Origin of the sequence: Cryobacterium sp. MDB1-18-1 (genome assembly GCF_004402735.1) — a bacterium.
Taxonomy (GTDB): Bacteria; Actinomycetota; Actinomycetes; order Actinomycetales; family Microbacteriaceae; genus Cryobacterium; species Cryobacterium glucosi.
In genome coordinates this window covers 1-56064 of record NZ_SOFR01000013.1, presented here as the reverse complement: position 1 = coordinate 56064, position 56064 = coordinate 1, and the positions used below count along the sequence as shown (strand labels likewise).

At 67.6% G+C, this 56064-nt stretch carries 53 protein-coding genes, 1 tRNA gene and 1 pseudogene (1 of these 55 only partly in view); 19 read left to right on the top strand and 36 right to left on the bottom strand.

Features of this window, described 5'->3' with window-relative positions:
• Positions 1 to 1648, top strand: partial view of a DNA polymerase III subunit alpha gene (gene dnaE / locus E3O50_RS02790; protein WP_134560020.1) — the end only. 1841 nt of this gene lie to the left of the window's left edge; 1648 of the gene's 3489 nt are visible here — the last part of the coding sequence; its start codon lies beyond the left edge, outside the window; its stop codon occupies positions 1646 to 1648.
• Between the two features lie 161 nt (positions 1649 to 1809).
• On the opposite strand, the gene E3O50_RS19025 is transcribed toward dnaE, so the two are convergent.
• Positions 1810 to 2535 carry a hypothetical protein gene (locus E3O50_RS19025; RefSeq protein ID WP_166787356.1) on the bottom strand — a complete coding sequence of 242 codons (726 nt, stop codon included), beginning with the start codon at positions 2533 to 2535 and terminating at the stop codon, positions 1810 to 1812.
• Between E3O50_RS19025 and E3O50_RS19325 the strand changes: the two genes are divergently transcribed.
• Positions 2501 to 3202: a hypothetical protein gene (locus E3O50_RS19325; protein WP_174774639.1), complete on the top strand. Its 702-nt coding sequence runs from the start codon at positions 2501 to 2503 to the stop codon at positions 3200 to 3202. The genes E3O50_RS19025 and E3O50_RS19325 overlap by 35 nt on opposite strands.
• A 164-nt stretch (positions 3203 to 3366) precedes the next feature.
• On the opposite strand, the gene E3O50_RS02780 is transcribed toward E3O50_RS19325, so the two are convergent.
• The 6 genes from E3O50_RS02780 to E3O50_RS02755 all read right to left on the bottom strand — a co-directional run bounded on the left by E3O50_RS02780 (position 3367) and on the right by E3O50_RS02755 (position 13142).
• A complete protein-coding gene (locus E3O50_RS02780) occupies positions 3367 to 5562 on the bottom strand; it encodes a transglycosylase domain-containing protein (RefSeq protein WP_134560018.1) in 2196 nt (731 codons plus the stop codon).
• 121 nt (positions 5563 to 5683) lie between these two features.
• Complete coding sequence (locus E3O50_RS02775) at positions 5684 to 7300, bottom strand: cellulase family glycosylhydrolase (protein ID WP_241975447.1); 1617 nt, start codon at positions 7298 to 7300, stop codon at positions 5684 to 5686.
• Between the two features lie 273 nt (positions 7301 to 7573).
• Positions 7574 to 8065, bottom strand: a complete 492-nt coding sequence (locus E3O50_RS02770) for an aromatic ring-opening dioxygenase LigA (RefSeq protein WP_174774638.1) — start codon at positions 8063 to 8065, stop codon at positions 7574 to 7576.
• Positions 8066 to 8257: 192 nt separating this feature from the next.
• On the bottom strand, positions 8258 to 9124 hold the full coding sequence (gene pflA, locus E3O50_RS02765; protein WP_134448868.1) for a pyruvate formate-lyase-activating protein: 867 nt from the start codon (positions 9122 to 9124) through the stop codon (positions 8258 to 8260).
• A gap of 96 nt (positions 9125 to 9220) precedes the next feature.
• On the bottom strand, positions 9221 to 11485 hold the full coding sequence (gene pflB, locus E3O50_RS02760; RefSeq protein WP_134448867.1) for a formate C-acetyltransferase: 2265 nt from the start codon (positions 11483 to 11485) through the stop codon (positions 9221 to 9223).
• 268 nt (positions 11486 to 11753) lie between these two features.
• Positions 11754 to 13142 (bottom strand): FAD-linked oxidase C-terminal domain-containing protein, encoded by a 1389-nt coding sequence (locus tag E3O50_RS02755; RefSeq protein WP_134560014.1) that lies wholly within the window; start codon positions 13140 to 13142, stop codon positions 11754 to 11756.
• 157 nt (positions 13143 to 13299) lie between these two features.
• On the opposite strand from E3O50_RS02755, the gene E3O50_RS02750 reads away from it, so the two are divergent.
• Both E3O50_RS02750 and E3O50_RS02745 read left to right on the top strand, forming a co-directional pair.
• Positions 13300 to 13968, top strand: coding sequence for a GntR family transcriptional regulator (locus tag E3O50_RS02750; RefSeq protein ID WP_134448865.1), 669 nt, complete (start codon positions 13300 to 13302; stop codon positions 13966 to 13968).
• 61 nt (positions 13969 to 14029) lie between these two features.
• Complete coding sequence (locus tag E3O50_RS02745; RefSeq protein ID WP_134448864.1) at positions 14030 to 15220, top strand: MFS transporter; 1191 nt, start codon at positions 14030 to 14032, stop codon at positions 15218 to 15220.
• Here E3O50_RS02745 and E3O50_RS02740 read toward each other — a convergent pair.
• From E3O50_RS02740 to E3O50_RS02725, 4 genes are all read right to left on the bottom strand, one after another.
• Entirely contained in the window at positions 15217 to 15876 is a 660-nt protein-coding gene (locus E3O50_RS02740) for a TetR/AcrR family transcriptional regulator (protein WP_134560012.1), read from the bottom strand. The genes E3O50_RS02745 and E3O50_RS02740 overlap by 4 nt on opposite strands.
• Positions 15873 to 17135, bottom strand: coding sequence for a hypothetical protein (locus tag E3O50_RS02735; RefSeq protein WP_134560010.1), 1263 nt, complete (start codon positions 17133 to 17135; stop codon positions 15873 to 15875). Before E3O50_RS02735 ends, E3O50_RS02740 begins: the two co-directional genes overlap by 4 nt.
• Positions 17136 to 17199: 64 nt before the next feature.
• Positions 17200 to 17886, bottom strand: a complete 687-nt coding sequence (locus E3O50_RS02730; RefSeq protein ID WP_134448862.1) for an ABC transporter ATP-binding protein — start codon at positions 17884 to 17886, stop codon at positions 17200 to 17202.
• Between the two features lie 67 nt (positions 17887 to 17953).
• A complete protein-coding gene (locus E3O50_RS02725; RefSeq protein ID WP_134448861.1) occupies positions 17954 to 19489 on the bottom strand; it encodes an FtsX-like permease family protein in 1536 nt (511 codons plus the stop codon).
• 199 nt (positions 19490 to 19688) lie between these two features.
• Here E3O50_RS02725 and E3O50_RS02720 point away from each other — a divergent pair, with 199 nt between their 5' ends.
• The gene (locus tag E3O50_RS02720) at positions 19689 to 21182 is read left to right on the top strand and encodes a phosphotransferase (RefSeq protein ID WP_166790686.1); all 1494 of its coding nucleotides are present in this window, start codon (positions 19689 to 19691) and stop codon (positions 21180 to 21182) included.
• Between the two features lie 56 nt (positions 21183 to 21238).
• Here E3O50_RS02720 and E3O50_RS02715 read toward each other — a convergent pair whose 3' ends face one another.
• Entirely contained in the window at positions 21239 to 22954 is a 1716-nt protein-coding gene (locus E3O50_RS02715) for an AMP-binding protein (protein ID WP_241975446.1), read from the bottom strand.
• A gap of 272 nt (positions 22955 to 23226) precedes the next feature.
• Between E3O50_RS02715 and E3O50_RS19895 the strand changes: the two genes are divergently transcribed.
• Positions 23227 to 24699 (top strand): glycosyltransferase family 2 protein, encoded by a 1473-nt coding sequence (locus E3O50_RS19895; RefSeq protein WP_347233266.1) that lies wholly within the window; start codon positions 23227 to 23229, stop codon positions 24697 to 24699.
• On the opposite strand, the pseudogene E3O50_RS02705 reads toward E3O50_RS19895, so the two are convergent.
• The 4 genes and pseudogenes from E3O50_RS02705 to E3O50_RS02690 all read right to left on the bottom strand — a co-directional run.
• Positions 24613 to 25044, bottom strand: a pseudogene (locus tag E3O50_RS02705) (dihydrofolate reductase); the annotation flags it as partial. The gene E3O50_RS19895 and the pseudogene E3O50_RS02705 sit on opposite strands and share 87 nt — an antisense overlap.
• 19 nt (positions 25045 to 25063) lie before the next feature.
• Entirely contained in the window at positions 25064 to 25873 is an 810-nt protein-coding gene (locus E3O50_RS02700) for a thymidylate synthase (protein ID WP_134448858.1), read from the bottom strand.
• 27 nt (positions 25874 to 25900) lie between these two features.
• On the bottom strand, positions 25901 to 26635 hold the full coding sequence (locus tag E3O50_RS02695) for a glutamine amidotransferase (protein WP_134448857.1): 735 nt from the start codon (positions 26633 to 26635) through the stop codon (positions 25901 to 25903).
• Positions 26636 to 26683: 48 nt separating this feature from the next.
• Positions 26684 to 27541, bottom strand: coding sequence for a hypothetical protein (locus tag E3O50_RS02690; protein WP_134560004.1), 858 nt, complete (start codon positions 27539 to 27541; stop codon positions 26684 to 26686).
• A gap of 217 nt (positions 27542 to 27758) precedes the next feature.
• Between E3O50_RS02690 and E3O50_RS02685 the strand changes: the two genes are divergently transcribed.
• On the top strand, positions 27759 to 28100 hold the full coding sequence (locus tag E3O50_RS02685; RefSeq protein WP_198413440.1) for an S-adenosylmethionine decarboxylase: 342 nt from the start codon (positions 27759 to 27761) through the stop codon (positions 28098 to 28100).
• Complete coding sequence (locus tag E3O50_RS02680) at positions 28100 to 28927, top strand: hypothetical protein (RefSeq protein WP_134560002.1); 828 nt, start codon at positions 28100 to 28102, stop codon at positions 28925 to 28927. Before E3O50_RS02685 ends, E3O50_RS02680 begins: the two co-directional genes overlap by 1 nt.
• Before the next feature lie 3 nt (positions 28928 to 28930).
• On the opposite strand, the gene E3O50_RS02675 is transcribed toward E3O50_RS02680, so the two are convergent.
• Positions 28931 to 29356, bottom strand: a complete 426-nt coding sequence (locus tag E3O50_RS02675) for a VOC family protein (RefSeq protein ID WP_134448853.1) — start codon at positions 29354 to 29356, stop codon at positions 28931 to 28933.
• Positions 29357 to 29497: 141 nt separating this feature from the next.
• Between E3O50_RS02675 and E3O50_RS02670 the strand changes: the two genes are divergently transcribed.
• Complete coding sequence (locus E3O50_RS02670; protein WP_134560000.1) at positions 29498 to 30433, top strand: LysR family transcriptional regulator; 936 nt, start codon at positions 29498 to 29500, stop codon at positions 30431 to 30433.
• Here E3O50_RS02670 and E3O50_RS02665 read toward each other — a convergent pair.
• Both E3O50_RS02665 and E3O50_RS02655 read right to left on the bottom strand, forming a co-directional pair.
• On the bottom strand, positions 30382 to 31236 hold the full coding sequence (locus tag E3O50_RS02665; protein ID WP_134448987.1) for an aldo/keto reductase: 855 nt from the start codon (positions 31234 to 31236) through the stop codon (positions 30382 to 30384). The genes E3O50_RS02670 and E3O50_RS02665 overlap by 52 nt on opposite strands.
• Positions 31237 to 31360: 124 nt before the next feature.
• Positions 31361 to 32332, bottom strand: coding sequence for an aldo/keto reductase (locus E3O50_RS02655; RefSeq protein ID WP_134448851.1), 972 nt, complete (start codon positions 32330 to 32332; stop codon positions 31361 to 31363).
• A 109-nt stretch (positions 32333 to 32441) separates the two neighbouring features.
• On the opposite strand from E3O50_RS02655, the gene E3O50_RS02650 reads away from it, so the two are divergent.
• A complete protein-coding gene (locus E3O50_RS02650) occupies positions 32442 to 32768 on the top strand; it encodes a hypothetical protein (RefSeq protein ID WP_134559998.1) in 327 nt (108 codons plus the stop codon).
• Positions 32769 to 32799: 31 nt separating this feature from the next.
• Here E3O50_RS02650 and E3O50_RS02645 read toward each other — a convergent pair whose 3' ends face one another.
• From E3O50_RS02645 to E3O50_RS02625, 5 genes are all read right to left on the bottom strand, one after another.
• Positions 32800 to 35382, bottom strand: coding sequence for an ATP-dependent Clp protease ATP-binding subunit (locus tag E3O50_RS02645; RefSeq protein WP_134448849.1), 2583 nt, complete (start codon positions 35380 to 35382; stop codon positions 32800 to 32802).
• Between the two features lie 132 nt (positions 35383 to 35514).
• On the bottom strand, positions 35515 to 35817 hold the full coding sequence (locus E3O50_RS02640; protein ID WP_134559996.1) for a hypothetical protein: 303 nt from the start codon (positions 35815 to 35817) through the stop codon (positions 35515 to 35517).
• Between the two features lie 85 nt (positions 35818 to 35902).
• A complete protein-coding gene (locus E3O50_RS02635; protein ID WP_134559994.1) occupies positions 35903 to 36646 on the bottom strand; it encodes a maleylpyruvate isomerase family mycothiol-dependent enzyme in 744 nt (247 codons plus the stop codon).
• Positions 36647 to 36670: 24 nt separating this feature from the next.
• The gene (locus tag E3O50_RS02630) at positions 36671 to 37306 is read right to left on the bottom strand and encodes an FMN reductase (protein ID WP_134448846.1); all 636 of its coding nucleotides are present in this window, start codon (positions 37304 to 37306) and stop codon (positions 36671 to 36673) included.
• Positions 37307 to 37308: 2 nt separating this feature from the next.
• Positions 37309 to 38427: an LLM class flavin-dependent oxidoreductase gene (locus E3O50_RS02625; protein WP_134448845.1), complete on the bottom strand. Its 1119-nt coding sequence runs from the start codon at positions 38425 to 38427 to the stop codon at positions 37309 to 37311.
• Between the two features lie 498 nt (positions 38428 to 38925).
• On the opposite strand from E3O50_RS02625, the gene E3O50_RS02620 reads away from it, so the two are divergent.
• A complete protein-coding gene (locus tag E3O50_RS02620) occupies positions 38926 to 39183 on the top strand; it encodes a hypothetical protein (RefSeq protein ID WP_134448844.1) in 258 nt (85 codons plus the stop codon).
• A gap of 34 nt (positions 39184 to 39217) precedes the next feature.
• On the opposite strand, the gene aroD is transcribed toward E3O50_RS02620, so the two are convergent.
• Positions 39218 to 39997, bottom strand: a complete 780-nt coding sequence (gene aroD, locus E3O50_RS02615; RefSeq protein WP_134448843.1) for a type I 3-dehydroquinate dehydratase — start codon at positions 39995 to 39997, stop codon at positions 39218 to 39220.
• On the bottom strand, positions 39994 to 40890 hold the full coding sequence (locus tag E3O50_RS02610) for a shikimate dehydrogenase (protein WP_134559992.1): 897 nt from the start codon (positions 40888 to 40890) through the stop codon (positions 39994 to 39996). The genes aroD and E3O50_RS02610 overlap by 4 nt, the downstream gene beginning before the upstream one ends.
• 147 nt (positions 40891 to 41037) lie before the next feature.
• On the opposite strand from E3O50_RS02610, the gene E3O50_RS02605 reads away from it, so the two are divergent.
• Positions 41038 to 42018 carry a Gfo/Idh/MocA family oxidoreductase gene (locus tag E3O50_RS02605; protein ID WP_134559990.1) on the top strand — a complete coding sequence of 327 codons (981 nt, stop codon included), beginning with the start codon at positions 41038 to 41040 and terminating at the stop codon, positions 42016 to 42018.
• Between the two features lie 44 nt (positions 42019 to 42062).
• Here E3O50_RS02605 and E3O50_RS19890 read toward each other — a convergent pair whose 3' ends face one another.
• Positions 42063 to 42449, bottom strand: coding sequence for an oleate hydratase (locus tag E3O50_RS19890; RefSeq protein ID WP_347233268.1), 387 nt, complete (start codon positions 42447 to 42449; stop codon positions 42063 to 42065).
• A complete protein-coding gene (locus tag E3O50_RS19885; RefSeq protein WP_347233267.1) occupies positions 42404 to 42718 on the bottom strand; it encodes an oleate hydratase in 315 nt (104 codons plus the stop codon). Before E3O50_RS19885 ends, E3O50_RS19890 begins: the two co-directional genes overlap by 46 nt.
• Here E3O50_RS19885 and E3O50_RS19555 point away from each other — a divergent pair.
• Positions 42645 to 42821, top strand: a complete 177-nt coding sequence (locus E3O50_RS19555; protein WP_241975445.1) for a hypothetical protein — start codon at positions 42645 to 42647, stop codon at positions 42819 to 42821. The genes E3O50_RS19885 and E3O50_RS19555 overlap by 74 nt on opposite strands.
• A 54-nt stretch (positions 42822 to 42875) precedes the next feature.
• Here the strand turns inward: E3O50_RS19555 and E3O50_RS19430 are convergent, their stop codons facing one another.
• From E3O50_RS19430 to E3O50_RS02570, 6 genes are all read right to left on the bottom strand, one after another.
• Positions 42876 to 43397 carry a phosphohydrolase gene (locus tag E3O50_RS19430; RefSeq protein ID WP_134561309.1) on the bottom strand — a complete coding sequence of 174 codons (522 nt, stop codon included), beginning with the start codon at positions 43395 to 43397 and terminating at the stop codon, positions 42876 to 42878.
• A 148-nt stretch (positions 43398 to 43545) separates the two neighbouring features.
• A complete protein-coding gene (locus E3O50_RS02590; protein WP_134559986.1) occupies positions 43546 to 44610 on the bottom strand; it encodes an LLM class flavin-dependent oxidoreductase in 1065 nt (354 codons plus the stop codon).
• Between the two features lie 66 nt (positions 44611 to 44676).
• Positions 44677 to 45303, bottom strand: a complete 627-nt coding sequence (msuE, locus tag E3O50_RS02585) for an FMN reductase (protein ID WP_241975444.1) — start codon at positions 45301 to 45303, stop codon at positions 44677 to 44679.
• Positions 45304 to 45312: 9 nt separating this feature from the next.
• Positions 45313 to 46770, bottom strand: coding sequence for an NtaA/DmoA family FMN-dependent monooxygenase (locus E3O50_RS02580; protein ID WP_134559984.1), 1458 nt, complete (start codon positions 46768 to 46770; stop codon positions 45313 to 45315).
• 133 nt (positions 46771 to 46903) lie between these two features.
• Positions 46904 to 46977: transfer RNA gene (locus E3O50_RS02575), tRNA-Met, on the bottom strand.
• A gap of 147 nt (positions 46978 to 47124) precedes the next feature.
• Positions 47125 to 49245 carry an FAD/NAD(P)-binding protein gene (locus tag E3O50_RS02570; RefSeq protein ID WP_134559982.1) on the bottom strand — a complete coding sequence of 707 codons (2121 nt, stop codon included), beginning with the start codon at positions 49243 to 49245 and terminating at the stop codon, positions 47125 to 47127.
• A 189-nt stretch (positions 49246 to 49434) separates the two neighbouring features.
• Between E3O50_RS02570 and E3O50_RS02565 the strand changes: the two genes are divergently transcribed.
• From E3O50_RS02565 to E3O50_RS02545, 5 genes are all read left to right on the top strand, one after another.
• Positions 49435 to 50049 carry a GNAT family N-acetyltransferase gene (locus E3O50_RS02565; RefSeq protein WP_134559980.1) on the top strand — a complete coding sequence of 205 codons (615 nt, stop codon included), beginning with the start codon at positions 49435 to 49437 and terminating at the stop codon, positions 50047 to 50049.
• A 4-nt stretch (positions 50050 to 50053) separates the two neighbouring features.
• On the top strand, positions 50054 to 51106 hold the full coding sequence (locus E3O50_RS02560) for an amino acid ABC transporter permease (protein WP_134559978.1): 1053 nt from the start codon (positions 50054 to 50056) through the stop codon (positions 51104 to 51106).
• A complete protein-coding gene (locus E3O50_RS02555) occupies positions 51103 to 51912 on the top strand; it encodes an amino acid ABC transporter ATP-binding protein (RefSeq protein ID WP_166790684.1) in 810 nt (269 codons plus the stop codon). The genes E3O50_RS02560 and E3O50_RS02555 overlap by 4 nt, the downstream gene beginning before the upstream one ends.
• An 81-nt stretch (positions 51913 to 51993) precedes the next feature.
• A complete protein-coding gene (locus tag E3O50_RS02550; protein WP_134559974.1) occupies positions 51994 to 53001 on the top strand; it encodes an ABC transporter substrate-binding protein in 1008 nt (335 codons plus the stop codon).
• 116 nt (positions 53002 to 53117) lie between these two features.
• Complete coding sequence (locus tag E3O50_RS02545; protein WP_134559972.1) at positions 53118 to 53960, top strand: alpha/beta hydrolase; 843 nt, start codon at positions 53118 to 53120, stop codon at positions 53958 to 53960.
• Here E3O50_RS02545 and E3O50_RS19020 read toward each other — a convergent pair.
• Complete coding sequence (locus E3O50_RS19020) at positions 53932 to 54732, bottom strand: alpha/beta hydrolase (RefSeq protein ID WP_166790683.1); 801 nt, start codon at positions 54730 to 54732, stop codon at positions 53932 to 53934. The genes E3O50_RS02545 and E3O50_RS19020 overlap by 29 nt on opposite strands.
• A 135-nt stretch (positions 54733 to 54867) precedes the next feature.
• Between E3O50_RS19020 and E3O50_RS19015 the strand changes: the two genes are divergently transcribed.
• Positions 54868 to 55428 (top strand): cysteine hydrolase family protein, encoded by a 561-nt coding sequence (locus E3O50_RS19015; RefSeq protein WP_198413439.1) that lies wholly within the window; start codon positions 54868 to 54870, stop codon positions 55426 to 55428.
• 41 nt (positions 55429 to 55469) lie between these two features.
• Here the strand turns inward: E3O50_RS19015 and E3O50_RS02535 are convergent.
• Positions 55470 to 56064: HNH endonuclease signature motif containing protein (locus E3O50_RS02535; RefSeq protein WP_134559968.1), on the bottom strand; the 595-nt coding region annotated here is incomplete at its 5' end.

Genomic DNA, 56064 nt, shown 5'->3' with positions numbered 1-56064 from the left:
CCTCGACCGGATCCCGCTCGACGACGAGCCGACCTTCGAGCTCATCCGCTCGACGCGCACCCTCGGCATCTTCCAGCTCGAGTCGCCAGGCCAGATGGAGCTCGTCGGCAAGCTGCAGCCCGAGGTCTTCAACGACCTCACCGTGGAGATCTCCCTGTTCCGACCCGGCCCGATGCAGAACAACATGCCCCTGCTCTACCTGCAGGCGCGGCACGGCGAGGTCGTGCCGGACTACATCCACCCGCGTTTCGAACCGATCCTGCGGGAGACCCGCGGCGTCGTCATCTTCCACGAACAGGTGATGCGGCTCTTCGACGAACTCACCGGCTGCGGCCTGGGCAAGGCGGATGTCTTCCGCAGGCACCTGGGGAAACCCGAGCAGCTGCCCCTCATCGAGGCGTACGTCCGTGAGCAGGCCCTGGGCCGCGGATTCCCCCCGGCGGTGATCGACCGGATCTGGACCGTGCTCGCCGGATTCGGCAGCTTCGGCTTCGCCAAGGCGCACGGCGCCGCGTTCGCCCTGCCCACCTACCAGTCCGCGTGGCTGAAGACCCATCACCCTGCGGTCTTCCTTGCCGGTCTCCTCACCCACGACCCGGGAATGTGGCCGAAGGACCTGCTCGTGGCCGAAGCCCGGGCGCTCGGGGTGCCCGTGCTTCCGCTCGACGTGCAGCACAGCGTGCTCGACTACCGGGTCGAGGATCTTCCTCCTGGCCACGCCGGGCCTGTCCAGGTCGAACCGGTGACTGCCGGGTCTCCCGGGCCTGCCGGGCCGCGCAGAGGCATCCGCCTGGCGCTGCCAGAGCTTTCGGGCAGCACCGCCGCCGAGAGGGCCCGGATCGTGCGGCACCAGCCGTTCTCCTCGCTCCAGGACTTCCGGGACCGGGTGCGGCCACGGCGGTCGAGCTTCGAGGCGCTCGCACGGGTCGGCGCCCTCGACAGCTTCATCGGCTATGACCGTGAGCGCCGGCATGAGCTGCTCGCGCACATCCAGTCGCTCCGCGGCACGGCCGTCGCCGTGCACGACGACCAACTCGCCTTCGACGTCGACCTGCCGGTCCCCCGGTACACCGGCGACCGGTTCACCGCCGTCACCTCCCTCGAGCTGCGCGGCCGGACCCAGACCGAACTCGAGCTGCGCGACCTGAGCCTCGCCGTGTCCGGGCACCAGCTCGCCCGTTTCTATCCGCTCTTCGCCGAACTCGGCGTCACCCCGGCGTCGGCCCTCGCCGACCTGCCCGGCGGCACCGAGGTGCTCCTCGCGGGCGTGCGGCGGGCGACGAACACCCCGCCGATGCGCGGCGGGCGACGCGTCGTGTTCGTGAGCCTCGACGACGGCACCGGGCCGGTCGCGAACGTGGTGTTCTTCCACGACGCCCAGGAACGCATCGGCGCCCCGGTCTTCCAGACCAGGCACCTGCTCGTCCGCGGCCGCACCAGGCGCTCGGGTGCGAAAGGGGTGTCGGTGACGGGCGACTCGCTCTGGGACCTCGCGGATGCCGCCCGGCTGGTCAAACAACGGCACAGCGCCGAGCGCGCGGCCGAGAACTCTGCGGGCGACGAGGCCCGGGCCGAGGCCCTGGCGGCCGAGCTCGCCGCGGTCGCGCCCACAAACGTGCGCCACCTCTGGTCCGCGCGCTCCGCCTGATCCGACACGCGAACCCGGCCCACGAACCCGGCCCACGGAACGGCCGCGACCCGTCCGGGCAGGCGAATGCCCGGTGCCGCAGGCGCGGCACCGGGCATCCGATGGATCCTTGTACCGGCCGTCCGGCGGTAGATCCGGACGGCCGTTCGACTATCCGGCGGCTACTGGGCCACCTGGCTGGTCGTTTCCACGTTCAGCCACGGGCCGGCGGGAACGGCGGACCGGTCCACGAAACGCCAGTTGACGTGGTCGTTGTCGCCGTCGAGGTCGGTGAAGCCGAGGCATCCGTTGAGGGCGGGCGACACGTCGGTGCCTGCGCCCTGGCTCGGGTCGCCGCTGAACTGCTTGTTCACCGGACGGGCGTCGTTGCTTCCGAACACGTAGGCAGCGTCGTGGTACAGCGAGCCGCTCGAGGGGCCCGCGTCCTCAACCTGTCCGTAGCACGTCTGACCATTGGGACCGGTGAGCTGGACCCAGTGGTTCTTCATGTACGAGTAGTTCGAGTCACCATGGTGAGCGCTGTACGGGGCCACGTTCGCCCACGGTACGACGGTGTCGCGGTTGGCGAACGCCGTCGCGTCGTTGACGTCGTCGTAAGGAAGATCCAGGTAGAACGGGTTCTCGAGCGGCTTGGGCTGGCTGGTCGGGAAGTAGCCGTTGGCAGCGGTGCGCTTCTCTGTCGTGCACGTGAAGGTCGCAGCGGTCGCGCCGCTGGACGGGCCATCGCACCCGCCGACGGGCGAGCCGCCGCAGCCGGTGTCCGTTGAGGACCCGAGCTGAACGCCGGTGTGGTGAAGCGCCCACTTGCTGTCATAGGTGCTGCAGACCTGGCTGCCGTCGCTGAGGTTCGCGTTGAAGATCTCGCCGACCCAGAAGGTCGTCGACACGATATTGGTGTGCAGCGGGGACGTTCCGATGGCGATGGGGGGCGTCGTCGGAGTAGGCGTCGGCGTCGGCGTAGGAGTAGGCGTCGGCGTCGGCGTCGGCGTCGGCGTAGGCGTAGGCGTAGGCGTAGGCGTGGGCGTAGGAGTCGGAGTCGGAGTCGGGGTGGGCTTCGGCGTCGGCGCAGGCGTCGGAGTCGGAGTCGGAGTCGGAGTCGGAGTCGGGGTGGGCTTCGGCGTCGGCGCGGGCGTGGGCTTCGGCGCAGGCGTCGGAGCCGGCGTGGGCTTCGGCGTCGGCGCAGGCGTCGGAGTCGGAGTCGGAGTCGGAGTTCCGTTGTGGTGGTTCTTACGGTGTGACCACACCCCGGTCACGGCGAGCCAGCCTGACGGTGCGCTCACGGACGATGAACCGGACGACGAGCGGGACGACGAGGACGAGGAGTCGCCGGAGGCGAACGCACAGGAGGCCGTTGTGCCGACGACGATGCACAGGGCCGCCGTTGCGGCCAGGACACCGCCTGCGAGTTTGCGACGCGCGGTTGTACTACGCGGCGAGGACTTCTCGGCGCGACGAAAGAGCTGTTGCATGGAGTTTTTTGCCTTTCAAATGACCGGAACGCGCCGATCACAAATCCATCCACAGAACCTACGACACGCATTTTCGATGGGTTGACTGTAACCCATTCGAAGTACACGGCTCCGGAAAATACCCCCAGTTTTACGGCTGCGCTAGGGGCTTGACAAACAAAAAAACTGAGAGATCGCCGTAATCACGGGGAACTCACGACACATTCATAGCTGAGAAACTCTCAGGAAGGAAAACCCTCAGCGCTGTGTTTAACGGGGCGTCGGAGTCTGAGTCTGCGCCGGTGTCGGTCTCGGTGTCTGAGTCGGCGTCGGATTGGCTTCGATGAAGTCATCTCCACCGTACTTCGCATTCGCGACCGACATCACCGCCGGCCACATCCGGTGCCGGGCGGTCGCGGCCTGGCCGCTGTCGAAGTATGTGGTCCGCTGGTTCGCATCGCCGGTGAGGCTGACCACCGCGACGACGGTTGCAACCTTCGTACTCGACCCGGTCATCCAGGTGTCCTTATTGCCGTCCGTCGTACCGGTCTTTCCGATCACGGGCACTTGCGGCGCCATGCCCCGGTTCGACTGCTGCCCTGTCCCGGTCGTCATGACCTTGTGCATGGCGTAGGCCATGCCCGCCGCGACCGTGGGGTTGACGGAAGCCGCGCACTCGCTGGTCGGCACGGGAACCTCAGCGCCGGTCGGGCCAACGATGCGGTCGATCACGACCGGACTGCACGTCACCCCCCTGTTCGCGATTCCCGCGAACGCGACGGCCATGCTCAACGGCGCGATCTCATTCGTGCCGATCACCGACGCAGCGCTCTGCAGGAGAGGGGTCGCATCAGCGCGGTGCATCCGGAATGCCTCAGCCGTCTTACGGATTCCGCACAGGTCGAGCTTCTTGGCCATCCCGATGTACCCGGTGTTGATCGAACCCACGGTGGCTTCGAGGGCGCTGTAGTGCGCCCCACTCTCGTTGGCGTCGTTCTTCGGGTTCCACTTCTCCTTGTCGTAGTTCTGCGGGCCGAGGCAGCTGTCCTGGAAGGTGCCCCAATTGGCCTTGCGGCGGGAATCGACGCGTTCGTAGAGAGCGTGACCTTCCGTGAGCCACTCGGCGAGGGTGAACACCTTGTACCCGGAACCCGGCTGGAAGCCACTCGAACCGCCATCGGCATAGTCGGTGTTGTAGTTGATGCTCGTGTAGTTCGCTCCCGTGGCCTCGACGACAGGATCCTGGCTGTAGTCCTTGTTCTGCACCATCGCAAGCACACGACCGGTGCCGACCTGCACGCTCGAGATGACAGCGCCGACATCCCAGCCGGGGAAGGTCGACGGCACATTCTGCTTCATCGTGGCCTCCGCGGCATTCTGAAGGTCCAGATCAATGGTTGTGTAGACGTTGTAGCCACCCCGGCGGAAGTTGAGAAGCCGGGTGTCGGCATCCGCCCCGAACGCCGGGTCGTTCCGAAGCACATGGGTCACGTAGTCGCAGAAATAGGCGCTTCCGCCCGCGGTCTGGCAGCCGGTACTGGGCTCGTGGATGCTGGGTTCGACCGGTGCCGCGACCGCCGCCGCGTAATCGTCCGGTCCGATCGTGCCGTACTTCAGCATCGTCCCGAGGATATAGTCCCGACGGTCCCGGTTCGCCGCGTAGCCGTTCGCCGTACCGTTGGAGGCGCTGTTCGGGTCGTCGAGCTGGAACTTGACCGGGTTGTTGATGATGGCGACGAGGCTCGCGGCCTGCGGCAGGCTCACGGCCGCCGCCGTCGTGTTGAAGTAGTACTCGGCGGCCGCCTCGATTCCGTAGACCGTTCCTCCGAAGCCGGTGATATTGAGATACTGGCGAAGGATGTCCTTCTTGGAGTATTTCTTCTCGACGCCGATCGCGAGCCGCATCTCCTTGAGCTTGCGCTCGGCGCTCGTTCGGGTGGCCGTCGTGTAACAGGAGTCGCGCGCCACGGGGTCGGAGAGTACCTCGCACTTCTGAACGAGGACATTCTTGACATACTGCTGAGTGATGGACGACCCGCCCTGAGTTTCCCCGCCAAGGCTCACCCTGAGTCCGGCCCTGATCGTGCCCTGCATGTCGATGCCGCCGTGTTCATAGAAGCGCGGGTCCTCACTCGAGACCGCGGCATCCGTCACAAAGGGGCTGATCGAGTCCGAGCCGACCTCGATCCGGTTCTGGTCATAGAAGGAGGCGAGCAGGTAGGGAGAGCCATCACCCCGCATCGCGTAGATGTTGCTCTTCTGGGAGAGCCTGTCGATCGACAGGAATTCCGGAAGGTTTTGGAAGGTGTTGATCGTGTCCGTCACGGCGAGTCCCGACAGCGCGACGACCGGCGTCACCGACGCGGCGATCAGGAGTCCGGCAACCCCGCTCATGGCCACAAGCCCGACCAGCCCGCCGATCACACCCCGAGGCGTGCGCCGCTCCTGGAATTCCGTCGTCCGCATCTGAACCCCCCATCACGGTTCATGGAACCCCGGCGCCGACAGAATTGCTAGGGGCGTCTCACGATCGTTATCGGAGCGATCAGGTCTGGGCAACGGATGTCGAGCAGGCCCGCCGGGGAGCTTACCTGGCGGTGAGGATCAGCGCCGGTGCTACCGGGGCCTTGGTCGCCTCGACCTGAAGGCCCACCCAGACGCTCTGCCCCGCGGGAATGGTGCTCGCCCAACCCGCTCCGGTGCACGTGATCGAGGTCCTGACCTTGACCGTGCACGTCATCCCCCACGCGTTGGTCACCGCAGTCACGGTCGGATCGGACCACGTCACGCTCCAGGCTTTGGCACCGGTCGCACTCTTCACCTGGAAGTCGGCGACGTAGCCGGCGCCCCACGCGCTCTGCAGGTTCCACGTCGTGGTGATCGAGGCCGTGCCGGGGACGGGAGTCGGAGTGGCGGTCGGAGTCGGGGTCGGAGTAGCGGTCGGCTTCGCAGTCGCCGTCGGCGTCGGCGTCGCAGTCGGAGTAGCGGTCGGCTTCGGAGTCGGTGTCGGAGTCGGAGTAGCCGTCGGAGTCGGAGTAGCGGTCGGCGTCGGCGTCGCAGTCGGCGGAACGACGATCGGAGTCCCTGCACCGAGCAGCGGCGTGAGGGCCGTGAGCTTTGCCGCCTCCGGGGTGACCCAGTCGTCCTTGACGATGCCGCCGGTGTCGCCGCTGTTCGGGTTGAACGACCAGTACGCGAAGCTCATGCCATTGCTCGAGAGGTACGGTACGAGCTTGGCAAGCCATTTCTGGTCGGATTCGGTCGCAAGCTTCGTACCGAACTCGCCGAGCAGCACCGGTGCGATCCCGGTCTTGCTGATGTAGCCCCAGTTCTGGTCCCAGACGGTGGCGAGGTTGTCCGGGTAGTTGGCCGCGCTGAACCACTTCTGCGCGTAGACCGTCGCCGGGTAGTCGTGCGGCGAGTACACCACCTGGTTCGCGACGGAGAGGATGACAGGCTTGCCCTTGACACCGCTCAGGCCGCCACCCCACCAGGTGGATCCGCCGGTGGCCTGGTTCTCGATGCCCTCGACGAGGATCAGCAGCCGGGGGTTCACGGCGAGCACGGCGTTCCCACCGCGGGTCGCGGCCGCCTGCCAGTCGATCGCGGGGTTACCGCAGCCCCAGCATGCCTGCCCGTGCGGTTCGTTGTGCAGGTCGAAGCCGATCACGGTCGGATCATTCTTATACCGGGTGGCGAGTGCCTGCCAGTCGCTGATCCACTTGGCTTCACTGTATTGCGCCGTGTACCAGAGCTCCGATTGGGCTCCGGAATCCGGACGGTGCCGGTCGAGGATGACATTGAGTCCGGCGACCTTCGCCCGGGCGATGACCGTGTCCATCAGCCGCTGCGGGGTCAGTCCCGCGAGGGTCGGATTCACCGCGTAGTTGATCGAATTGCTGGGGGCCCCGCCGAGGCACTCGTTCGAGAACGGCAGCCGCAGGGTGTTGAATCCGAGCGACTTGATCTGCGCGAGGCCGGCGTCGAGGCCGATCGTCCAGAGTCCGTGCGGGGCGCAGTTGCTCGTCTCCATTCCGAACCAGGAGATGGCCTTGACGACATACGTCTGGTTGGCGGAGTTCTGGATCGTGCCACCCGCGGTGTGCAGCCAGCCGGACGGCGCACTGACGGAGGATGCCGCGAATGCCGCCGGCTGCGGAGCCGCCGTCACGAGGCCGCCCGTCAGGAGCAGGGCGGCAGCCACGAATGCTACCAGGCGTCCGGTGGCGCCTCCGCGCCGCGGTCGTACCGACGCCGTTGGGGAAATCTGCCTCGTGGCATAGCTGTCGCGAGCACTCATGCTGGTCCCCCAGTATTCCGCGGACGTGGTTCCCGATGGCCACCCCTCGGGGCGGCAAGATCGTCCGTTAGCCCCATCGTAGGGGTTCCCGTGTTTCGGCACGGTAACAAGCTGCGCCGGGCACAGAAAACGGGCCCCGCGACTACCGCGAGGCCCGTTCGATACTGCCGGATCGGATCAGGCGACGGCCGGAACCGCGGTCTTCTTCGAAGCGTGCGGCGTGAGGACGAAGATCGCCCAGCCGAACAGGCCGACGAGGATGCCGAGGCCCATGGCGAAGAAGGAGACGCCGAAGGCGACGATCGAGGTGAAGAGCGAGGCGCGCAGCAGCGACGCGGTCATGACCGTCGGGCGGACCTTGTCGTCCTGGGCGAGCTCGGCGTACGTCTTGCCGCCCGAGGCCTCCATGGCGTGGTGGTTAATGATGTTCGCCTGCGCGAGGGCGGAGAGGGGGTTGTCGACGGTCGTTCCGGCGAGGAACGATGCGTCGGCCGCGACAGTAATCTTCTCGCCGCCCAGCTGGCTGCTGACGGTGCCCCAGACGACGCCGCCGACGAGGAGCATAACGAGGCCGCCGATAATGCCGAGGAGGCCGATAATCCGAAGAATACGCGCCTGGCCGGAACCGGCGATCAGGGGCTGGGCAGCCGTTGTCGTAGCGGTTGTCATGAGATACCTTTCCTGGTGTCGCGCCTGTCGTGACACTCGTGTTACCCCCCAGTCTGCCAGTAATGAAAGCGCATTCATCACATTTTCTCTGCCGATTGCAACATTGGTGGTAAACGTTTGCACGGTGGCGGAGGAAAGGCGCGGCATCCGTTGGATGCCGCGCCTTTCCCAGCGTCTGAACGCCGGTTTCGCCTAGAAAACGGTCAGGCCCCTCGCGCGGAATTGCTCCCGCACGCGCTCCTGCAGATCGTTGTCGGGGGGCGTCACCCCGTGCAGCGGGTACGGGATCTCGAGCCGGTCCCACTTGTCCTCGCCCATCTGGTGGAACGGGAGCACTTCGACGCGCTCGACGTTCGGCCAGCGGGAAATGATTTCCGCGACGGCGTCGACGTTGTCGACGGCATCGGTCAGTCCGGGGACGAGCACGAAGCGGGCCCAGACGGGGATTCCCTTTTCCGCGAGGCGATCGCCGAAATCGAGTGTCGGCTGGAGCTCACGCCCGGTGACCTCTTTGTACGTGTCGTGAAGACCGGACTTGACGTCCAGAAGCACGAGGTCGAGGTTGTCGAGCAGCGTCTCTGACGCGCTCTTCCCGAGGAACCCCGAGGTGTCCAGGGTGGTGTGGATGCCGAGCTTGTGGCATTCCTCGAAGATGCGCTCCACGAAGGCCGGCTGCATGAGCGGCTCACCGCCGGAGATGGTGAGGCCTCCCCCGGTTGCGTCGAAGACGCCCTTGTAGCGCTTGAGGCGCGTGACCAGGTCGTCGAGGGTGGTGATCAACCCGTCGCGCATCTTCCAGGTGTCCGGGTTGTGGCAGTACTGGCAACGCAACAGGCACCCGGACAGGAACAGGGTCATCCGCGTTCCGGGACCGTCCACGGCCGTGACGAGTTCCCAGGAATGGACGCTCGCCACCGAGCCGTTGTGAATCGCGGCCATCTCGAGGTGATGGAGTTCGGCAAGTTCAGCTTGTTCGGTGCTGGGAGTCTTGCCGTCCTCCAGCGCGACGAGTGCGATGGCGGGGCCGACGCTGGGTAGGCCGAGGTTTATTGCGGGCATTGTCTCGTCCTACTCAGCGTCGCCGCCATCTGTTATCGGTGGATATTAGTGCTGGTGAATCTTCGGTGCTGGTGAATCCTTAGCGCTGGTGAATCCTTAGCGCTGGTGGAACGTACGGCTGATGACGTCCATCTGCTGTTCGCGCGTGAGGCGCACGAAGTTGACCGCGTAGCCGGAGACGCGAATCGTCAGCTGCGGGTAGTTCTCCGGGTGCAGCATGGCGTCTTCAAGGGTTTCCTTGTTGAGCACGTTGACGTTGATGTGGTAGCCGGTGGCTTCCGTGTACGCGTCAATGAGTCCGACGAGGCTCGTGATCTGCTCGTCCTTGGTGTGACCGAGGCCACTGGGGACGACCGTGTTCGTGAGCGAGATGCCGTCCTGCGCCTGGCTGAACGGCAGCTTGGCGACGCTGAGCGCCGACGCGAGCATGCCGTGCGTGTCGCGGCCGTTCATCGGGTTTGCACCCGGAGCGAACGGCTCACCCTTGCGACGGCCATCGGGCGTGTTGCCGGTTGCCTTGCCGTAGACCACGTTGGACGTGATCGTCAGGATCGACTGGGTGTGGATCGCGTTGCGGTAGGTCGGGTGCTTGCGGATCATGTTCATGAAGCGTTCCATGACGTCGATCGCAATGGAGTCGACCTTGTCGTCGTCGTTACCGAACTTGGGGAATTCGCCCTCGATCGTGTAGTCGATGACGAGTCCGTTGTCGTCGCGGACCGGACGCACCTTGGCGTACTTGATCGCGGACAGGGAGTCGGCGACAACGCTCAGGCCGGCGATGCCACAGGCCATCGTGCGAACGATTTCCTTGTCGTGGAGAGCCATTTCGAGACGCTCGTACGCGTACTTGTCGTGCATGTAGTGGATGCAGTTCAGCGCGGTGACGTAGGTCTCGGCAAGCCACTCGAGCGTGACGAGGTAGTTCGCGAAGACGGTGTCATAGTCGAGGATCGTGTCCAGGTTCGGCGCGGTCGCCGGGGCGACCTGCTTGCCGGAAACCTCGTCCTTGCCGCCGTTGATCGAGTAGAGCAGCGCCTTGACGGCGTTGACGCGAGCACCGAAGAACTGCATCTGCTTGCCGACGCGCATCGGGGAGACGCAGCAGGCGATCGCAGCGTCGTCACCGAGCTCGGCGCGGATGAGGTCGTCGGACTCGTACTGGATCGCCGACGTGTCGATGGAAACCTGGGCGCAGAAGCGCTTGAATCCATCGGGAAGGCCGTCGTTCCAGAGAACGGTGAGGTTCGGCTCCGGTGCTGCGCCGATGTTGTACAACGTCTGGAGGAAACGGAACGCCGTCTTGGTGACGAGCGGGCGACCGTCTTCGCCGATGCCGCCGAGGGACTCGGTGACCCAGGTCGGGTCGCCGGCGAAGATCTCGTCGTATTCCGGGGTACGCAGGAAGCGCACGATGCGGAGCTTGATGACGAGGTCGTCGATGAGCTCCTGGGCGCCCTCTTCGGTGATGGTGCCGTCGGCGAGGTCGCGCTCGATGTACGCGTCGAGGAAGGCCGAGTTACGGCCGAACGACATTGCAGCGCCGTTCTGTTCCTTGACGGCACCGAGGTACGCGAAGTACAGCCACTGGACGGCTTCCTGGGCGGTCTGGGCCGGCTTGGAGATGTCGGAGCCGTAGGACGCGGCCATCTGGACGAGTTCCTTGAGGGCCCGGATCTGCTCCGAGTTTTCCTCGCGGGCGCGGATGATGTCCTCGGTCGAGGGCTCCATGTCGAGCTCGGCGCGGTCGTTCTTCTTGCCGGCGATCAGTGCGTCGACGCCGTAGAGGGCGACACGACGGTAGTCGCCGATGATACGGCCACGGCCGTAGGCATCCGGAAGACCGGTGATCAGGTGGCTGTTGCGGGCACGACGCACACCGGGAGGGTAGACGTCGAACACGGCAGTGTTGTGGGTCTTGCGGTAGTCGGTGAAGATCTTCTCGAGTTCGGGAGAGACGGGGTAGCCGTAGGTCTCGAGGGAGTTGACGACCATGCGCCATCCACCGAACGGCATGATCGCGCGCTTGAGCGGCGCATCCGTCTGGAGGCCGACGATGACTTCATTGTCCTTGTCGATGTAGCCCGGCTTGTGGGCTGTAATGGAGGACGGCGTGAAGGCGTCGATGTCGTAGACGCCCTTACGACGTTCCTCGGGGAACATCGCGGACAACTTGGCCCAGACTCCCGTGGTGCGGGCAGTCGGCCCGGCCAGGAAGGACGCGTCGCCGATATACGGCGTGTAATTGCGCTGAATGAAATCGCGAAGGTTAATCGAATCCTGCCACGGCCCGGAAACGAATTCCGCCTTGCCGTGCTGCATCGAAGTGTCGCCGCTGAGGACGCCCTCTGTAATTGTCATGTGGACTACTCTCCTCGTGGGATTGAGCTTTCCCGCCGCGGAAGATCCCGCGCTCGGGGTAGTGAGCGGGGGGACACGAGGCGCCAGACGTGCACCGATGCACCGTGGTCCGCTCTCTTTTTCCAACACTACTCCCCGGCAAGGGCCGGTCGGGGGGTTCTTCCGCCGCGTCTCTCGCCCGCGCGTTTAAAAGGACTCGCCTAGCACAGCCAAACCCCGGTAATCCACTGCGGGGAGTGACGATCCTGAGAATTCTCAAACCTGGCGGCTAGAGCTTCTTTCCGGGGTTCAGCAGGCTGGCGGGGTCGAAAGCGAGCTTGACGCGGCGCTGCAGCTCCCGCACGGCGAGGCCGAGTTCGTCGTCGAGGTGCGCCTGCTTGAGCAGGCCGATCCCGTGTTCCCCCGACGCGGACCCACCCAGCGTGACGGCGAGCTGGATCACCCGTTTGAACGCGCGGTGGGCGGCATCGACCTCCGCGGGCAGGTCGGGGTTGAAGCCGATCACCGGGTGCAGGTTCCCGTCGCCGAGGTGCCCTCCGGTGCTGATCGGAATCAAGAGTTCGCTGGAAATCTCCTGAAGGCCGGAGAGGAGCGCCTGCAGCTGCGACCGCGGAACGGTCACGTCCTCGTTGAGGCTCGCACCGCGCGCGGCCTGCAGGGCCGGCTGGAGGAGGCGTCTCGCGCTCATCAGCTGGTCGAGGTGCGCGGCGTCGTGCGCGATGACGATCTCGCCCGCTCCCCCGGCCTCGAGGATGCGCGCGTATTCTGCGACGTCGTCGTCGGCCTGCCCCGCGGCATCCGACTGCACGAGGAGAAGTGCTGCAGCACCCTCCGGGAGCGTGGACGCGGGGTCGAAGGCGTTGATCGCGGTGATGCAGGATCCGTCGAGGAATTCGAGCACGCTCGGACGCCGGTTGTTCGTGACGATCAGTGCGGCGGCGGCGAGGGCCTCCGCGGTGGTCGAGAACGTCGCGGACACGCCGGAGGCCGGGGCAGGGGCAGGCAGCAGCCCGACCGTGATCTCGGTGATGATCCCGAGGGTGCCCTCCGACCCGACGAGGAGCGCCGTCAGGTTGTACCCGGCGACACCCTTGATGGTGCGCTGCCCCGTGTGCACGATGGAGCCGTCCGCGAGGACGACCGTGAGGCGGCGCACGAAGTTACCCGTCACGCCGTACTTGACGCACAGCATCCCGCCGGCGTTGGTGGCCACGTTGCCGCCGATCGTCGAGCCCTTCCACGAGCCGGGGTCCGGCGGGTAGAAGAGGCCGGCGGTCGCGGCGGCCCTGGCCAGGGCGTATGTGCGCACGCCGGCCTCGACCGTCGCGGTCTGGTCTGCCTTGTCGACGGAGACGATCCGGTTCATCCGGGTGAGGTTCACGACAATGGCTCCGGTGATCGCGTTCGCACCGCCGGCGAGTCCGGTGCGGGCACCCTGCGGCACGAGCGCAATGCCGTTGGCCGCTGCGAGGGTGACGACCGCCGCAACCTCGGCGGTGCTTTTGGGGAACACGACGGCGAGGGGCTCCCCCGCAGCGGTGCCGTCCGACTGGTCCGTGAGATACGCATCGGTCGCCTGTCCGGTCACGAGCTGCGCGGGCGGCAGTATCGTGGCGAGTTCGTCGAGGATCGTCTGCGGGGAAAGCGTTTCAGTCACGGGGGCCTCTGGGTCAGAGTGGACGAGCCGGCACCGGGCGAAAGGCCTGCGGCCCGGCGGTGGGTGTGCCTCAATCGGGGCGTTTGCCCAGTATATGAGGCGGTATATTCCGCAGCCGACTTGTAGTTATTGATGTATCTATGGCTAGGCTGGGGGTATGCCGAACGAATCAGCCTCCCTCATGCCGGCCGGGGCCTCCGCCGTCGAGCGGGCATACACGCACGTCGCGGACCTGATCATCTCGGGGTCCCTCCCTGCGAGCTCCTTCCTGACCGAGGGGGAGATCGCCGGAGCCCTCTCACTCAGCCGCACACCGGTGCGCGAAGCCTTCCTCGCGCTCGAGGCCCGCGGGCTGATCCGGCTCTTCCCGAAGAAGGGCGCCGTCGTCACCGCGCTCGACGAGGCGGAGACCGCCGAGTTGCTCCAGGTGCGCATCATGCTCGAGACGACCGCCGTCCGGCTCCTGGGCGAATGCGAGGGCGGGACAGGCGCGGTGGACACCGACCTCGCCGCCCTGATCGAGATCCAGGCGGATGCCGCTGCGAGCGGTGACCTGCTCACCTTCGCCAGGGCAGACCACCGCTTCCACTCCCGGATCGTGGACGAGAACCGCAACCGGGTGATCGACGGTTTCTACGCCCAGCTCGGCCCGAGGCTCGAACGCCTCACCCACCGGGTCGCTTCCCGGGACCCCCGCAACCTCGAACGCCTTCTCGCCGAGCACCGCACCCTGGCCGGTCACGTGTCCAGCGGAGACACCGCAGCGTACGACCGTGCCCTCCGCGAACATGTCGAGGCCGGGCATTTCTCCACCAGGGTCGCCTGACCGCCACGGTCCCCTGACCACCACCACCACCGTCCATCCCCGATCGCGTTCCGAAAGTCCGATGATTCCCCGTACCATTCCCGCCTGGCTCCGCGCAGCACCCGCCATCTTCGTCATGGCCTGGGGCGGCAACCACTTCACCCCGCTGCTGCACATGTACGAGGCGCTCGGCCACTACACGACCGTGATGGCGGATGTCTTCCTCGGGGCGTACGTCGTCGGCCTGATTCCCGGGCTCCTCCTCGCCGGGGCGCTCTCGGACCGGTATGGACGCAAGCCCCTCGCGATCGCGGGCGTGATCACGGGACTCGTGGCCAGCATCCTTCTCGGTTTCGGTTTCTCGAGCACGGTCATGCTGTGCCTCGGCCGCTTCCTGGCCGGGCTGAGCGTGGGCGTTGCGATGTCGGTCGGAACGGCGTGGCTCAAGGAACTCTCCGCCGCGCCGTTCGACAAGCGCGCTGACACGGTGGCAGGCGCCCGGCGCCCGGCACTGACCCTCACCCTCGGCTTCGGACTCGGTGCCGGCGTCGCCGGCGCACTCGCCCAGTGGGGCCCGATGCCGACGCTCGCCCCCTACCTCGTCCACATCGTGCTGAGCCTTGCCGTACTGCCCCTGCTCGTCACGACGCCGGAGACCGTGCCGCGCTATCGGGCGCACCGCCCGTTCTGGCGTGACCTTGCGGTTCCTCTCGCCGGGCATCGCCGCTTCCTGCGCGTCATCGCGCCCTCAGCGCCCTGGGTCTTCGGCGCGGCCGGGATCGCGTACGCGATCATGCCGAAGCTCGTCGACACCCAGCTCGGCGAGTTCAACCTCGCATACGCGACCCTGCTCACGGTCGTCACCCTCGGTACGGGGGCCCTGGTCCAGCCGCAGGTCGCCCGGATCAACACACGCACCAACGGGCGAGCGCTCGTCGTCGGCATGGGCATGATGCTCGTCGGCATCCTGCTCTCCATCTGCGCCGCGGCGACCCTGTCCCCGATCGTCGCCCTCGTCACGGCGATCGTGCTCGGCGCCGCGTACGGCGTGTGCGTCGTCGCGGGCCTCGTCGAGGTGCAGCGCATCTCCACCCCTGCCGACCTCGCCGGCATCACGGGCGTGTACTACAGCCTCACCTACCTCGGGTTCCTGCTGCCGGTCCTCTTCGCGGCGCTCAACGCCGTCGCGAGCTACACCCTGCTGATGTCCCTGCTCGGTGTCGTCTGCGCGGCGTCCCTCGCCGTCGTGGCCTGGGGCATCCGCCGCGTCTAGCCCCGCCCGGGTAAAGGGGCGCTGAGGTACGGCGTGAGGACGGCGCGCAGGTAGCGCGTCCCGCCGGTGGAATCTGCAGTGGAATCCGAAGGCCCTCCGGTGTCCGCCCCGTCGAGCTCCTCGAAGGCGAACCAGGACTCGGCGAGGATCCAGAGCGCCCGCACGAGGTCATCGAGCTCCCGATCGCCGAGCGGGCGGATCTCGCCGTGTTCACGCCAGCCCCTGGCGATCTCGCTGAACCTGACGAGGCGCCGGGCGCGCACGAGCCGGTAGTGTTCGGCGAGCACCGGGTCCGCGTGCAGCAGGCCGAAGAGGTCGCGGGCCAGGAACGCGTACTGCCGCGTCAGCGCGACACCGGCACCGAGGCGGTCGAGTACCTGCTCGGGGTCCAGGCGTTCAGGCCCGTCCCCTCCCCCGGCAGCGGATGCCTCCCAGAGAGATTCATAGGCCGTCACGCGCTGGGCATGCAGCTCGCGCACGATCTCGTCCTTGCCGCCGAACCAGTAGTACAGGTTGCCCGGGCTGATTCCGGCGGCCGCCGCGATCGCGTTGGTGGTCACGGCGGCGGTGCCGCGTTCGTTGAAGAGGCCGAGGGCGACGAAGAGGATCCTGGCCCTGGTCTCCCCCGCCGTCACCGTGGTCGGGACCCGGCTCACGAAAGCACGACTTCCCGCGCGGGGCGTCGAGGGCTCGGCAGGGCCGAGCCGGTCGGATGTCCGATCCGGAAGGTCATGATCGCGTGGCGGCCTGCGGGAAGGAGCGCGGCCAGCGCGTCGCCGAAGTCCGGGTTGAGGCCCGTCGAGCGTTCCCTGTCGATCCGCTCAGGAACCTGGCAGAGCGGCTGGGCGCTGACCCCGTCGACCGTCATGCTCAGGTGCAGGCGCTGCCAGGCCCTGCCGACGGCGAGACGCTCGCCGGTGTCGAGCGGGTCGCGCACGACGAGCGCTCCGAAGGCCGCGGCCGTGGGGACCTGGCTGTCCCTGGTGCCGGCGAGCCAGCCCGCGTTGTTCTGGGCCGTCGAAACGGGAATGACCTTCGAAACGGCCCTGATGAATTCCGACTGCCCGGACGGGTCGATCGTGATGCCGTCTTTCTTCGACTGGATCTCGTGCCAGTCGGTGCGGTACCAGGCGGCGTCGTCCGCCACCTGTTGCGGGTCTGCGATGATCGCCTCGGTCGCGCGGACGGTCAGGGCACCGAACGCATTCTTCTCCGCGGGGTCCGAGAACCAGACGAGTTCGGCGACGGTCTCGTCGATGAGTCCGCTGAGCCGTGCCAGCTCCGCGGCGCTCACGGGCCGCGTGAGGTCATAGGAGTTGCGGTCGGTGTGTCGGGATGCGATCGCGGTGAACAGCGGTGAGACGGATGCCTCCGCCGCCTGAAGGTCGATCCGTGCGACGTGTGTGGGGTCCGCGGGGTCCGGCAGCAGGGTGACGGCGGCCTTCTTCCCGTTCGCGGGTGCCGCGACGACGATGTTCTCGATCGCGCACCCGAGCGAGACGTCCATCTCCCGGAGCAGCGGGTCCATCGTCCCGAGGTTCCTGGTCGTGTCAGCGAAGACGTCGATCCGGTTGTCGGCGACCCTGAACTGCCAGGGCTGGGCGTTGTGCGCGTTCGCTGCGAGCACGGCGGCCCGAACGAGGCCGAGGGCGTCATGCGCCTCCGGGCCGGCCTGCGCCCATGCGGCGAATGCCTCGCCTGTCCCGCTCGCGAACACGCCACCGTCGACCGCGCGCCAGGTGAGGCCTGCGGCGCCGGCGATCGCGATCGTCCCCAGGCCGATGCCGGCGACCTTGAGGAACGAACGCCGGGACGACGTCCGCCCCTTCTTGTCGTACCGGCCTTTCGGCTCGTGCCGGTCGTTCCTGTCGTGCTGCTCGTTCCGGTCGTTCCTGGGTGTCCTGTCGGGCGTCATACTCCCATTAGAGTCTTTACTCTAATGTTTGTCGAGCCCGGCGGTCATCAGGCGAGCCCGGCAGTCAGGCGAGTTCGGTGAGTCGTCCGGCCTTGATGTGCAGGCGGCGCTGGGCGCGCCTGGCGACGGCACTGTCGTGCGTGACCACGATCAGGGTGAGGCCCTGTGCCCGCCAGAGCCCCTCGAGCAGGTCCATGATCTCGTCCCTGGTCTCCTCGTCGAGGTTGCCGGTCGGCTCGTCGGCGAGGAGCACGGTCGGGTCCTTGACGAGTGCCCTCGCGATCGCGACCCGCTGTTGCTGGCCGCCCGAGAGTTCGGCGGGAAGGTGGCCGAGGCGGTCCCCGAGGCCGACGGCCTCGAGGGCGGCCGCCGAGCGCTCCCGGCGCGCGGCGTTCGTCCCGCCGAGCGGCGCGAGCGCCGTCTCGACATTCTCCTGGGCGGTCAGCGTCGGGATCAGGTTGAAGCCCTGGAACACGAAGCCGATCTCGGTGGCGCGGATGCGACCGAGCTGGGAGTCCCCGAGGCTCGACAGGTTCGAACTGCCGAGGTGCTCCGTCTCGAGCACCACGGATCCGGAACTCGGGCGGTCAAGTGCCCCGAGCATCTGCAGGAGGGTCGACTTGCCGCCACCGGTCGGCCCCTGGATCGCGACCATCTGGCCATCGGGGATCGAAACGGTGACGTCCTGCAGCGCGGTCACCGAGCGCTTGCCCTGGTCATACTTTTTGGTGACATTCGTCAGCTGGTACATGGTCTGGTTCCTTCTGGAAGCTGAAAGTGAGAATCGGAGCGAATCGAATCGGGTGACGCAGGCAGTGCTACGCGATGCTGCGCAGGGCTTCCGCCGGCCGGAGCCGGGAGGCTCGCCACCCCCCGATCACTCCGGCGAGCAGGCCGCCGAGAACGGCGAGTCCGACCGCGATCAGGATCACGGATACCGTGACGGGCGCCGTCAGGACGATGTTCGACTGGGTGGCCGCCTGGGTTGCGGCACCGAATCCGCCACCGCCAGGGCCGAAGCCTGCGCCTCCCGCACCTCCCGCGCCGCCGGCGGCCCCGGCCCCGCGGCCCACCGCCTGCACGGCCGTCGAGGCCCCTGCGGTCAACGTCGGGGCGATGATGTTGATCACGAGGATCCCGGCGAGCCCGACGGCGATCCCGACGACGCCGCCGATCAGGCCCTGCACGAGCGATTCGCCGCCGACCTGGCGCACGATCCGGCCGTTGGACCACCCGATCGCCTTGAGCGTTCCGAACTCACGGGTGCGCCGGGTGACCCCGGAGATCGTGAAGAGGATCGCGATCAGGAACGCCGCTGCGAGGACGATCAGGGAGAGCCACAACCCGAGGTTGGAGACGAGGCTCGATGCGCTCGCGAGCGACCCGGATACGCTCGACGCGAGGTCCGCCTGGGTCTTGACGGTCGCTGCGGGCAGTGCGGTCCTGATGTCCGCCTGGACCTGGTTGATGTCCGTCGACGACGCCGCCTGCACGTAGATGTTGGAGACCTGGCCCGGCAGGGCCGCGAGGGACTGGGCGACGTCGAGCGGAATGTAGACATTGGCCGCGGTCGCGCTGTCCGAGGTCGCCGCGGAGACCAGCCCGACGATGCTGAAGTCGGTGCCCGCGATAGCGACGGTGCCGCCGACGGCGAGGGAGGCGGTCGTCGCGTAGCTCGCGTCGAGGACGGCGACGTTCGCACCGGCATCCGTGCTCGCGAGCGAGCGCCCGGCTGTGAGCGTCACGGCGGAGAGCGGGCCGACGGCTGCGTCGGCCGGGTTCAGCCCGAGCACGGTGAAGGAGTCGACGCTGAACGAGCTGCCGCCCGCACCGTCGGGGCCACCCGTCGGCGGCGTCTCAGCGCTCTGGCCTGACGGAGCGCCCTGGCCGGTCGATGGCCGGGTGGCGCCCTGGCTGCGGGTCGGGAGGGCGCCGCTGAAGGTGGAGTTGCTCAGCAGGAGCGTCGCAGCGGCCGCACTGACGTTCGGAACCGCGCGCACCGAGTCGAGACCGGTCGAGGCGAAGGTCTCCGTCCCGCGTTCAGCCGTGAGCCTGCTGCGGCTGATCGTCGTGGTTCCGTCCGCTGCGGCACCGTCCGCCGAACCGAAGTCGAAGCGTTGGGGCGCGCCGTTTCCGGTGCCCGGCGTCGCGGCGGCAGCAGGGGCCTGGCTCACGGTGATGTCGGTGCCGACGCCGTACACGGACTCGAGAACGGATGCCTGGGCGAGCTGGACTCCGCTCGACACCGAGTTGACGATGATGACCAGCGCGATGGCGAGGGCCATGCCGATCGCGACGATGGCGGTCTGCTTGCGACGGCCCGCGAGTTCCCGACGCAGGTAGGTATAGAACATGAGTCTCCGGTTCCGGGGACTCTCCGTGGGGCCCACCGGGATCGAAGTTATGGATCAGGGCTTTCCGGACGCTATCACTTTCCTGTGAATACGCCGTCAAATGACAGTTCTGCCCCATGAACATCGGCTGGGCACTGGTGTTTCCAAGCTGATCAGGATGTCTGCGGGCCACACTCTGCCGCTGGCGTACGCTGGCGGCATGACTGGGAATGGCCTCGGATCCGCAGTGCCCGAAGATGTGAGCTCCTGGGCCGCCCGCCAGCGCTGGTTCGCGGACACGGGCCGCCCGGTGGCGCTGGCGCGCGTGGGCGGCGGGTCGCTGCCCTCCGGCGAGCCGGGGGTGCTGATCCGCACCGACTGCGTCGTCGACGCCGGCGACCCTCGCCGGACGGTCTACCAGCTTCCCGTGACCGAGCGGGAGGTGGCTCTCCCTGGCGGCGAGGCGGCCCTCATCACGACCCTTACCGGAGCGGACGGGCGGCGAAAGTTCGTCTATGACGCTCCGGCGGATCCGGCCTATGCGCGGGCGCTGCTCCTGTTGATCCTGCGTCGCGGCACGTCAGGCCCTGGTGCAGACGGATGCTCGGTCGCGGAAGGCGAGACCCTTCCCAACGGCCTCGCCGGCGGTGTACCCGGAGGTGTACCCGGCGACGGAGTCGCGCCGGAGGGTGTCGAGCCGACCGTCGTGTCGAGTCACGTGCTCCGGGGAGAGCAGTCCAACACCTCGATCATCTACGAACTCGCGGGTCCTGACGGTCGCGCACTCACTCCCGTGATCTGCAAGGTCTTCCGGGCGCTCCACCACGGCGACAACCCCGACGTCACCGTGCAGTCCGCACTCGCCCGCGCCGGCTCGCACTTCGTTCCCCTTCCCGTCGGTTGCATCGTCGGGGACTGGGCGGACCCCCGCGCGCCTGGCGGCACCGCGCGCGGCCACCTCGCTTTCGCCCAGGAGTTCCTGCCCGGCGTCGAAGACGCCTGGCGGGTGGTACTCGGTGCGGCACGGAGAAACGAGGACTTCACTGCGCGGGCGCGGAGCCTCGGCGTCGCGACCGCGGCAGTCCACGCCGACCTCGCTGACGCGATGCCGACGGCGGAGCCGACCGCTGAGGTCGTCGGCACGGTCCTCGACGGCCTGCGCGCCCGCGCCCGGCGCGCGATCGCGGAGGTGCCTGCACTCGACCGGTACGCCCCGGCGATCGAGGCGGTGTTCGCCGCAGCGGCCGAGGTGTCCTGGCCGAGGCTGCAGCGCATCCACGGGGACCTGCACCTCGGCCAGGTGCTGCTCGTTCCGGGCAGGGGCTGGGTGCTCGTCGATTTCGAGGGCGAACCGCTCACTCCTCTCGAGGACCGGACCCGTGTCGACGTGCCCTGGCGGGATGTCGCCGGGATGCTGAGGTCGTTCTCCTACGCGGCCGGAACCGTGGCGCGGGAAGCTCCCGAGCGGACCGGTGTCGTCACCGGGTGGGCACAGGCCTGCCGTCGGGCGTTCCTTGCCGGGTACAGCGAACGTTCCGGCAGGAGCCTCGGAGAGCAACGCCCGCTGCTCGGCGCCTTCGAACTCGACAAGGCTCTCTACGAGGTCGTCTACGAAAAACTCAATCGGCCCGACTGGCTGCCGATCCCCCTCGCAGCGATCGACGCCCTGCTCGCCCCCGTTCCCGTCCCCGCCGCCGTTCGCGAAAGCGGGTGAGTCGTCGGTATGCCGAGCTCAGTACGACGTTTCACCCGCTTTCGCGGGCGCGCGGATCAGCTCTTCGACGAACGCTTGAGCTCGGGGAACTGGTCGTCGCGCCATTCCTCCGGAAGCCGGAGCTGCTGCTCTGCGGCATCGTTCTCGCGCGCCCGCAGCTCGACCCTGCGGATCTTGCCTGAGCTCGTCTTGGGCAGTTCGAAGAACTCGATACGCCGCACCCGCATGTACGGCGGCAACCCGTTGCGGGCGTGACGCAGCACGGCGAGAGCAGTCGCGCTGTCGGGTGCCCAGCCGGCCGCGAGGTGGATATACGCCTTGGCGATGTTGAGTCGGGTGTCGTCGGGGGCGGGGACGACCGCGGCCTCGGCGACGGCGGGGTGTTCGAGCAGCACGCTTTCGACCTCGAACGGGGAGACCTTGTAATCGGAGGACTTGAAGATGTCATCCGTGCGGCCGATGAAGGTGATGTAGCCGTTGTCGTCCCGGGTGGCGACGTCGCCCGTGTGGAAGTAGCCATCCCGGAGCGCAGCCTGGGTCCTGACCGGGTCGCCGTGGTACCGGGCCATGAGGTTGACGGCGGGCTCGGCGAGGTCGAGGCAGATCTCGCCCTCGTCTGCGACGCCTCCCGTGATCGGATCGACGAGGGTGATCGCGACGCCGGGCAGGGGCAGGCCCATGGACCCGGCCTTGAGGACGGACCCCGGCACGTTGCCGACGATGGCCGTCGTCTCGGTCTGGCCGTACCCATCGCGGATCGTGAGCCCCCAGGCACGCTGGATCTGGCTGATCACCTCGGGGTTGAGCGGTTCACCCGCCGAGAGGATCTCGCGGAGGCCGACCGGCTTCTCGCCCACATCGGACTGGATCAGCATCCGCCACACCGTCGGCGGCGCACAGAACGTCGTGACCTTGGCGCGGTGCAGCTGGGCCGTGAGCGCCTGCGGGTCGAACCGGCCGTAGTTGTAGACGAAGACGGTGGCCTCAGCGATCCAGGGCGAGAAGAAGCTGCTCCAGGCGTGCTTGCCCCAGCCCGGTGAGCTGATGGCGAGGTGCACGTCGCCGGGACGAAGCCCGAGCCAGTACATCGTGGAGAGATGGCCCACGGGGTACGAGGTCTGGGTGTGCACGACCATCTTGGGCTTGCTCGTGGTCCCCGAGGTGAAGTAGATGAGCGACGGGTCGTCCGAACCGACGGCCACGGGAACGGGCGCCGTGGAAAGCAGGGCGGCGTCGGCGTAGTGAGCCCAGCCGGGAACCGTGCCGCCGACGCAGATGCGCCGGAAATCGCCGTCGATCTCCGCGAACTTGGCGGCGTCACCCGAATTCGCGATGACGCAGTCCACCTCGCCGCGCTGCACGCGGTCGGCGAGGTCGCCGGCGGCGAGCACGGTCGATGTCGGGAGGATCACGGCGCCGATCTTCATGATGCCGAGCATGAGCTCCCAGAGTTCGACCTGGTTGCCGAGCATGAGCATCACGTGATCGCCCTTGCCGACGCCCTGCTGGGTGAGCCACGCCGCGACCTGGTTGGAGCGTGCGGACATCTCCGCGAAAGTGACCTTCAGCTCACGGCCGTCCTCCTCGACGATCCACAGGGCGATGTTGTCGTTGCCGGCCGCGATCACGTCGAACCAGTCGACGGCCCAGTTGAATGACGCGCCGACATCCGGCCAGCGGAATTCCGCGGCGGCACGGGCGTGGCCGTCCCAGAGGCGCAGCAGCTGATCGCGGGCGGCACGAAAATTGGAGGTACTCGTCGGAAAAGTCACTTCTCCATCATCCTCACTCATAAATGCCTGTAACTGCATGCATCCGGAAAACACGTCGCGGCGCGTTCCGGGGGCAACCCACACCCGGATGTGGTTAACCACATGGGTCGCCCCATCCGGGTGACAGGGCCAGCGGTCCCCTCCGGCCTCGGGTAGCTTCGTGCACGTCAACACCGACAGTCTCGACGTGGCGTCTCCGGTTCCAGTGTGGGACGTTCGATTTCACCCCGGGGGCACAGATGGTTACGTTCTTCGTCATTTTCATTCTTGTTGTGGGAATCAACACCTTGCTCTGGACCACGGTCGGTCTCATCCGTGCCGTGGTCGAGAGCAGCCGCCGCCGGTCGCCCGATCGATCGCAGGACCCGCTGATCTCCGCGGACGAGGTCGCGGTCCTGGTCGCCGCCCACGACGAAGAACAAGTGATCGCCGCGACGATCGGTTCCGCAACCGGCCAGGTGCCCGTTGGACACGTCTTCGTCGTTTCGGACGCCTCAGCAGACCGGACCGCGGACCTCGCGAGAGCCAGCGGAGCGAACGTGCTCGAACTCGAGTCGAATCATGGAAAGGCCGGCGCGCTCGTCGCGGCAATCGACCATTTCGAACTGGCACGCCGGTTCCCGGTCGTGGTGCTCCTCGATGCGGACACGGTGCTGGCCCCCGACTACCTGCTGACCGGCCTGCCGTGCTTCCAGGATCCGGGGGTCGTCGCGGTTGCAGCGTGTGCGTCGACGATCGCTGATCCTCCCCCCGCGACGATGATGGGCCGATTCCTGGTCGCATACCGGGAACGTTTCTACGTCATGGTGCAGTACCTGCTCAAATACGGTCAGGCCGCCAGGCTCGCGAACGTGATCTCCATCGTTCCCGGTTTCGCGAGCATGTATCGCAGCCGGGTCCTCGGAAGCATCGACATCGATCCTCCCGGGCTCGCGATCGAGGACTTCAACATGACGTTCGAAGTGCACGCGCGCAAGCTCGGCCGGATCGCATTCCACCCCTCGATCGCGAGGGCCTCGACCCAGGATCCGGACAACCTGCACGATTACACCCGGCAGCTCCGGCGTTGGACCCTGGGGTTCTGGCAGACGCTGCGCCGCCACGGATTCCGGCTCGGCTGGTTCTGGGGTGCGCTGGCGCTCCACGTGTTCGAGCTCGTGACGAGCAGTGTGATGATGCTGCTGTTCCTGCCGCTGCTCGTCGTATCGGTCGGCGCGGTCATCTGGGAGGCGACGTCGACGGACCCGTCCGGCATCGCCACGCGGCTGACGGACGCGATTCCGCCGACCCTGATCCTGCTCGGCGTGCTCGTGCCCGATTACCTGTTGACCGTGCTCGTCGTCGCCGTCACCCGCCGGCCGAGTTATCTGCTGCTCGGGTTCGCCTTCCCACTCGTACGTGTGGTCGACGCGGCGATCTGCCTGGCGACCCTTCCCCAGGCATTCCTGACGCCGTCGAGCGGACGCTGGAGGAGTCCAGAACGCCGAGTCACCGTGGCGCCCGTGGCTCCCGCGCTGCAGGAGAAGCCGGTGCCGCCGGAGACGTCAGCTCGTGAAGAGATGTCGGTGCCCGAAGAGACGTCAGTTCCGCGGAACCGGCCGCTCGTACCCGACAAAGCGAAAGCGGATGCCGGTCCTCGAGACCATCCATTCCGAGGCGTGGGCACGCGTCCACTCCCCGTCAACCGCGGGGGCCCTCGTGTCGCCGGGCACGGCGAGGTCCAGCTCGGTGACCTCGAGTCGTGAGGCGCGGGCCAGGGCTTCGCGGTAGACCTCGCCTCCGCCGATCACCCAGATCGTCGTGGCCGGATCTGTGGCCGAGTCGTCCGCAGCGAGGGCATCGTCCACGGACCCGGCGCGTTCGGCTCCGGCAGCGGCCCAGTCGGCGTCCCTAGTGACGACGATGTTCCGTCGCCCGGGGAGCGGCCGGAATCGTTCGGGGAGGGAATCCCACGTGCGACGACCCATCACGACCGTCGCGGCATCCGTCACGGCCTTGAAATGCGCGAGGTCTTCGGGAAGGTGCCAGGGTATCGAACCGGCGCTGCCGATGATCCCGTCGTGCGCCTGCGCCCAGACCAGTGCGATCACGGGAGTGTGACGGGCGGGATCAGACGGCAACGGGTGCCTTGATCGCGGGGTGGTGCTGGTAGCCGACGACCTCGAGGTCCTCGTACCCGTAGTCGAAGATGCTCGCGCGTTCGCCCGTGATGCGGAGCGTCGGGAGCGGATACGGGGCACGGGTCAGCTGCTCCGTGACCTGGTCACGATGGTTGTCGTAGATGTGGCAGTCCCCGCCGGTCCAGATGAAGTCGCCGACCTCGAGGCCGGCCTGGGCGGCGACGAGGTGGGTCAGCAGCGCATAACTCGCGATGTTGAAGGGGACGCCGAGGAAGAGGTCGGCGCTGCGCTGGTAGAGCTGGCAGGACAGGCGGCCGTCGGCGACGTAGAACTGGAAGAGCGCGTGGCACGGTGCGAGGGCCATCGACGGGATGTCCGCGACGTTCCAGGCCGACACGATCATGCGACGCGAATCCGGGTCTGTCTTCAGGGTCTCGATCACCTGGGCGATCTGATCGATGTGACCACCGTCGGGGGTGGGCCAGGAGCGCCATTGCACTCCGTAGACGGGACCGAGTTCTCCGGTTTCCGATGCCCACTCGTCCCAGATGCTGACGCCGTGTTCCCGGAGCCATCCGACGTTGCTCTCGCCGCGCAGGAACCACAGGAGTTCGTAGGCGATCGACTTGAAGTGCACGCGCTTCGTCGTGATGAGCGGGAAGCCCTCACGAAGGTCGAAGCGGAGCTGGGCGCCGAAGATGCTCGTGGTTCCGGTCCCGGTCCGGTCGGCTTTGGCGGTGCCCGTCGCCAGGGTGTGGCGAAGCAGGTCTTCATACGGGGTCGCGAGTGAGGTTGGCATTCGTAGCAGTTTATTTGGTGGCGCAGCTTATTCGGTGCCGAAGCGCCGCACGAAGGCACGCATCAGGTTCGCCGGTTGCGTCACCGTGGCCGCCGCGATGCTCGCGATGACTCCGGTCCAGGCATCCGGCTTGACATATCCGTTGTCGCGGTAGATCCGGAGGCGGGTGAGGATGCTCGCATTGGTGAGCTCCGGGTGGAACTGGGTCGCGTAGACGTTCCGTCCGACCCGGAAGGCCTGGACCGGGCAATCCTCTCCGGTGGCGAGGAGTACGGCGCCGGGCGGGAGGACCGTGCATGCCTCCTTGTGTCCGACGAAGGCCTCGAAGTCGGGCTCGAGGATACCGAACAGGGGGTCGGCGGCTCCCTCCTGCGTCAGCCGCACTCTCGTCGGGCCGGCGTCCTCCGGCCACGTTCCGTCGACGACACCCCCGCCGTGTGTCGTCAGCAGCCCGATGCCGTAACAGGCTCCGAGAAAGGGAAAATCACGGGCGACGACGAGGTCGAGGAGCGACTGGAGTTCCCGCTCGACCCGGAGCTGGACGGCGGACTTCGTCGCCGCGGGGTCGCTGGCGTTGAAGGGGCTGCCACCGACGATGATGCCGGAGTAGTCGTCCAGCCGGATCGGCGGCAGTGGCGCCGCCTCGAGCCTGACCCGGTGCAGGTCCTCCGGGGTGAGGCCGCCGGCGCTCAGGAAACCCTCGTACTCGTCGTCGGCGGCTTCGTCCTCCGGACGGCTGGCCAAGAGCAGGTAGGGCTTCACGCCGCCATGATACGCGGTGCGGCGCCCATTCCGGTGCGCGCTTCCCGATCAGTACAGGAATGACCTCGCGAAGGTGTTCACATCGATGTTGACGCCGTTGAAGACCCGTTCAAAATGCTGCTGAACACCGACTCGGAGATTCCCGGACGCGTTCCAGCCACCGAACGGAATCGGTGCAGGCGAGAGGAGATCGACGGGGTCGTCAGGGAGGCCGGCCACGGCAGTCGAGCCCGGCTGGACGGGCACGGCATCCCAGAGGGCGACGTCCGAGAACTCCGTCGTTCCCGCGCCCATGATGTCGTCCCACATCCGCGCGCCGGTGTAGACGACGGGGCGCACTCCGGTGGATTGGACGCCCGTGATCATGGCGCGGGTGAGCGGCGGGCCGCCCGTTTCGATGTCGAGGGCGAAGAACTGGAGCCGGATGCGGAAGGAGCCCGTCGCCGCGATCCCCTCCCGCCAGCAGCGCGGATCCCTGGTGTACGCGGCGATCGCGAGACCGGCGTCGATGGCCATCGCGAGCTGCGCCTGGGTGCGGGCGAGAGGCGTGCACGTGCCGAACTCGGTGGAGCTGAGGATGTAGAGCCGGAACCCGGCTTCGTATGCCTGCACGAACCAGGCAGGATCGGAAATCGGATTGTCCGAATCCAGCGCCCTGATCGCCGGTGACGGTTGGGCCCGCGACGATTGGGCCGGTACGGTCGGCACCGGAGTGGGGGCCGCGGTCGGGGAAACCGCTGGGATGCCGGACGGGGCGGATGCCGCCGGGTCCGGTCGGATCGCACCTGCTACCTGGATGGCCGCGAAGGGAAGGCCCACTGCAAGGATCACCAGCAGCGCGGCCCCGAAAATGGGCGGCGCAACCGGCCCCTTTCCCGGGTGTCTCGTGACGGAAAGCCTGCGCATTCGCTCAGTGTGCACCGGCATCGCGGTGAAGAAAAGGGACCCACCGGGGACTCGTCCAGACTGTCGGACGTGCCCTCGGACCCCGATGGATGTCTGGGGGGCGTACAGTGAGGCAGCACCGCTCAGTCTCAGGTTCCAATGTCGCCCTGATGAAACGGCTGCCGCCGGGGATTCCTTTCCCCAAGCTCTTGATCACATCACTGGGGGAATGGCTTTCATGCGCGACCTTGCACCAACCATTTACCGGCAGCGTCTTGTCATCGAGGCCTACCCCGCCGAACCGATCAGCGCAGTGCAGATCACGGACTACTTGTCAGGGCTTGCCCCGGTGCTCGACATGAAAGGCCTGATCGAACCGGTCACGCATCGCAGCGATCTGTACGGCTGGGCCGGGTGGACTCACTGGGAAACGTCGGGGGCGCATTTCTACGCGTGGGAACAACCGGTGCTCTTCTACAGTGTCGACATCTACACCTGCAAGCCGTTCGACCCCCTCGTGGCCGTCGAATACACCACGCGTTTCTTCGGCAGTGCCAGCGCCGAATACAAGGAGTTTTAGTGCCGACCCGCGACACCGATACCGTGATCGGCGCCGAGGTGTTCAGCCCCCGATACGACCTGAGCGATGCCGAGCTCGAGGACCTCACCGTGCGGCTGCTCGCCGCGCGCACGCGTGACCTCCCGGAGCACTACCGGCTGGTCGCGATCGAGGTCGACGGCCGGAGCCCGTTTTCGAACGTCGGCCGGCACGTGGAACGTGTTGTCTTCGAGGCGACGTTCGGCAACGATGCCGCGCAGATGACGGACGAGTACGGCGCGTACGAGGGCACGAGCACATTCTTCATCTCCATCGACAGGGACACCGGCACGCCGAGCGGGGTGCTGCGGATCATCGAGGATTCCCCGCATGGACTCAAGAGCCTCAACGATGCCGCCCAGGAACCGTTCAATCTGGAACTCGATGAGGCGTTCCGCTTTCACGCGATCACCGATCCGACCGAGATCTGGGACATCGGCACCGTCGCCGTCCTCCCCGACTACCGTCGCGGCGAAGCAGCGGTGAGCGTGCAGCTCTACCGCGCCATGTACCTCTCCGCGCTCGTGCACCGGATCAAGCACATTGTGTCCATCGTCGACGACCGCCCGCTGCGCAAGATGCGGGACTTTCTGGGCATCCCGTTCGTACCGCTCGCCGACACTCCCCCTGGTCCGTACCTCGGCTCGAAGAAGAGCCACGCCGTCTACGGGTACGTGCCGCACTTCCTACCGAAGGCGCGGGCGCACCGCGACACCATGCGCGGCCTCCTCGTCCGCAACGCCCTGCAGCGCCTTGTCGACGGCACGGAAGACGACTCGATCAGCCTCGACGTCCAGCCCGGCGCCTGAACGTCACTCGGGCGCTGTGCTGCCCGATCCGGAGATGTTGACCAGCCAGCTCACGCCGAACGGGTCCACGAGCATCCCGAAGCTGTCTCCCCACGGCGCCTTCGCAAGCGGCTGGAGTACGGTCCCGCCGGCAGACAGTTTTTCGAAGTAGCCGCTCAGTTCCGCCTCGTCGTCGCCGCTCAGCGAGACCGACATAGTGGTGCCCGGTGTCAGATCCATGCTGTTCGGTGTGTCCGCCGCCATCAGGACCATCCCGCCGTCCGTCGTCAAAGCGGAGTGCATGATCTTGTCGCCCTCCGCAGGATCCTCACTGGCGTGGAGCTCCGCGAAGGTACTGCGCGTGACCGTGCCGCCGAAGACCGACTCGTACAGGTCCATGGCCGCCCTGGCCGAATCACGGAACGAGAGATAGGGGTTGAGCGTTGTCATCTGAGACCTCCAGACCGGGGCGTGCCCGCCGTCGGGCCCGCGCTTCCGAGACATTATCGACCCCGGAACGGCAAAAGACGAGGCGGTGGATCCAGTCCTCGCACCTGTGAATGGTCCCGCGTGAGGCACTAGCCTTGCTGAATGGAACTCCGCCAGCTCGAACATTTCGCGATCGTCGCCGAGGAACGCCACTTCACCCGGGCCGCCGAGATCCTGCAGATCTCACAATCCGGTCTGTCGGCATCCGTTCGGGCGCTCGAAAGCGAGCTCGGGACGTCACTCTTCATCCGCAGCACCCGCAGCGTCGAACTCTCGGTCGCCGGACAGGCCTTCCTGGTCGAGGCGTTGCGCACGCTCGCGAGCGCCACCGCGGCCCAGAACGCCGTTGCGGCCGTGCGCGGCCTCATGCTGGGGAGCCTGACCGTCGGCGCCGAGCCGTGCCTGGGCTCGGTGGACCTTCCGGGAGAGCTCGCCCGCTTCCGCATGACGCATCCAGGGGTCGACGTACGTCTCAGGCACGCCGGATCGCTCGAGCTCATCGAGGGCGTCGCGAACGGCCGCACGGACGTCGCCCTTGTCGTCTCGGTCGGCGACCAGACTCCCGGCGTCCGACTCAGTCCGCTCAGCACGCAGCGGCTCATCGTGCTCTGCCGTCCCGATCACGCGTTCGCGGCCAGGGGCTCCGTCGACCTCGCATCCCTGCATGCCGAGTCACTCGTCGGGTTCCCCGCAGGCTGGGGCGCACACGTCCTCGCCCGCCGCGGTTTCGCCGCTGCCGGGTTCGATTACCGGGCCGCGCTCGAGGTCAACGACGTGCATCCGATGCTCGACCTCGTCGGTTACAACCTCGGTGTCGCGATCGTGCCGGAGAGTTTCGCAGCGAAGCGCCCTGACCTCCTGCGAGCCATTCAGATCGAGGATCCGATGCCGCCGTGGACGGCCGCGGTCGCCGTGGCGGACGAGCCCAGCCCGGCCGCCACGGCGTTCCTCACCCAGCTCGCGGGGATCAGCCCAGCTCGCGGGGATCAGCCCAGCAGCGCCAGTTCCTCAGGCGTGAGCGTGATGCCGGCAGCGTGAACCGAATCCCGGATGCTCTCCGGCCGCGAGGCGCCGGGGATCGGGATGACCACAGGGGACTTCGCGAGGTGCCAGGCCAGGCAGACGACCTGCGGGCTGACCCCGCGGTCTGCTGCTACCTGCTGGAACGGCGCGAAGCGTTCGCCGAGCCGGGACGCAGAGGAGATCCCACCGAGCGGGCTCCAGGGGATGAAGGCGATTCCGAGTTCGGTGCAGAGCTCGAGCTCTGGTTCGCTGCTGCGGAACGCAGGAGAGAACTGGTTCTGCACGCTCGCGAGGCGCCCGCCGAGCAGTTCGCGGGCGAGCCGGATCTGATCGACGTTCGCATTGGAGATGCCGGCGAGGCGGATCGTGCCGGCGTCGAGGAGCTCGACGAGCGCCCCGATGGAATCGGCGTACGGCACCGCCGGGTCCGGCCGGTGGAACTGATAGAGGCCGATCGCGTCGCCGCCGAGCCGCGCGAGTGAGGCCTCCGCGGCCTTCTTGAGGTATTCAGGGCGGCCGTCGACATACCAGGTGCCGTCACCGGGGCGCAGGTGCCCGCCCTTCGTCGCGACGAGCACGTCGCTGGTGTCCCCGCCCCACGACGCGATCGCTCCTGCGATGAGGGTTTCGTTGTGGCCGACCTCGTCGGCGTGCAGGTGGTACGCGTCCGCGGTGTCGAACAGGGTCACGCCCTCGTCGAGGGCCGCGTGGATCGTCGCGACGGACCTGGCCGCATCCGGTCGTCCTTCAATCGACATCGGCATTCCGCCGAGTCCGATCGCGCTCACGGTTCGGTCGGCGATCATTCGGGTTTGCATCATTCGGGTCGGCATGGCTTCCTTCGTTGAGCGGTTGACGGGGCTGGCGGTTCTGCAGTGTTCGTTGCGGGATTCGTTGCGGGATCTGTTGCGGGATCTGTTGCGGGACCTGTTGCGGGGTTGGTCACCAGGCATAGTCCTCAGGGGCCGGCTTGTGCCCGGGGAAGATCTCATCGAGACGGGCCAGAGCTGCGGCATCGAGGGTGACGTCGAGCGCCCGGAGACCGTCGTCGAGCTGGGCCTGGGTGCGCGGCCCGATGATCGGCGCCGTCACTCCCGGCTGGTGCAGGAGCCAGGCCAGGGCCACGTCTCCCGGCTCGTGCCCCAGGTCTGCGGCGAAGTCCTCGAAGGCCTGGATGGCCGGTCGGTGCGCGGCAAGCGTCTCGGCAGAGCGCCCTTCGAGGCGCCGTCTGCCGTCGCGCTCCTTGCCGAGCACTCCCCCGAGGAGGCCGCCCTGCAGCGGGGACCAGGCGATCACACCGAGCCCGTTCGCTCGCGCCGCCGGGAGCACTTCGAGCTCGAGGTCCCGGGTGAGGAGGTTGTAGATCGACTGCTCACTCACCAGGCCGGTGAAGTTGCGACGTCGCGCTTCCGCCTGGGCCGTGGCGATGTGCCAGCCGGCGAAGTTGCTGCTGCCCGCGTAGAGGATCTTTCCCTGGGCGACGGCCGTCTCCATGGCCTGCCAGATCTCGTCCCAGGGCGTCTCCCTGTCGATGTGGTGGAACTGGTAGATGTCGATGTAATCCGTCTGCAGTCGCCGGAGGCTCGCGTCGAGGGCCCGGCGGATGTTGAGGGCCGAGAGCCTGCCGTTGTTCGGCCAGTCCGAGGTCGTCCCGTAGAGCTTGGTGGCGAGCACGGTCCGCTCCCGGCGATCGCCGCCGCGCGCGAACCACCGGCCGACGAGGGACTCGGTGGCCCCGGGCCCGAGGTCGCCGCCATAGACGTTCGCCGTGTCGAAGTAGTTGATTCCCGAGGCGAGCGCCGAGTCCATGATGGAGTGCGCCTCCGGTTCCGGCGTGAGCGGCCCGAAGTTCATGGTGCCGAGGCACAGTCGGGAGACGGAAAGACCAGAGCGACCGAGGTGTGTGTATTCCATGACTTCAGCCTCCTCCAGGACCACTGATCTGTCCAACAGCCGTCATCGCTGTGATTGACCAGTTGGGGTTCTCAATCGCTTACCCGGAAAGCTGGGTACAGTTTCGAGCATGAAACTCACCGATATCGACCCGCCCGGTCGCAGTTTTTCGCGCTGGCTCACCGAGGAGGAGATCGGACGCGTGCTCGCGAGCGATCGCGGCTGGCGACTCGCCGAGGACGGCAGTGTCGTGGCCGGAAAACTCCGGAAGGCCCGGATCGCCGACTCCCTCGGGGACCTCGGTCGCGCCGCCATCGCCAACCGGTGGGCCGCGCGGGCCGCGGCCCCCGGAAGCGACGGCAGCGGCCCGACGCACATCATGTGGGGTGTGTTCAATGCCCGCTCCGACACGGAGATCGCCGCGGAGATCGCCGCCGGGATCGCCGCCAGGGGCTGAACCAGCCTGGCGGCGACTCCGCAGCGACTCCTTACGCGGCCAGGGGCAGCGGCTGCGCCGGCGCGGATGCCGCGGCCGCGACGACGAGTGCGCCGTCAGCAACCGAGACGTCGACTCCGGTACTCGCCAGCAGGTCAGAGCCGACGAGGAGGTCGGCGATCTTGTCGTCGAGTTCCCGCTGGATCACGCGGCGGAGCGGCCGGGCACCGTACTCGGGTTCGTAGCCCCGCGTGGCGATCCAGTCGATCGCGTCCTCGCTCACGGTCAGGGCGAAGCCCTGGGCGGCGAGCCGGGTGCGCGTCCCGGCGAGCAGCATCCGCACGATGTCGTGCAGTTGCGGCGCGTCGAGCTTGCGGAACAGCACGATCTCGTCGAGCCGGTTCAGGAACTCCGGACGCATCGCCTCGCGGAGCTTGCCCATCACCCGGTCGCGGAGCGCTTTCTCCGAGCCGAAGCCGTTGTCGGCCCCGCCATCGATCTGGGCGGTGAAGCCGAGGGCGCCGCTCCGGCTGGCGAGGAATTCGGAGCCGAGGTTGGAGGTCATGATGATGACCGTGTTCCGGAAGTCGACGGTGCGACCCTGGCCGTCGGTCAGGCGGCCGTCGTCGAGCACCTGCAACAGCAGGTTGAACACGTCGGGGTGGGCCTTCTCGATCTCGTCGAGCAGGATCACCGAGTACGGGTTCCTGCGCACGCGCTCGGTCAACTGCCCGGCCTCGTCGTAGCCGACGTAGCCGGGAGGGGACCCGACGAGCCGGCTCACGGTGTGCCGTTCGCCGAACTCGCTCATGTCGAAGCGCACCATCGCGTGCTCGTCGCCGAACAACGATTCAGCGAGGGCCTTGGCGAGCTCTGTCTTACCGACGCCCGTCGGCCCGAGGAACAGGAAGCTGCCGACGGGTCGGCCGGCATCGTTCATGCCCGTGCGATTGCGGCGCACCGCCTTGGCGATGAGCGTGACGGCGTCGTCCTGTCCGACGACGCGTTCGTGCAGCTCGGCCTCGAGCAGGCCGAGGCGGGAACGGTCGTCCGCGGTGAGCCGGGCGACGGGTATGCCCGTCGCGCGGGCAATGACGCCGGCGATCTCGGCCTCGCCGACGACGGCCTCTGCTGCAACGGCCTGGGCGGGGTCTTCCTGGAGCTGCAGCTGTGCCTGGACCGTCTCGATCTCGTCCCGGAGCCGGGAGGCCTCCTCGTATTGTTCGGTGAGGACGGCGGCGCTCTTCGCCTCCTCGAGTGTCACCACGCGCGCACGCAGGGCCTCGAGGGCCTCACGGTCGGGCAGGGAGCCGAGGGTCAGGCGCAGCCGGGCACCGGCCTGGTCGATCAGGTCGATGGCCTTGTCGGGCAGGAACCGGTCGGACACGTAGCGTGCGGAAAGCTCGACGGCGGCACGCAGCGCCTCGTCGGTGTAGCGCACGCCGTGGTGCTCTTCGTAGCGGCCGCGCAGCCCCGCAAGGATGCTCACCGCGTCGTCGATGCTCGGCTCGCCGACCCGCACGGTCTGGAAACGGCGTTCGAGGGCCGGGTCCTTCTCGACCTTCCGGTACTCCTTGAGCGTCGTCGCGCCGATCACGTGCAACTCACCGCGCGCCAGCCGCGGCTTGAGGATGTTTCCGGCGTCCATGCCGCCGTCGCCGGATCCGCCGGCGCCGACGACCGTGTGCAGCTCGTCGATGAAGATCACGAGCTCGCCGCTGTGCGCGGTGATCTCGTCCATGGTCTTACCGAGGCGTTCCTCGAAGTCGCCGCGGTACCGGGTCCCGGCGACCATCGCCGCGAGGTCGAGTGCCACGACGCGCTTGCCGCGCAGTTGCTCCGGCACGGTTCCCGCCACGATGGCCTGCGCGAGCCCTTCGACGACGGCGGTCTTGCCGACGCCGGCCTCGCCGATCAGAACCGGGTTGTTCTTGGTGCGCCGGGAGAGGATCTCGATCGTCTGTTCGATCTCGTCGGCACGGCCGATCACCGGGTCGAGTTTCCCGTCGCGGGCCCGGGCCGTGAGGTCGGTGCCGTAGGTGTCGAGCATCGGCGTTTCCGAAGCGGATGCCGGGGCAGGGTCCTGGCCCGTCGCATCCGCCTGCGGCTCGCGTGCACCGGCCTGCAGGGATTCCTGGGTGACGCCGGCCGCAGCGAGGACCTGGCCGGCCGGGGAGTCCTCGTTCACCACGAAGGCGAAGAAGAGATGTTCGGGGTCGATGTAGGTCGACCCGAAGGCGCGCGCGATCTGGTGCGCGTCGAGGAGGGCGCGCTGGGCGGAGGGGGTGAGTCCCGGCGTCGCGTCTCCGGTCGGGGCAGAGCGCTCCGGCAGGCGCTGCTCGGCGGCCAGGGCGAGGGCCGCGGGGTCTGCGCCGGCATTCCGGATCGCCTGGGCTGCCGGTTCGCGCAGGACGAGGACCCGGAGAATGTGCAGGACGTCGACGTGGGAGTGCCCGTGCTCGACCGCGTACTGGGCGGCCTCGGCGAGCACCTCGTGGGTGCGGCGGCTGAGCAGCCGGGTGATGTCGATCGGGCGCCCTGTGGGTGCAGCACCCTGCTGGCCCTGCAGGTAGCGGGCGATGAACTCGTCGAACGAACCGTTACCGGAATCCGCGGGACCGAAGAATGTAGGCACGAGACCTCCTGATCTTGAAACTTGAGTGCTATTGACTCAACTCAACGTCAGGCCGTGGGTTTCATTCCCGCCTCATGCTGGGAAACCCCCGGTTACGCGGTCGGCGAACGGAGTGCGAACAGGCCCAGAGGTTCAGGCCCCGAGGATGCCGCGCGCCACGACGACGACGACGGTCACGGCCGCGACGCCCAGCGCGATCAGGACCAGGCCCCGGCCGTGCACGCCAGCGGGCATGACCCGGAGCGCGCGCATCGAGTATGCGAGCCCGACGAGGACAGCGATGACTCCCCAGAACGGGAGCACGAGAGCGAGGACGAATCCGGCGAGGGTGATCCAGAATCCGAGCGAGCGCCCGGGTGTCTTCGTCCAGTCGGCACGCGGCGCGCCGAGGGCGATCAGTCGGTTGTCCTGCATGTTCGCGCGCGGATCGTCCACTGTCAGCCCCCGTTGTTTCGAGTACCAGTCTGCCACGCGGCGGGATCGTTCAGCGCGATCGTTCAGCGGGATCGTTCAGCTGGGCTCAGAGCCACCGAGGCGGGTCGGCCGGAGTCCCGGCGCTCGAACCCACGCCGGAACCGCCACGCCCGGTCGCCCACTGGACGAGGCCAGCGAGGCTGCCGGACACGACGATGGGATGCGCGGAATGGAGGTCGCCGAACCTGCGCTCGTCGTGGGAATCAGTGACGGAGAGCACGAGGTCTCCCCCGTCACCCCGGGTCGCCCAGGCCGAGGTGATCTCGGTGAGCAGGCGATCGAGCACCTCGACCGGCACGTCGGCGAAGGATGCGCCGGTCGCGAGGTCGATCGTGTGCACCCAGAGTTCCTGGTTGCGCATCCACACGGTCTCGGACACGGCGATCTCCCGGCCGCTCGGGGTCCGGACCGGGTGGCTCCACGTCTCGGGGGTGAGCCGGCGCCACGCGGCGTCGAGCTGGATGGTCGCGACGTCGAAGAGGGTCCGCAGGGCGTCGCGGTCGAGCTCGGCCCCGGCGGCGATGTCGCTGTCGCGAGCCGCGTTCGAGACGTACATCGGCGTTTCGACGTCGGTGCGCGCCCAGGTCACGAGTCGTACGATGCCCCTCGCGTTATATGCGACATGGGCGATCACGTGACGGCGGCTCCAGCCGGGCAACAGCGAGTCGCCGTCGAGGTCGACGTTCGACAACCCGTTGAGCTCGTGCGCGAAGAACGCGGTCGCGCGACGAGCGAGCAGGAGTTGCGCGAGCAGCTCGGGATCAGCGGGGAGAGCGGTAGGTGCGGGCATTCCCCCATTCTCGCAGGGAACCGGTCAGATCGAGGGCTGGAATCCGCCCGTCGGACTGAAGGACGCGTCGATCGTGAACGGGTCGCGCACGGAATTCGAGCGATCGGATGCCGCGATGAGAGCCGCGAGTTCCCCGGCCGCCCTGTCGATGCGGTCGGGCAGCGTCTTGACCGTGTCCGCGCCGCTTCCCCAGTCCTCCGATGCGGCGAACACCGCGGTGGTGGCGACGACCGCGTGCAGGTAGGTGAACATCGGGCGGATGGCGTAGTCAAGGGCCAGGGAATGGCGTGCGGTGCCCGCCGTCGCCGCGATGACCGTCGGCATGTCGGTCAGCGACCGGTTGTCGATGACGTCGAAGAACGACTTGAAGAGGCCGCTCGCGCTGGTCGTGAAGATCGGGGTGACGGCGATGAGCCCGTCCGCGCCGGTCACGGCTTCGATCACCGCATCGAGCTTCGGGCTCGGGAACCCGGTGAGCATGTTGTTCATCACGTCGAGGGCGACGTCGCGCAGTTCGAAGATCCTGACCTCGGCGGGGATGCCTTTCTCGGCCAGGCGGGAGGAGGTCGCCTCCGCAAGACGGTCGGCGAGCATCCTCGTCGAGGACGGCTGGCTGAGTCCTGCGGTGACGACGGCGATGGTACGGGTGCGTTCCGTCATGGCTAGGCCACCTCGACCGGAGCGCCGACGGATGCGCCGACGGGAGCCGCGGCCGCCGCAGCGACGAGCGACGCGTGGGTGGGGGCATCCGGAACCGTTGCCGGACGGTTCTTCGCGAACTCGCGGCGCAGCACGGGCACAACCTCTTCACCGAGCAGATCGAGCTGTTCGAGAACGGTCTTGAGCGGCAGTCCGGCGTGGTCCATCAGGAACAGCTGGCGCTGGTAGTCGCCCACGTAGTCCCGGAAGCCGAGAGTGCGGTCGATGACTTCCTGCGGGCTGCCGACGGTGAGCGGCGTCTGCGAGGTGAATTCCTCGAGGCTCGGGCCGTGGCCGTAGACGGGCGCGTTGTCGAAGTACGGGCGGAACTCCTTCACGGCGTCCTGCGAGTTCTTGCGCATGAAGACCTGGCCGCCGAGTCCGACGATCGCCTGCTCGGCGGTGCCGTGGCCGTAGTGCTCGAAGCGCTGGCGATAGAACCCGACCATTTTCGCGGTGTGCGAGGCCGGCCAGAAGATGTGGTTGGCGAAGAAGCCGTCGCCGTAGAATGCGGCCTGCTCGGCGATCTCCGGGGTGCGGATGCTGCCGTGCCAGACGAACGGCGCGACGCCGTCCAGGGGGCGGGGCGTCGACTGGAAGCCCTGCAGCGGGGTGCGGAACTGGCCCTCCCAGTCCACGAATTCCTCGGTCCAGAGCCGGCGCAGGAGCGCGTAGTTCTCGAGCGCGAGGGGAATGCCCTGGCGGATGTCCTGGCCGAACCACGGGTAGACCGGGCCGGTGTTGCCGCGGCCGAGGGTCAGGTCCACCCGGCCGTCGGCGACGTGCTGGAGCATCGCGAAGTCTTCGGCGATCTTGACCGGGTCACTCGTCGTGATCAGGGTCGTCGCCGTGGAGAGGATGATGCGCTCGGTCTTGGCCGCGATGTAGCCGAGCATCGTGGTCGGGCTCGAGGGCACGAAGGGCGGATTGTGGTGCTCACCGGTTGCAAACACGTCGAGTCCGACTTCTTCGACCTTCTGGGCGATCGTCAGGATCGCCTTGATGCGCTCCTGCTCGGTCGGGGTACGGCCGGTGGTCGGGTCGGTTGTCAGGTCCCCGACCGAAAAGATTCCGAACTGCATGGTCAGCCTCTCTGAGTGTTCACTGCATTTTCTCGGGCAGTATTTTCAATGCATTTGCATGGATATCGTACCCAACCTCGATCGGGGGTTTCCTATTCCCGCACGACAGAGACCTCGCCTGAGACACGGTGATACTCAGAAATATCTCATGGATCGCCGATATCCGGCCGTTGACATCTCGGAGTGAATCACATAACGTTCCTCCAAAGCTCCTCCGCCCGATGAAGTGCTTCAGGATCCCCGTCGGCCGTTCGGTAACCCGCCGTACTGCCGCACCCGAGAAACCGCTTCATCACGGAAGGACCACTGATGCGGGAACGACTCCAGGCTTCGCCTCACGTCGGTTCGCGACATCATCCGCTGCGCCGCCCATCGGCCCACACCACGCGCTGAGAGCGCTCACCAGGAACGCCCGGCACCACTGCCGGTTGTCCCCGGTTCGCTCGCCGCCGCAGCAGCTCCCCCACACTCACCCCAGAGAAAGAATTGGGTATCCCCATGAACCACGAATCCTCCGACCTGCCGCAGAAGTCCGAACACGCGGAGAACTACGAGCACACCGAGCACACCGAGCGCACCGAGCGCACCGAGAACGTCGCGTACACCGAGAGCCTGAAGCACGCCGACGAACCCGAGCACGGCCAGACCCTGGCACCGTCGGAGGTGGGCAGCATGTTCTCCGAGTACCGGCGTCGCCAGCTGAACATCTTCCGCGAACGCGAATCGACCCTCGAGCTCGACGACACCGCGATCTAGCACACAGCGATCTGGCGGGGCTCAGCAGGCCCGGTCACCGGGCTCCGTGCACCAGGTCCAGGACGGCACGCAACTCGCTGGCCTCGATCTGGCCCGGGGCGCTCGAGGCTCCGACGGAACCGAAGGTGACACAGGAACCGAAGGTCTCCCCGGCCAGCCTCGACACCACGCCGAGTCCCCCCATGGACATCGCGATCACCGGGCGCCGGGCCTGCTCGGCGACGAACTCGGCGGTCGCGTCCATCAGGGTGAGGACATCGCGCGGGCTCGACGGCATCACCGCGAGCTTGAGCACATCCGCCCCGAGTGCCTGCTGCTCCGCGAAGCGTGCGAGAATCTCGGCCCGCGGCGGCGTGGACTCGAAGTCGTGCGAGGACATCACGACGAGGACGCCCGTCTCGTGGGCCGCGCTCACGATGCGGAGCAGGCACGACCGCTCGGTGAAGAGTTCGACGTCGACCGCATCGACCCCGGCGGCGATCGCCAGCCCGAGCAGGTCGGCGTAGGCCTCCGGGAGGATGTCCCGCTGCCCGCCTTCCCGTTTCGTGCGGAAGGTGAAGATCACCGGGACGCCCTCCGGAAGGGCAGCACGCACGACGGCGATCGCTTCCCGGACGGCCGCTGGGATATCCGATTCGGAGAAGAAGTCGATCCGGAGTTCGACGAGGTCATAGTCCCCGGCGATGAGTCCGGAGGCGGCCGCCGCGAGTTCGGCGATCGTCGCCCCGACCAACGGAACGCAGATCTGCGGCCTGCCCTCGCCGAGCACGATCGAGCGCATCCGCACAGAGGACCGTGCCGTCGCGCCGGTCATGAGGCCTCTCCCCCTGCCGGGGAGTGCGCGGGCGCAAGGCCGACGGCCGACCGCATGGCAGCGCGGATGCCCGCCTCACCGTGCAGGGGTTCGTCCTGTTTCCCGCCGGTGAAGATGCGCACCTGGCTGATCGCCTGCTCGACGAGCATGTCGAGCCCGCTGAAGACGACGCCGCCTGCGGAACCCCAACCCTCGGCGATCGGGCTCGGCCACGGGTCGTACGCCACGTCGAAGAGGATGGAACCGGTGTCAAGGGGCCGGAGGTCGAGGCCGTCCGCAACCCCGCCCGGCAGCGTGCTGATGACGAAGGAGAGCGGGCCGGCCGCGTCCAGCTCGTCGAGCCGCCGAACCCGCACGGGGACCCCGAGCCGGTCGCCGAGGGCCGACAGGCCGGTGGCCCTGGCGGGATCCCGCAGGTAGACCGTGATCTCCCCCGCGCCGAGCGCGTGAGCCGCGTAAAGTGCCGAGGCTGCCGTCGCACCACCGCCGAGGATCGCGGCAGAGGAGGGTCGAGCAGAGTCCAGCGTCGAAACCGTACGGACGATGCCGTCGACGTCGGTGTTGAAGCCGTGCAACCGGCGCGTGCCATTGTCGGCCGTGAACAGCACGGTGTTCGCGACGCCGAGGTCGTCGACGAGCGACGAGGCCGTGTCGAGCAGCGGGACGACCTCGCGTTTGAGCGGCATGGTGAGGCTGAGCCCGAGCCAGCTGTCGTCGAGGGAGACGAGCCACGAGGCCAGCTCGCCCGAGCGGACCTCGGCCCGGGAATAGTCGAACGGGAGACCGAGCAGGGTATACGCCGTCGTGTGCAGCAGGGGCGAGCGCGAATGACCGATGGGAGACCCCAGTACCGCGAGGCGGCGGCGGCCGGCCGGGGAAACGGGTTCAGACACGAGCCCCTCCGATTCGATTCTTCGACAGATCCAGCGATAGCGGCACGTGAGATGCGGCAGGCCGCTGCTCAATGGTAGTGTCCCGAATATGTCACTACACGCAACAAATAGTCGCCGCAATGTCGCGGCCCGTGGGTCGGTGCGCTGATGCTCAGGATCGGAATCCTCGGTGCCGCCGGCATCGCGCCGTCCGCGATCATCCGCCCCGCCCGGCGACGAACCGATGTCGTGATCGCCGCGGTCGCCTCGCGCCGGGCATCCGCTGCCGCCGCCTATGCGCAGGAACACGGCATCGACCGCTCATACGGCGACTACCGCGCACTCCTTGCGGACCCGGAGATCGACCTCGTCTATGTCGCGCTGCCGCCCTCGGAGCACGCCGAGTGGTCGATTGCAGCGCTCGAGGCCGGCAAGGACGTGCTCTGCGAAAAGCCCTTCGCGATGAACGCCGCCCAGGCCGGGCTGATGCGCCAGGCGGCCGCCGAGACGGGGCAGCGTCTCATCGAGGCGTTCCACGACCGCTACCACCCGCTCAGCCTCGAGCTCGACGCCATTGTCGCGTCCGGCCGGCTCGGCGACGTCGTTTCCCTGCGCGGCGAATTCTCCGGCAGCAACCCCTTCGACCCGACGTCGATCCGGCACATCCCGGCCCTCGGCGGTGGTTCGTTGATGGACCTCGGGTGTTACCCGCTGCACTGGGTGCGGGCCCTCACCGGCGAGGAACCCCTCGTCACGAGCGCCGTAGCCACCCTGAACCCGCTGGGGGCCGACATGAGCATGGATGCCGCACTGGTGTTCCCCTCCGGCGTCACCGCCCGGGTCTCCTCGAGCATGATCGCGGGCACTCCCCTCGACACCTCGTTCGACATCGTCGGGACAGAGGGCACCGTGCACGTGGACAACATGGTTTTCCCGTCCCGCGGCCACAGCATCCGCGAAGTCAGCCGGGGAATCGAACGCTGGCTCACCGTTCGCGGCAACGAGACCTACGATCACCAGCTCGATGCGGTCGTGCGCGGCCTTGCGAGCGGCGAGCCGCTCCTCACCGAGGGGGACGATTCCGTCGGCAACATGGCGACCATCGATGCCATCTACGCCGCGGCGGGGATCGAACGCGCCGTCTGGTAGCGGTGCGGCGGGCTCTCGCGGACACAGGACGCGGGGGAAGCGGGTTACCGGAACGCCGCTGCGAGCGCGTGCAGGTCGACCTTCGGGTCCAGTAACCCGTGATAGATCGGCGGGATGGGCTTCTCGACGTCGAAGAGCGTGTAGACAGCATGCATGGCGCCGTGCACGGAGTACTCGACCGTGAAGACGACGTCCTCGGGTAGTGGGGTGAACTGGCCGAGGAAGGCGAAGTTCTCCGCGCCGTCCGGGAGCACCTTCGGCCGGTCCTCCGGCACGCGCCGGCTGAAGAGGGCTGACGCATACGGCATCATGACCGTTGTCACGTCGGTCGACGCGAGCACCTCGTCGAGGATGTCCTCAAAGCCGAGCTGGTGCACGAGCTCCGTCAGGATCTCTTCGCCCGTCGCCTCGGACATCTTCTTGTCAGTGATCGAACCGATTGTGATGAAGGTGTTGTCGTCGAGGTCGAGAGCGGATGTCCCCTCGGCGTTCTCGAGGTGAAGCCGGGTCGCCCGGCGTGGTTCCAGAGCCGCGGCGAAGTCGACGTCGGCACGACCATCGAATCGTATTGGTTGTACGTGGTCCGGCTGACGCCGGACAGGAGGTGGATCCGGTCGAATTCCTGGATGAAGCGCTTGAAGTACCGACGCATTTCGGCAGCGGAGTGCCAGTTCTGGAAGGCGAACGTCGTGCGCCATATCTGCCAGAAGTTGGTCGCGAAGAAGTGCTCGCCGAAAAGCTCATCGATTCTCGGTGGCGTGCGCCATGGTGCACTCCTCACGGTCGGGGCGACACCCCCGTAGTGGGGAGTATGCCGTAAAACTGAGCGTACTTCGTTATTCGGCGTTATTCGGCGATCACGGCGTTGCGAACGGAGTGCGGATCGCGTCGAGGGTTGTCCCGAGTCCGCGCGCGGCGGCAGCACCCGCGATTTCCCGGCGCCGACGGGTGAACGGGTCAAGTCGGGCGAGCCGCCCCGGATCGGTGAGGTCTCCGACGCAGGCGAGCTTCACGGCGAGGGCGATCGGGTCGGCGAGCAGGAACCGGAACGAGATGTCGTCCGTTTCCTCGAAGCCGTGCCCAAGCGCAGTGACGGCCATCAGCAGCCGGTTGGGTACGAAGCCGCGCAGTCCGGCCAGGCCGGGGCCGGACGACGCGCAGGTGTCGTGCAGCAGGGCGACGACTTTCTCATCCTCGCGGGCCAGTGCGGCCATCACACGAAGCGGATGCTCGATGGCCGCCTCCCCTGCCTCGTCGCGTTTCCCCGCGCAGGCCGTCCTGGCGAAGCGGAGAGCATCAGCAAGGAGGAGCGACGAATGACTGTCGTCTCCCTGCCGCTGCCCGCGCTGTGAAAAGTGGGTGAGGCTGAGTGTGTTCATGGCGCTGTCCTTGCTGAGCTCGCGAACCGAGGGATTCGCGCGCACGTCGCTGTGCGTCCTTTCACGCTACGGGCTGTCAGTTCCGGCAAAAGGGGGTTGACAGTGCCACCCGGATCTGTATGGGCGGCCGGGTATTCGCGGATGGGGCCTAACGGCGCGGCGTCCAGCCGAGGGCGGGGGCGATGCGTTCGGCCACGGCCGTGAGAATGCGGTGCAACCCCGCCGGCGGATGGTCGAAGGGAAGGGCGATCACGAGCTCGTCGGACCCACGGAAGGCGACGTCGGCGAGGAGGGCCTCGATGATGTCGTCCGGATCGCCGGAAGGCACCTTGCCGAACTGGAACGGCAGGGCGGCTCCGGGAGTGCCGTGGGCGCGCTGCCGCTCCTCGTCGCGCTCGATCAGCCAGGCGAATTCGTCAGCGTCGTCCCTGCCGAGGATCGGCAGCACCTGACGTCCGACGAGTGCGTAGGACGGCCGCTCGGTGACAGCGGCGTGGGCGGCACGGTACGCGGTGATCGACTCGAGCTGGGCTTCCTCGAAGGAAAGCTCGCTCGGTTCCGTGTTGAGGGTCGAGAGCTGCAGGCGGAGGCCCTGCTGGCCGGTGCGCACTGCGCTCGGGGTCGCGCCCGCGCCGTAATAGAGGCGGTCTGAGAGGGTCGGGCTCAGCGGCTGGGCAGTGAGTGGCGTGCCGGCAGGGAAGGCGGGAAAGCTCGCGTCGGCGATGGCGAGGGTGTCGCCGCGGAGTGCCGAACGGAAGGAGGCGAGCCGGGCATCCGCCTCTTCTCTGAGCGAGCCGGTGATGGCGCCGTAGACGGGGCCGAAGATGCCTTCTGACTGGGCGTAGCCGGAGCTCAAGCCGACCTCGAGGCGTCCACCGGTGAGGAGGTCGGCGGTGGCCGCCTCCTCGGCGAGTCGCACCGGGTTCTCGAACCGCAACGGGGTCACGGAGGTGCCGAGCCTGATGCCCTCGGTGTGCTGGGCGACGACCGAGAGGAAGGTGAGCGGCGAGGAGAGGTACTTCTCGAGGTGCCGGTGTCGCACCCAGCCGGTGTCGAAACCGAGTTCGTCGGCGTGCCGAAACAGGTCGATTCCGTCCTGCAGGCCCTGCGACGTGGCGCCGGCGACACCGCCGTGTTCGACGAACGCGAGGAAGCCGAGACGGAACGGGGACGGCGTGGGCGCTGATGCTGGAACTGAGGCTGGGGAGGTCATGTCCGGCAATCTAGCGTCCGGCAACACGGTGAGGGAATCGGGCAGGTCATGAAAGGTAAAGCGGCGTCACAGAGCCGCTTCGAGGCTCTCCCGCCTGCTGCGAATCAAGGGCAGGGCGCGTGTGACCGCGAGATCGATGCGCTCCTGCAGGTCGAGGCTCGAGACCCGGTAGTTGGTGAAGTCGGAATCCTTCGCGTAGACGCCGATCGGGAGGGTGAGCGCCTGGAAGAATCCGAACAGCGGGCGGAGCTGGTGCTCGATGATCAGGGCGTGGCGGTCGCTCCCCCCGGTGGCCGCGAGCAGCACCGGCTTGTCGACGAGGGCGTACTGGTCGACGAAGTCGAAGAGGTGCTTGAACAGTCCGGTGAACGACGCCCGGTAGACCGGGCTCGCCACGATGAGCAGGTCGGCGCCCTCGATCCGGTCGAGTTCGGCCTCGATCGTTGCGGGCAGCTGGTCGCGTCGCAACGCGCCGGCGAACTGCTCGCCGATCTCGTGCACGCCGATGAGATGCGCGGCGATAGGGAGTTCCCGGCCGACGGAGGCGAGGATTTCCTTGAGGAGAACCGTCGTCTTCGAGGGCGCGTGCAGGCTGCCGGACACGGCGACGACGCGGAGGGGCCTGGCCAGCGTCTCGGTCGGCGTCTCGGTCGGCGTCTCGGTCGGCGTCTCGGTCACGTGTGATTCGGTCATGGTTGTCCTTCAGTCGGTGCGGGTGGTGGGGGCGATCGCGGCGGCGAGCGCCGGCAATGGCGCGGTCGGCAGTGGAGAACCGAGGTGACCGCGGAGAGTGGTGGCCTCGTACTCGTCCCTGATGAGCCCGCGACTGCGGAGTTCGGGCACGACGAGACGGGCGAAGGTCTCGAACTGTTCGTGCAGGAAGGCGTTCAGTACGTTGAAGCCGTCGACCGCACTCGCCCGGAACCAGGTTTCGAGGTGGTCGGCGATATCGGCGGGCGACCCGACCACGATCGGGGACCTGATCAGGTGGGCGACGAGGAGGTGCCGATAGGTGACCGGCCGCTTGCCGCCGATCGTGCGACCGGAGCGGCGGGTGACCACGTCGACGAGACGGGCGCCCGCCGCAGTGAAACGGCTCGCGGTGCCGGGGGTGACGGCCTCGTCGAAGCGTCTCTCGACGAGCGGAAGCCCGATGACCTGGCGCAGGTGCCGGATGTTCCGGTTGGCGGGCAGGTCGAGGCTCGCCGCTTCCGGGGTGCCGTCGTCGACGGGGAACAGGTCCACGAGCCGGTCGTAGACGGCCCAGGCATCCGCTCGCGTCTCGCCGACGATCGGAAGGACGAGGGCGACGATGGTCAGGGCGGATGCGGCACGGCCGGCCGCCTCGACCCTGGCCCTGGTGTCGTGATAGAACTCGGCGGCGTCGCCCAGGCTCGTCGGTGCGACCACGTAGATGTCGGCTTGCTCGGCCGCGAACTGCTGGGCGCGACGCGAGGTGCCGGCGTGGACGAGCGGGACATGGCCTTGGACGGGTCGTTGCACGTTGAGGGGACCGGCCACCGCGAAGGCCGGTCCGACGTGCTCAAGGGGCGTGACCCTGGACCGGTCGATGATGGCGGCGCTCGCGACGTTCCTGGTGAAGGCGTTCTCGCCCCAGGTGTCCCAGAGGCCGCGGAGCACGGTGACGTATTCGTCTGCGACGTCGAAGCGGTCGAGGTGGGTGCGGGCTCCGGACGGCCCGAAATTCGCCTCGACCTTGGCATCGGATCCGACGGTGAGGTTCAGCCCGAAGCGCCCTCCGCTGAGCCGGTCGATCGACGCAGCGGCCCTGGCCGTCGCGTATGGCTCGGAGTGGGCGGTCTCCACTGTTCCGACCAGACCGATCCGTCGCGTGATCGCCGCGAGGTAAGCCGCTGTGCTCATCGAGTCGACGCGGGAGAGCAGGTGCGGGTCCGAGAACTCGAGCTCCGGATCCGTCGCGAGCCAGTCACCGAGGAACAGGTAGTCGAAGCCGGCCTTCTCCGCGGCGAGCGCGAGGCGCTTGAGCGCGCGGGGATCGGTCGAAGGGTCGTTGTGCGCACCGGGATACCTCCAACCGGACGGGAAGGACCCCAGGGTGCGCACCATCGCACCGAGCACGAGGTGGCCGTCGCGCTCCGACCAGTCGGCGTCGGACGCCGGGGAGGTGTGATTCGTCATGGGTCGACGCTAGGCCGGGTCGATTCGGGCCGGGGTCCCGGCCGACACATCCCGTCGCGGACGGAAACATGTCGTAAAGAATGCGTGATCGCTGGCATTATCGCGCGCCAGTGCCTAGCGTCGACGGGTCGTGACGCGACGGCAGGATTCGAACCTGCGATTACCGGAATATGAAACCGGTCCCTTCGTCCTCTCGGGCACGCCGCGGTGCAATTCAGGTGGTGAGCTCGTCCTTTCTGTCGAAGGGGGCGACGCCGTCATCAACGAGACGCAGGACATAGGGCGACGAGGTCGCAAGCAGAGTCTCATCGGCCGGCACCGGGCAACTCGCCAGGAACGCCCACAGCGCCCGGATCATCGGGTGCTCGCGGCCAGGTCAGCCGGCAGCCGAGTGCGCCCCGGGTCGCCTACGAGGCTGTCGAGGTGGACCAGGAGCGCCCTGGCGACCTTGTCGTTCTCGCGAAAGGAGATCGCATTCGTGCGCGGGCGGGAAAAGGCGCCGACGAACGGCGAGTTCGTGTACGGCCCGATGGCGAATCGTCGCGGGTGGTGGTCTCCGTCCGGCCTCAGGACCCGGGTGTCGGCCTGGCGCACCGCGAGACGTCCCGTGCTCCCGGTGAAGCCGGCATCCGTCGCCTGCTCCTCGACACCGGCGCCGGAATCGAGGAGCGACCTGAGCAGCGGGTTGTCGCTCGCGGAGACCACGGTGTCGGGAAGTCGCGCGTCGACGAGTGCGGTCGCCGTGACGACCCGGTCGAGGTTCGCGCTTCCGGCCCGGAACAGGCCCGTCACCTCGTCGGTCTCGACCCAGAGGTCGCCACCGAGGAATTCGACGATGCCGGCTTCGGAGAGCGCAAGGAGTTCCTCGAGCCGGTGGCCAGGTGGACCGCTTGCGATGAAACTGAAGTAGCCGAGCCACCAGCCGTGGATGTCACGCACCCGTGACTGCGCGCTCCATTTCGGTGAATCGATGATGTCCGAGAGCGCGAAGAGGCTCCGGAGCAGAGCGATGAACAGGGCGAAGGTCGCGCTGTGCTCCGGCGCGGTGCGGAGGGTGAGATCGCGGCGGATATAGTCGCGCAGGGCATCCTGGAGCTCGGCGACCGACTCGAACCGAAGGCCGTCGAGGGGACGGTCGAAGTCGGGCAGGAACAGCCGGTCGATCGGGTCGGTGACGGTTGACTCGACGAGGGCGCGGAAGCGTGCCGCATCCTGCTCGATGAGGAACGTGTCGGCACCCCACTCGGTGAGCGGATGACTCGCCGCACGTTCCCCTGACCGTTCCGGCCGTGCGGCGGCGACCGGCAGCGCCCTCGGGTCGATCGCGTCGAAACGGTCGGAGAAGTCCGCCCAGGACGTGGACACCCGCTCGGGGTGTCCGGTGAAAAGCTCCCGGTAGTATCCCCAGACCATTTCCTGCGCTATCAGTGGCCAGACATCGCTCGTGAAGTCGAGGGTCGAGCTGTCCCTGTCGAGTGCCGCGGCAACGTCGGGCGTGAAGAACCGGGGAACCGGTGGCTCCCCGACGATGGTCGAACTGATCTTGGAGTGGTACGGCACTCCCCTGCGCGACCCGATCAGCACCCGGGGTTCGAGCCCGGACGGCGCGTAGTGCAGCCGCCCATCGGGCAGCCGGGTGAAGCGGCCGCCCCTGCCCTCGGTCAGGAGCACGGTGAGGTCCACCGCGGCCAGGCCGAAGCCGCGCACGATGACCCGCTCGCCTGGCTCGAGCGCGCTCGTGTCGGCATCCGCCGTGAAGGCGGGCGGCAGGTAGTAGCGGTCATGACGGCGGGCGAATTCGGTGAGGGCCGTGTGCTCTGGGGACGGGTCGGCACCGTTATGGCCGAGGGAGTAGAGCACGAGGTCGACGTTCAGGGTGACCCCGGTCGAGAGGACCACGATCTGGCCGGCGGCGTCGTCGATGTCGTCGACCCGGATGGCGGTGGCCCGGCGGGACTCGACGGTCACGTTCGGCCCCAGTGCGGCGGCGGCCTCCTCATGGAACCAGGCGAGATAGAGGCTCTGCAGGCGACGGGTCGGGAAGCTCGCCCCGGTGAGGCCGGCGATCTCGGCGGCGAGGACCGCATCGATCTCTCCGGCACCGTTCTCTCCGGCACCGTCGATCGCGGGGATCTCGATCGTTCCGGCCCTGACGCCGGCGGCCCACTCGATCAGGGATGGTCCGGGCAGAATCGGGCCCTCGATGACCGACGTCTCGTCGGTGAACATCGTGACGTCCTCGGCGAGGGAATTCAGTTTGAGCAGCGGGGATTGGTCGTGCCGCCAGATCCGGCCGGCTCCGGGTGGGAACGGGTCGATCACGTGCACGACCAGGGGCCGGTCCCTCCCCCACATTTCGTCGAGGTTTGCCGCGAGGCGTTCGAGCACGCCGGATCCGCGGGGCCCGCCGCCGATGATCGCGATGGCCGGGGCGCGGTCGGGTCCCGTGGGGTCAGTGCCTCTGGAGTCGCTCATGACACAAGAGTCGTCTCGACGGCGACAAATCCCGCCCAATGTGTCGCGCCGTGACGAGGTGACGAATTGTGAAGCGGATGCGTTGGCGCCGCTTCGGAGACCCCCTTAGGTTTCAACTCCAGCGGGGTCGTCCCGCTTCCTGGCTCCCCATCGCTTCCCACCGCCACCCACGAGAAAGGCAGGCACCCCGTGAGCATCGAATTTGCCGGCACCACCACCACGCGAGACACCTTCGTCTACGTCGCCGCCGACGACCCGCTCGCCCAGCCGCTGCTGACGGACCTCGCCGCGGAGTACCACTCCCGGTACGGCTCATACTTCGGCGAGAGTGCTTCCACCGAGATCTCCCGGTACCCGGTCGACGCCTTCGCGGCGCCCGACGGAGCCTTCGTCGTGCTGGTGCGCGACGGCATCCCGATCGCCGGTGGCGCGTTCAAACGGTTCGACGAGCGCACCGCAGAGCTCAAGCGCATCTGGACCGCCGCGACCCATCGGCGTCAGGGCCTGGCCCGGCTCGTCGTCGCCGAACTCGAAGCCGAGTCCGCCAGGCGCGGCTACGACCGGGTGTTCCTGACGACAGGCCCCCGCCAGCCCGAAGCGAAGAACCTCTACCTCGTCACCGGCTACACGCCGCTCTTCGACACCGCGCTCACCCCCGACGAGGTGGTCATCCACGCCTTCGCGAAGAGCCTCGACGCCCAGGAACTCGACGTTGCCGGCATCACGGCGGCGCACTATGCAGCCATCCGGCGTGAACACGCTGACAACCCGCGCTTCGTCGCACTGATCCCCGAAAGCGACTGAGACCATGACGGACACCGTGAAGGAACACCGGTCGGCGGCGCCGACCGAGGACTCGTCCGCTTCTCGCCGAGACGTGAACCAGGTCGTGAACCGGAATTCGCCCGATTTCGCCGCCCTCAAGGTCGTGCACACCCGCCACTTTGTGCGCTGGATCTTCGGCGCCCTCGTGCTCTTCGTCGTGCTGCAGTTCCTCTGGAGCCTCGCCACGAACGACAAATACGGCTGGCCGATCTTCGCGACCTACTTCTTCGCACCGGCGATTATCAAGGGCATCCAGCTGACACTCGCCCTCACGGTCGTCTCCGGGACGATCGGGTTCGTCCTCGGCACACTGCTCGCCCTCGCCCGGCTGTCGAAGTCGCCGATCCTGAACAGCGTGTCCTGGTCGTTCATCTGGTTCTTCCGCTCGGTTCCGCTGCTCGTCCAGTTGCTCGTCTGGTACAACCTCGGCTACCTGTACCCGCGCCTCGGGCTCGGCGTCCCGTTCACCGACAACTACTTCTGGAGCTTCGACACCGTGACCCTGGTCAGCCAGTTCGCTGCCGCGGTGCTCGGACTCTCGCTCAACCAGGCGGCGTACTCCGCTGAGATCATCCGCGGCGGAATCCTCTCGGTCGACCAGGGCCAGCTGGAAGCCGCTGCCGCCCTCGGACTCCCCCGGCACGTACGGGTGTTGCGGATCATCCTGCCGCAGGCCGCCCGGGCGATTCTCCCGAACGCCTTCAACGAGATCATCGGCCTGATCAAGGGCACCTCGATCGTGTCGGTCATCGCCCTCGGCGAACTCTTCTACGTAACCCAGGTGATCTACAACCGCAACCAGCAAGTGATCCCGCTGCTGCTGGTTTCGGTGGTCTGGTACATCATCTTCACCACCGTGCTGAGCGTCGCCCAGTTCTATGTGGAGCGCCACTTCGCCAGAGGTGCCCTCAGAGTGGTTCCGCCGACGCCCATCCAGGCGGCACGCGGCTGGGTGAAGACCCAATGGGCGCGGCTCGACGAGAAACCCGAAACACCCGAAGCACCCACCACCCGGATCGGCGGAAACGGATCATGAGCATCGCAGTAACCCAGGCCGCCGGCACGCTGACCGCACCGGCGACCCGCGGCCTCGTCGAAATTCGCGGCGTCTCCAAGAGCTACGCCGGCCACGAAGTCCTGCACGACGTGAACCTGACCGTGCAGCCCGGGGAGGTCGTCGCGATCCTCGGGCCGTCGGGGTCCGGCAAGTCCACCCTGCTCCGCACAATCAACCACCTCGAGAGCGTCGACAGGGGCTGGGTCACCGTGGACGGCGAGCTCATCGGGTACGAGCAGCGCGGTGACCGGCTCTTCGAGCTGAAGGAACGCGAGATCCTGAAGCGGCGCACCAACGTTGGCGTCGTCTTCCAGAATTTCAACCTCTTCCCGCACCTCACGGCCGCAGAGAACATCGCCGTCGCTCCCGTCGCTCTCGGGCGCCTGGGCAAGTCGGATGCCCGCGAACTCGCCCTCGGACTCCTCGCGAAGGTGGGCCTCGCCGACAAGCCGGACGCCTATCCCCGCCAGCTCTCCGGCGGCCAGCAGCAGCGCGTCGCGATAGCGCGGGCCCTGGCCCTGCAGCCCAAGGTGCTGCTCTTCGACGAACCGACATCGGCGCTCGATCCCGAGCTCGTCGGAGAGGTCCTGGACGTGATCCGAGACCTGGCCAAACTCGGCACGACGCTCATCATCGTGACCCACGAGATCGGATTCGCCCGCGAGGTCGCCGACCGGATCGTGTTCATCGACGCCGGGCACGTCCTCGAAGTCGGTCCCCCCGAGCAGGTCTTCGGTTCGCCGAAGCACCCGCGCACCAAAGAATTCCTGGGTCGCGTGCTCTAAACGCGTTCCGGGCCAATCAGCCACCACCCACCCTGCACAGCAGCATTCACAAACAGAACCCCACAGAAATAGAGGCACACAATGGCAATTAAGAAGAAAACCGCGGTCATCATCGGAGGCATCGCCGCCGTTGCTCTCGTCGCAGGCGGCATCACCGCGGCCGTCCTGGCCGGCACCGGCAACAGCTCGGCCCAGGCCGCAGGCGCGGCCTCTCCCTCGGCGTCCGCCGCACCTGTGACGTTCAACCTCGGCCCGAAGCAGGACCGGATCCGTCTCGACAAGGTGCCCGAGGCCATCGCGGCCATCAAGAAGAGCGGTTTCACCCCGATCGAGGCCGGCAAGCTCACGGTCGTCGTCAGCCCGTACGTCGCTCCCCTTGGCCTGTTCGCGACCGACGACACGACCCTGATCGGCAACGAAACCGACATCGCCCAGCTCATCGCCGATGGTCTCGGCCTCGAGCTCAACCTGCAGCCGGCAGCGTGGGCGGACTGGCCCCTCGGCATCCAGTCCGGCAAGTACGACCTGATCACGTCCAACGTCACCGTGACCGAGGCCCGCAAGGACCTCTACGACTTCGCGAGCTACCGCGAGGACCTCCTCGGCTTCTACGTGAAGAGCGACTCGAAGATCTCGTCCATCAAGGAAGCCAAGGACGTCGCCGGCCTCAAGGTCATCGTCGGCTCCGGGACCAACCAGGAGAAGATCCTCCAGGGCTGGGACAAGGAGAACATCGCCAAGGGCCTCGCCCCCGTCGAGTACCAGTACTTCGACGACACCGCAGCCGCGAACCTCGCCCTGCAGTCCGGGCGCGCCGATGCCAACTTCGGACCGAACGCGACCTCTGCCTACGCAGCAGCCCAGAACGGTGAGACCAGGCTCGTCGGCACCTTCAACGGCGGCTACCCGGCGCACGCCAATATCGCTGCGGGCACCAAGAAGGGCAACGGCCTCATCGAGGGCGTCAGCATCGTGCTCAACAAGGCGATCACGGGCGGCCAATACGGCGACGTTCTCGCCCGCTGGGGCCTCACGTCCGAGGGCGTCACCGAGTCCCTCGTGAACCCGGCAGGACTCCCGCGCGAGTAGCGCGAGTAGCCACCACTCAGTGACCGGAAGAGCCGGGTCGGGAGAGACACTTCTCCCGGCCCGGCTCTTCCGGTTTCACGCCTGTCTCCTGCCCGCCCCCTGCCTAGGATGTCTCCATGGTGTTCATTCAGGACCTGCACCTTCGCGACGGTCGCACGCTCCGCGTGCACGACAGCGCCGCCGACCACGAACTCGACTCGGCATTCACCGTGCTCTGGCAGCACGGTTCACCCCAGACGGGAGCCCTGCTCGAGCCGTTGCTGTCCGCGGCGGCCGCTCGCGGCATCCGTCTCATCTCGTATGGCCGGCCCGGCTACGGCGGTTCGTCTGCGCTGCCGGGTCGTGACGTGGCCGCCGCGGCCACCGACGTCGAACAGCTTGCCGACGCGCTCGGCATCGCCCGATTCGCCGTCATGGGCGCGTCCGGCGGCGGTCCGCACGCCCTCGCTTGCGCCGCCCTGCTGCCGGAGCGAGTCTCGGCAGTGGGCTGCCTCGCGAGTCTGGCCCCGCTCGACGCCGACGGTATCGACTGGTTCGCCGGCATGGCCACGGACGGAGCCTCCCTCCGCGCGGCACTGCTCGGTCGCGCGGAGCGCACAACGTACGAGGAAACCGTGGACTTCGACCCGGACAGCTTCATCGAGGCGGACTACGACGCACTGGCGGGCCCGTGGGCCTCCCTGGGCACCGATGTCGGCCTGGCTTCGGAAGCGGGGCCGGAGGGCCTGATCGATGATGATCTCGCCTTCGTGGCCCCGTGGGGCTTCCCCGTTTCCGCGGTCTCCGCCCCGGTCCTGCTCCTCCAGGGCGTCAGGGATCGGGTGGTCCCGCCATCTCACGCCGACTGGCTGAGTCGGCGCCTTCCCCGAGCCGAGCTCCGGCTGCGCCCCGACGACGGCCACATTTCCGTGCTCGAGGCGTGTCCAGCGGTCATGGACTGGTTGTACGCGCGGCCGTGATCGCGGCCCCGAGCGCCTCGGCAATCACGCGATCCGCCGAGTCCCGGTGAATCGAATGCCCTGCGCCCGCAACGAACGCGTAGCTGAGGTTCGCGTGCCGGGCTGCGAGGCGCTCGCCCTGTTCGGGAAGCACCGATGCGCTGCCCGACGCGGGGTCCGCGCCGAGGAGCCTGACCGGCACCCGGACGTCGTCGAGGTGCGGTTCGAGATCCCAGGGGCTGGTGTCGCTCAGCACGCGCTCGACCGTGAACGGGCTGACCACACGTGCGGCCTCCACCTTCTGGTGCGCGTCTTCCGCGTGCCAGCCCGGGTTCTGGCTGAGTATTCCCGCCGTTGTCGGATCGGTGATCTCCGCGATCGTTTCGGCGAGGAGCGGTGCGACCGAGTCCGGTCCGAGGGTGAGCGGTGGGTCGAGAAGCAAAACGCTCCGAGTCCAGTCGTCGCTGCCCGCCGCGGCGAGGAGCGCGACAGCGCCGCCGAGCGAGTGCCCGATGACCAGGTCCCACGGCTTCCCCGGCGCCAGGCGGAGCCGCAGCGTGTCGGCGACGAATCCCTCCAGCGGATACGAGGTCGTGCGCGGGGCCCGACCGTGGCCACGCTGGTCGGGAGCGACCACGAACCATCCCTCCGCAGCGAGTCCGCTCGCGACTCGCCACCAGACCGCTCCCGCGGACGTGAGTCCGTGAAGCAGCAGCACGCTCCGCGACGCGGCGGGATCGCCCCAGGTCAGCACGGGCAATTCGACGGAGATTCCGGTATATGTGGCGGTCACGATGTCCTTGCGGGATCGGAAATGAAACGGGGAGGATGGAGCCGAGAATACGGCAGCGCCGTGAAACTGCAAATCCGGCCCGTAACAATTAGAGTCGTGTGGGGGAATCGGCACAGGAAACGAAGCGGAGCAGGTGTGAGCACTGGAATTGTGGTCATTGACATCCAGAAGGACTACTTCCCCGGGGGCGCATATCCCCTCTCCGGGAGTGAGTCCGCCGCGGTGGTTGCCAGGGGCGTCCTCGACTCTGCCCGTGCAACCGGCACGACCGTCATACACTTCCAGCACATCGCCACCGAAGCGGATGCGACGTTCTTCGTCCCGGGGACCACAGGCGTCGAGATCTACCCGCTCGTGGCACCGGTGACACCGGAGCGCCACTTCACCAAGGGCTCCGCGAACGCCTTTGTGGACACCGGCCTCGAACGGCTGTTGCGCGCTGAGAACATCGACCACCTTGTCGTCATGGGCATGATGAGCAGCATGTGCATCGATGCGACCTCGAGGGCCGCCCTCGACCTCGGCTTCGCCGTCACTATCGTGCACAACGCCTGCGCGGCGCCCGCCTTCGAGTTCCAGGGCACTGAGGTTCCGGGGGCATCCGTTCATGCCGCCTTCATGGCCGCACTCCGCGATGCCGGTGCCGATGTGCTCGCCGCAGCCGACCTCGACCTCGAGTCGCTCCCGGTCCGCTGACGGAGGCCGTGCCCCGTCGCGGTTGGTCACGTCACGGTTGGTCAGTCGCGGTTGGGTGGTCCGGTGAGGACCTGGTGGGCGCGGTGCCTGTTCGGCGGCCGCCAGAGTCGTTGCGGATCGATCAACCCGGGGGCCCGCACCTGCGGTGAGCCCTTCACCATGCGGATCTCCCACCCGGAGGTATCGATGCTGTGGTGGTGGAACCAGCACAGTAGGACCCCGTTGTCGACGGTCGTGGGCCCGTCCTTCGCCCAGGGCTTCACATGGTGCACTTCGGCCCAGTGCGCCGGGGCGTTGCACCCGGGGATGATGCAGCCGCCGTCCCGGGCGGTGATCGCCCGACGTTGCGCCCGGTTGAAGTACCGTCGTTCCGGCCCGAGCTTGAGCACTTCGTTGTTCGCCCCGAAGAGGACCCCTTGGAAGCCGCCGTCACAGATGCGCTGGTGCACCGTCTTGAGCGACACGGGGGCCTCGACCCCGTCGACCCACCCCACCCCGACCCCCGAGGCGAGGTCCGCAGCGTTGACGTGCACCATCACCGTCGGTGCCGACCCGCCCATGCTGGGCGTGTCCTCGTCGCGGGCGGCGTGTTCGAACAGGGCCCGGAGGATGTCGGCGCGTTTCTCCCCACTCGTG

Excerpts from the sequence above, each read along its gene's own strand:
- E3O50_RS02780 (WP_134560018.1), bottom strand. The coding sequence starts at position 5,562 with ATGCGGACGACGGAATTCCAGGAGCGGCGCACGCCTCGGGGTGTGATC.
- E3O50_RS02770 (WP_174774638.1), bottom strand. The coding sequence starts at position 8,065 with ATGACAACCGCTACGACAACGGCTGCCCAGCCCCTGATCGCCGGTTCC.
- pflA (WP_134448868.1), bottom strand. The coding sequence starts at position 9,124 with ATGCCCGCAATAAACCTCGGCCTACCCAGCGTCGGCCCCGCCATCGCA.
- pflB (WP_134448867.1), bottom strand. The coding sequence starts at position 11,485 with ATGACAATTACAGAGGGCGTCCTCAGCGGCGACACTTCGATGCAGCAC.
- E3O50_RS02750 (WP_134448865.1), top strand. The coding sequence starts at position 13,300 with ATGCCGAACGAATCAGCCTCCCTCATGCCGGCCGGGGCCTCCGCCGTC.
- E3O50_RS02745 (WP_134448864.1), top strand. The coding sequence starts at position 14,030 with ATGATTCCCCGTACCATTCCCGCCTGGCTCCGCGCAGCACCCGCCATC.
- E3O50_RS02735 (WP_134560010.1), bottom strand. The coding sequence starts at position 17,135 with ATGACGCCCGACAGGACACCCAGGAACGACCGGAACGAGCAGCACGAC.
- E3O50_RS02730 (WP_134448862.1), bottom strand. The coding sequence starts at position 17,886 with ATGTACCAGCTGACGAATGTCACCAAAAAGTATGACCAGGGCAAGCGC.
- E3O50_RS02725 (WP_134448861.1), bottom strand. The coding sequence starts at position 19,489 with ATGTTCTATACCTACCTGCGTCGGGAACTCGCGGGCCGTCGCAAGCAG.
- E3O50_RS02720 (WP_166790686.1), top strand. The coding sequence starts at position 19,689 with ATGACTGGGAATGGCCTCGGATCCGCAGTGCCCGAAGATGTGAGCTCC.
- E3O50_RS02700 (WP_134448858.1), bottom strand. The coding sequence starts at position 25,873 with ATGCCAACCTCACTCGCGACCCCGTATGAAGACCTGCTTCGCCACACC.
- E3O50_RS02690 (WP_134560004.1), bottom strand. The coding sequence starts at position 27,541 with ATGCGCAGGCTTTCCGTCACGAGACACCCGGGAAAGGGGCCGGTTGCG.
- E3O50_RS02685 (WP_198413440.1), top strand. The coding sequence starts at position 27,759 with ATGCGCGACCTTGCACCAACCATTTACCGGCAGCGTCTTGTCATCGAG.
- E3O50_RS02675 (WP_134448853.1), bottom strand. The coding sequence starts at position 29,356 with ATGACAACGCTCAACCCCTATCTCTCGTTCCGTGATTCGGCCAGGGCG.
- E3O50_RS02670 (WP_134560000.1), top strand. The coding sequence starts at position 29,498 with ATGGAACTCCGCCAGCTCGAACATTTCGCGATCGTCGCCGAGGAACGC.
- E3O50_RS02665 (WP_134448987.1), bottom strand. The coding sequence starts at position 31,236 with ATGCAAACCCGAATGATCGCCGACCGAACCGTGAGCGCGATCGGACTC.
- E3O50_RS02655 (WP_134448851.1), bottom strand. The coding sequence starts at position 32,332 with ATGGAATACACACACCTCGGTCGCTCTGGTCTTTCCGTCTCCCGACTG.
- E3O50_RS02650 (WP_134559998.1), top strand. The coding sequence starts at position 32,442 with ATGAAACTCACCGATATCGACCCGCCCGGTCGCAGTTTTTCGCGCTGG.
- E3O50_RS02635 (WP_134559994.1), bottom strand. The coding sequence starts at position 36,646 with ATGCCCGCACCTACCGCTCTCCCCGCTGATCCCGAGCTGCTCGCGCAA.
- E3O50_RS02630 (WP_134448846.1), bottom strand. The coding sequence starts at position 37,306 with ATGACGGAACGCACCCGTACCATCGCCGTCGTCACCGCAGGACTCAGC.
- E3O50_RS02625 (WP_134448845.1), bottom strand. The coding sequence starts at position 38,427 with ATGCAGTTCGGAATCTTTTCGGTCGGGGACCTGACAACCGACCCGACC.
- E3O50_RS02620 (WP_134448844.1), top strand. The coding sequence starts at position 38,926 with ATGAACCACGAATCCTCCGACCTGCCGCAGAAGTCCGAACACGCGGAG.
- aroD (WP_134448843.1), bottom strand. The coding sequence starts at position 39,997 with ATGACCGGCGCGACGGCACGGTCCTCTGTGCGGATGCGCTCGATCGTG.
- E3O50_RS02605 (WP_134559990.1), top strand. The coding sequence starts at position 41,038 with ATGCTCAGGATCGGAATCCTCGGTGCCGCCGGCATCGCGCCGTCCGCG.
- E3O50_RS19555 (WP_241975445.1), top strand. The coding sequence starts at position 42,645 with ATGAAGCGCTTGAAGTACCGACGCATTTCGGCAGCGGAGTGCCAGTTC.
- E3O50_RS19430 (WP_134561309.1), bottom strand. The coding sequence starts at position 43,397 with ATGAACACACTCAGCCTCACCCACTTTTCACAGCGCGGGCAGCGGCAG.
- E3O50_RS02590 (WP_134559986.1), bottom strand. The coding sequence starts at position 44,610 with ATGACCTCCCCAGCCTCAGTTCCAGCATCAGCGCCCACGCCGTCCCCG.
- msuE (WP_241975444.1), bottom strand. The coding sequence starts at position 45,303 with ATGACCGAATCACACGTGACCGAGACGCCGACCGAGACGCCGACCGAG.
- E3O50_RS02580 (WP_134559984.1), bottom strand. The coding sequence starts at position 46,770 with ATGACGAATCACACCTCCCCGGCGTCCGACGCCGACTGGTCGGAGCGC.
- E3O50_RS02570 (WP_134559982.1), bottom strand. The coding sequence starts at position 49,245 with ATGAGCGACTCCAGAGGCACTGACCCCACGGGACCCGACCGCGCCCCG.
- E3O50_RS02560 (WP_134559978.1), top strand. The coding sequence starts at position 50,054 with ATGACGGACACCGTGAAGGAACACCGGTCGGCGGCGCCGACCGAGGAC.
- E3O50_RS02555 (WP_166790684.1), top strand. The coding sequence starts at position 51,103 with ATGAGCATCGCAGTAACCCAGGCCGCCGGCACGCTGACCGCACCGGCG.
- E3O50_RS02550 (WP_134559974.1), top strand. The coding sequence starts at position 51,994 with ATGGCAATTAAGAAGAAAACCGCGGTCATCATCGGAGGCATCGCCGCC.
- E3O50_RS02545 (WP_134559972.1), top strand. The coding sequence starts at position 53,118 with ATGGTGTTCATTCAGGACCTGCACCTTCGCGACGGTCGCACGCTCCGC.